The sequence below is a fragment of the Nonomuraea longicatena genome, from assembly GCF_039525605.1.
Lineage (GTDB): Bacteria > Actinomycetota > Actinomycetes > Streptosporangiales > Streptosporangiaceae > Nonomuraea > Nonomuraea longicatena.
Genome location: NZ_BAAAHQ010000007.1, coordinates 1 through 50,893 on the forward strand (window position 1 = coordinate 1; position 50,893 = coordinate 50,893).

Genomic DNA, 50,893 nt, shown 5'->3' on the forward strand with positions numbered 1-50,893 from the left:
CCTTGAACTCCGGCGGGTACGACTTCATCGCCACGGGGAACTCCTTGTCTCCGGATCTCCATCATCCGGTACTCAAGGTGTCCACACATCGGGGAGAGGACCCCACTCACTGAGATCGACCACGAGGTCAAGCGCAAGATCACAGCAGCCAAGCAGCATCTTGCCCGTGTGATGAGCATGGTGCCCCCGGACCAGCAGGGTGCGTTGGACGCCGCGCGCCAAGGGCTCATGCCGACCTCGTATACCTTTTTCAGGCCGGATTACAGGCACATCGACTACCCGATCATGCAACTCTCAGAGGTCTGTCCTGCCTGCAACAACTCAGATGCGTCCGTGTGGGGGCGCATAGAGTGGGGCGCCGAAGAGTTGCAGGCAATCTCCCCGATTCCTCTTTCGCTCGAAGGGCGCGAAGAGGCCAATCTGCTCTTCCCCGAGGTGTTCTTCTGCGCATCGTGCGAGCTGCGGTTTGATTCCTTTGATGAGCTAGAGGCGGCAGGATTCTCTGTGATACGGATCGCCACCACACGTTGGGGGGAGGCTACTTACTGGGACGCCGATGGGCCGATCCCAATCACATGAGGGCGCGGACTTTGTAGCCCTGCTTCACCATGCGCTGGAGCAGTTCGACCTGCTGATCTTCGTTCTCGCAGGTGACGACCACACCCCACACAGTCGGGCGGTCCTCCTCGTCGGCGTCACCGGGCTCCGGGAGCTGCTCGTCGTCCTCGTCGAAGGTTGGGCGGTCGGCGTTCAGCGCCTCTTCGAGGTCCGCCAGGTCGTCCGTGTCGTAGCCGGTCGCGGCCAGCAGTTGCGCGTCCATCGCCGCGATCGAGGCGAGCATCTCCGCCAAGCCCTGCCCGTGCCAACCGCCCTTCTCGGACAGATGATTCGCGGCGATCAGGTACGCCTCAGCGTCCGCGTCGGACCGGGACTCCCAGCCGCGCAGGATCGGGACCATCCACTCGCCATCGTCGGCCACCTGCACGCCGGACGGAGCGCCCGCGCGTTCCGCCTTCATCGTTTCGAGCACTTCGAGCCGACCGTGACCGACGACCAGACGGCCGGTCCGGTCGTCAAGTTCGCCCGCGATGAGGAGGCCGAACTGCTCGATCGCGCGGCGGATGCCGTCGAGGTCGTGGTCCTTGGGGTTGCGAGGGGCACGCGGAATGGAGGCGAGCGCCATGTGCTCGATGTAGCGGGATGCCGTCAAGGTCCACCTCGTTCGGGCAGAGGGGCGTTGTTGGGTTCCCGGGCCGGTCGCGCGCTTCACTCCCCCAGATGAGAGCCGCGACCGGCTCGGGACCGCTGTGCAGGACATGCCCGCGTTCATGGTGAGGGCCCCAAACCTGTGCAGGTCCGGGGCCCGTTCAAGGGGTAGATCATGGCCGTGGAGACACTCGTCTCACGATGGGCGTCACCCTACGCACGCTTGTCAAGCCGCCGCAAACCGCAACTGCGTGTGAATGCGCGTTGCCCAGGTCATTCAGGCACGTCATCGGACGTGATCACACGCTCCACCTTGATGCCTCGTGCGGCCAGCTCCTCCGCGATGGCAGCCCTGCTGCCCAACGGATGGTCGCGGTACGGGCGCGTCGATGCAGGAGGTTCGACGCCGAAGCCGCTCGCGGCAAGCTCCGCTCTCATCACCACGCCCTGCTCTTCCTCGCTGCCAGCGAAGTGGTCCGAGCTCGGCCTACGCCGGTAGACGGTGTGCTCGCCGTCCGCGTCGTTGTCCATAGTCGCAACCTACCTTTCTGCGCTACAGGCCGAGCCCGGCGGCGGCGTTGTCGGTCCACCGGTCCACGATCTGCATATAGCCGAATAGATCTCTAGACGTAGGTGACCAGCCGCCCTGCGCCGCGATCGACACCGCGTCGTGCCCGGCACGGCGGGCCTCTGTCGCGAGGCCCGAGCGCAGTCCGTGCGATGTCCGGCCCGCCAGCCCGGCCCGCCTAGCAGCCCGGGTCACTACATCCCCGACCGCCTGGCCGGACAGTCCGCGATCCCGCAGGTTGTCGTGCCGGTCGATCCACCGGAACGCCGGCCCCTCCACCAAGCCGGACGCGGCCAGCCAAGCCCGCCACGTTCGGACCGGGCACGTGAGCAGGTTCGACCCGTACGGCACGGCCACCTCGCGGGCGCCGCGCTTCCCGTACCGGACCCTGACGAGGAGCCCCTCCTCGACCTGGTCGACGTCAGACACGTGCAGCGCCGCGATCTCCGACCGGCGGGCCGCGACCGCGAACCCGATCAGGAGCAGCGCCCGATCACGGATCCCAGCCAGCGTGTCGTTCGGGCAGGCCCGGCACATCAGCCGCAGCTGCGCGACCGTGACCGCGGGGGCCTTCCCCCGGCCGCGCCGTTCGTTGGCACGGGCGAGGTTGTCCGCCTCTGCGGCCATCGCCTTCCGGGCGGCCTGCATGACCGGCTTGTCGATCGGCCGGCCCGCATCCCGGAAGGTCACCGACACGCCCGCCAGCCGCCGGTCGACGGTTGAGGGCGCGTTCCCGGCCGCGTACAGCCAGTTGACGAACCCGACCAGCGTGCCGAGCGTCGCCGCGCCGGTCGGGATGCCCAGATCGGCACAAAACGCGGTCCACGCCTTCCAATCGTCGCCGTAGGCGCGCCTGGTGTTCGGCTTTGTCGTCTCGTCAAGGTAGGCGATGGCCGCCTGGTCGAGCGCGGCTAGGCGCTCCGCTACCTCGTCGTCCAGGACCAGGACGCCGCCCGGGAGCGTCGCCAGTTCGCCGTTCATCGCCGCCTCCGATCGCCGTCGTACGGGAAGTACGTGACGAACTCGTCATCGCGGCATGCTGCCAGCGCGGGATCATCCGGCGAGACGCCGTTCGCGACCGCCATCGCCCGGTAGTTGTCGTACAGCTCGACCGGCGAGTGCACCGCCGAGAAGTCGACTCGGGACAGCCGCAACCTGATGGCCAGGTTGTGCGCCGCGCCCCTCAGCAGGAAACCGGCGCACGTCCTCGGTCGGCGTGACCCGGCGGCGTGGCAGCCGAACACCTGGTCGGACATGTCGTAGCTGGTGCGCGCCGAGTGGCGGTACACCTCGGCCGGGAACGCGCCCACTGGGGCGTCCTTCCGCCACGGGCAGCGTGCGCATGGTTCGGACTGGAAGTCATCGCCGCCGCCTTCGAGCGAGGCGACCCCCCAGACGCGGTCGCCGCCGTCGTGGACACTCAGGATGAGCGGCCCGCTCATCATGCCACCAGCGCGTAGATGCCCCACGCGAGCAGGAGCAGCCCGGCCAGGAGCGCGCCCCCGATCCAGCAAGCCTTGACTCGCTTGGCCGCCAGACGCGTCGCAGCTGGCGGGAGCGCTGTGGTCGGCTGCGGGGCTGGGCAGACCGTGATGTTGGTGACGCCCAACTCGGCGAGGCCCTGCCGGATCTTCTCCAGTTGGAGGCGTTCCTTGTCAGTGAGGTCGTTGTGCTCCGTCATCAGTGATCGCCGCGCGCCCAGGTAGGGATGTTCCGCTGTTCCGTGATGTCGAGCAGGACATCGCCCGACTGCCACTCCTCGGGAGTGAGCGTGATGGGGCTGCGCTGCGGCTGTATCTCGTTCATGTGATCTCTTTTCGGGGGGAAGACCGGCGCCCGCGGGGGGCGCCGGTCGGAGGGGTCGGTCAGGAAGGGAGGCCGGTCGCCGCTGCGATCACTAGGTCCATGTTTGGCCACTGGTGCAGACCCTGCGCTAGCCGGACCACGTGTGCCAGTCTGGCGACCGCGTCCTCGCTGTTGCGCTGCGGGTCCAGTCCGAGCGCGACCGCGTTGATCCGGTGGACCACTTCGCGCAGCAGCTCGATATCACCTTCGCAGGTTCCCCCATCGACGGCGGGCACTTGAACCCACTGCCGATCAACCGTCAGGTAGGTGACCAGCCCGGTCTCGTCAGGCTCACCCTGACAGGTCCAACCAGAGTCCGGCCGGTCGAGCAAGTCGAGGATCTCGGTGCGCGTCGCTGTCAGGCTCAGGAGCGCCGGGCCGATCATCGGGCGTCCTCCGCCCTGATGATCTCGACCGCCCAGCCGTCCTCGGTCAGGTCCTTCTCCCACTTGTCCAGCTCGTCGCCGGAAGCGAACCCGCCGCCCAGGATGCGGCCGTCGTCGGTGTAGAGGACACGGAAGACCGACGTGCCACCCTCGCGCATGGGCCCCGACTCGGTCAGGAACACGATCCGGCCGGGCGGATCACCGTTGATGAGGACCCAGCCGCCGCCGTAGAACTCGTGGCTGGTCTCGGTCAGGCTGTTGTACATGCCCGCGAGGTAGGCGCGCAGCCCGGCTGGCGTCGTCGCGCGCTCCAGCTCGCCCGCCCACAGTTCGCCCTCCTCGACGAGTTGGTCCACCTCGGGCAGGTCCTGGTAGAAGTCGGCGGGCGCGGTGTCGCCATTGAAGTGGACAGCCCACACGATCAGGTCGTCCCAATCCGGCGTGAGGTCGAGGATCTCGATCCTGTCGGGCCGGTTCGGGTTTGTCCGCGTGTACAGCATCGTCGGCGTTGTCGCCGTGGAGGGGGTGCTCATGAGGCGTCGTCGTCCTTCACGTTGCGGGTGCCTGCGAGCACGCCATGCTTGGCGTTGTCGGCCATTGCTTCCTCGACGAGGTCGAGCAACGCACCGTACATGGGTGGGTCCGCCAGGCTGAGTCTGAAGAGGATCAGGATCCGGCCAGGCTTCGTTGGCAGGTGCTTGAAGATTGCGAGCTGGTACAGGTGTCCTTCGCCGTCGATCCAGTCGAGGATCATTGCGGCGGACCACTCCGGATGGATGATCTGGGTCTGCGTGACGAGGTCCCGGAGGGATATCGTCCCGCCTACACCGTGAGGCTCCAGAAGCGGGGCGCAAAAGGTCGCCCGCAGATCGTGAGGTGTGGTCGTTTCTCCGCTCGATTCGGGTGAGGGGATCGGCGTCCTGGCGGAGAGCGCTGATCCGGGGGTCAACTTGTCTGGGCTGGTCACGTCTCTGTTCTGGACGGGGCGTACGTGTAGGCAGGTCCAGCCGGACCCGTAGAACTCGTTGCCGTCCCCGGTGAGTTCCTCGTGCAACAGCTTCGCGAACGCGAACAGGTGGTTCAGTGTGCCGAGCTCGATGTCGCCAACCCACAGATGGTCGGCCTCGACGAGCGCCTCGTACACCGCTCGGTCGTCGTAGAAGTTGCCCGGGGCTGCCGGGCCGTAGAAGTGGAAGATCCGGAGGGTGGTCGGGTACAGCGTCTGGTCGAGGATCTCCAGCGTGCCGGGCGTGTCCGGGTTCGGTCGGACGTACAACAAGTTGGTCGGCTGAAAGCCATCGTCGCTCATCAGTGGCTCCGGTTTCGGGTGAGGAACAGAAGAGGGGTCGCGGACGTGGCTAGTGCCCGCGACCCGGTAGGGCTGGGATGGTTAGGCGGATGCGACCGAGACGGCCCGGTCGAGGGGCACCTTCACGATCGTGTAGTTGCCGAAGGTGATGTGCGCGTATTTGCGTGCCGGGCGGACCTCGGTGACGAGGTCCGGGTTGGGCATGCTGCAGGCGCAGTGCCGGACCGACGTGGCGACGATGTCGCGGTCCAGGACTCGCATCCCCGGACGGAGTTCCGTGACGTTCAGGCTCTTGCGCGCGTTGCTCATCCTGCCTCTTTCGGGTGAGGGGATCACCCCGTGGCTAGCGAGATGATCAAGGTTTCTAACCCATGATAAGGGAACCCTATCGTGAATTACCGACATTTCGCGAAAGATCCGGACAGAACAAAATTCTAAGAGACGATCAAGGTCGCAGCGCCACACAACCCCGCCACACACGGCAGAATCGAACAAAGACAGCCGGGCGCACTACAGGCTCCCACCCGGCCCGCCAACGCAACACCGGACACCAACCACAACTCCACACGCAGCACCGCCACCGAGCGACCACGTCGCCAGCGCACGCCAACGATCAAGAGCGACATCGTGCACTGGGAGCCACGACACCGGCCGCCCGGCAGCACCGCTGCGGACCTGGAGAACAAGTGGAATGGCTCCGCACGATACGCGAGCTCCTAGAACAGCTCACCCTCACCATCATGGCCGCCAGCGGCGCCATCTCCCTCACCGTCTTCATCTGGTGGTCCATCAAGGGACTCATCACCACCCTCCTCCACCACCCCACCCAGCAGACACCCGAGCCCCCGGCCGCCCCCTCCTCCCCCGCATCAACCGCTCAACCCGCAACACCTCCGACACCCGCACCAACCCACCCGACTCCCCCCGCCGACGCAACCGAGGCACCCCCGACACCCCATCAACCACCCACGCCCGAAGCACACCCGACGCCAGCCACCGATTCACCGTCGAACGAGACACACCCACACGCGCCGCAGCACCATCAAGATCCACCCACATGACACCCATCATCCGCCAACCCCAGCGAAACGCGACACCAACAGCAGCGCGGCCGGCGGCCGGCCTTGGGGGGGTACCCCCCGGACGCGCGGAAGCCGCCGCACGCGGTGATCGCGTGCGGCGGCTCCGGTTTGGCGCTGTTAGGCGCGGCGCGGCACGACGTCGCCGACGTGCTTCGCAAGCTCCGCCTTGGCGCTCGCCATGTCGTTGGCAAGCGCCGCCATCGAGTCGGCGTAACGCTTCTCGATGTGCTCGGGCGTGCGCACCGAGTGCTTGCGCGCGGCCGTCGCCGTGATCTCGGCGAGGTTCTTCCAGATCGTCATGCCCGTAGTGACCGTGATCCGCACTTCGGCGGGCTTGTGAGTCAGCCACGCGCAGATCTGCGCGTCCCATCCGTTAACGATGGCGCGACGCACGCCGGACGCCGCTTCCTCTGTCTGGACCGGCGCGACCAGGTCTGCCATGTGCAGCATGTCCGCCCAGTCGTCCGCCGCAGTCTCAACACACAGGTTGGCGGCGGCGATGCGGTCGGACACCTTGACCGGCGCGGCGGCTTCCGCCCGCCTCACGGTGGCGGCAAGCGCGTCGTGCATGACGCGGGGGACGTCGATTCCGTAGCGCTCTGCCTTGCGGAGAAGCGGCGTCTTGATGTTGACCAGGATTCGCATGATGTTGCTCCGTTCGGGTGAGGGTGAGTGACTGGCTAGGTCGGGTGGGGCGGCGCGCGGCCCGTGAGCCGCGCGCCGGTGCTGCTACTTCGCGGCGGGCTTGGCGGCGGGCTTGGCAGCGGGCTTGCCGCTGCTCTCCAGCTCGGCGACCTTGGCGCGCAGCGCCTCAAGCTCCGCGTCCTTGGCGCGGTTCTCGGCTTCCGCAGCGTCGGCACGAAGCTTGTCGATTACGGCGCGGAACGCGGCGTGCGTCATGGGCTGGAGATACGCGGCGTCTCCGCCGAGAGCGGCAAGACCACGCTTGCTGCGCATGATCCACTTGCCGCCCTTGGCGTCCGTCAGGACGTGCGCCGGGTCGCTCGCGTCCGTCGCCTTGACCAGCCCGTCAAGCGGGACGTTGTCCGCGTCGAGCTTGCCGTTGACGTAAGCGTCCGCCCAGAGAGCGGGCACGATGCCGCCGACGTACTTGATGCTGCGCTCAAGCTTGGAGTAAGCCGCAAGCGCGTCCGCGATGCCGGTGATGATCTCGGCGGCGGTGAAGCTGGTCATGGTCGCACCTTTCGGGGTTGTGGGTGGCGCTCCCGCATGGGGCGGGAGCGCCGGGGGGGTTACAGGACTTGCGTCTCTTCGCCCGTGTCCGTGGACGTGGCGGGCTTGGAGGGGGCTTCCGGCTTGCGCTTCCGCTTGCGGCGAAGGAGCCAAAGCCCCACACCGATAGCGGCGGCCAGCAGGACGGCACCGACCGTCAGGCCGACCGTGGGCGGGATGCCCTTGTCAGCGCTGGCGAGTCCGGCGTCCGTGAGGGGGTTCTCCCGCCTGGTGGAGGCCGCTTGCGGTTCCGCTTGCGGCTTGCCGGGTGCGCCCGTGGGTCCGGGTTGTCCGGTGGGTCCGGGGTCACCCTTCGGACCGGCGATGCCGCGCGGCCCCGTCCGCCCTTGCGGGCCGGTAGAGCCAGAGGGACCGGTAGGTCCGGGCTTCCCGTCCGCGCCGGGCTTGCCGGACGGGCCGGTTTCGCCCTTGGGCCCTTGGGCACCGGGCTTCCCGTCCGCCCCCGCCTTGCCGGGTTCGCCGGGCTTGCCGGACGCGCCGACCGGACCGGGGGAACCTGCCGGACCCTGAGGTCCGGGAGATCCGGCCGGACCCTGAGGTCCGGGGTCGCCCTTCGGTCCGGGCGGACCGGGCGGACCCGTGACCGGCACGAACTCCGTGACCGTGGTGGTCACGGTGGCCGCCGGTCCCGGCGTGCCGCCGGGCGGGTCATCCTGTGCCGCTGAGATAGCGGCGGTTACTGTGCCCGTGAGTGCGAGTGTCGCGGCCAGTGTCGCGATGCCCCGCCGGGCTTCGGTGAATGTCATCACGACACAAAATGTGTCGTTTTAGCCCAAGGCAAACCAGCACGAATCAGTCTCAAATAAGACACAAATTGATCACGATAGAACTTATCGTCTAGCTGACGTTATGGGGCGGCATTTCCCTGCCTGGCGGGTGTTTCTGTCGCTGGGCGTCAATGTGGGTTGTCTGTGGGTGCGGGGTTTTGGGTGTGGCAACTTTGGTTGACGCTGCTTTCATGTGGGACATTTTGTGTCTACGCTTGCGGGGTGGCTGAGCGGGAGTTGTCGGATGAGCAGCGGGTGGCGCTTGAGGAGTTGAAGCATGTGTCGGCCGAGTTGGCGAGGTTCGAGCGGCTCCAGCGGGAGTTGGTGATGAAGTGCCGGTTCGAGCTGGGCGTGCAGCAGAAGGATGTGGCGCTGGCGGCGTTCGGAGTGTGGTCGGAGACGGCTCGGCGGCGGGTGCAGCGCATGACAGGGACGTCTTGATCTTGGTCCGACCAGGGTCGAAGCGCTGTAGTCGTCTCTGAGCGCACGAAAGGGTCGGGGGTATCCAGTGATACCGACCGACCCTTGTTTGTGTCTCAGCGTCGATTCTGTGACCGTCTAGCGTGCGTCTCGTGTGAAGCTTTGCGCGCATTGCGCGAACGATTCGCAGAAGGTCAACCCCGGCAGCGACGAGGTGTGAAGCTGGGGGCGTGCTTGTTTGTGCTGGTCAGCGCCGGGTGATGCGGTCGAGGAGTGTCCGCTTGGGCTTGTAGGTGTGCTGGGGGCAGTGGTCGCCTCCGAGTGTGCAGTGGATCCAGCCTCATCGGGCGGCTTCGGTGCGGCAGCGTTCGATGCTGGTGTCGTTGACGCGGACGAAGGCGATGTGGCAGCCGTTGGTGTCGCAGGCGATGGCGACGCTGGGCAGGGTGGTGCGGCTCATGGGGTGATCACGGTGATGTTCGCCAGCGCGGTGAGGGTGACAGGCGAATGGGTGACCGGCTCGAAGAGCGGGGAGCCGTGCTCGTCGTAGAGACCTATCCCGTTCTCGTCGCGGACTTGGCGGGTGTTCAGCCGCCAGCTTTTGCTCTCGCGTCCGGTGGGCTGGATGATGACGCGGGTTTGGCGGTCGCGGCCGGTGATCGTCTGGTGGATGGGGTTGTCGGGGTCGGCGCGGACCCACCGGTACGTGCGGCGGCCGCGGACGACGTCGTGGATGTCGATGACGACGCCTTCGGCGATCTCGCTGCTGCTGTTGACTCTGCGGGCGTAGAGCACGGTGGTGCCGATCGTGTAGGGGTTGCCGCGCCAGTCGGTGCGGGTGGGCGTGGTCATTGCTGCTCCTGGTGGTCGTTGGTGGGTTGGCGGAGAAGTTCGCGGGCGAGTTCGGCGCTGCGGCGTGCGGTGTCGGTGACTCGTTGGCGTTGGCCGGTGGTCCACGGTTCGGGCCGCCGCGCGTTGGTGGGTTGCCAGCCTTGCCTGCTGAGGGCGTGGAGGTGTTCGAGGGCGAAGATGTCGGGGTCGGTGGGTTCGTCCTGGCTGTCGCGTTCGCGGATGTGGTGGGCGAGTGCGGCTACGGCGGCCCGGGTTTGACGGTCGAGGCTCTCGGGGTCGGTCATCGTGGGTTCCTTGCTGGCGATTCTGCTTGCGGGTTTTCCACATCCCGCCGGGTGTGATCTCGTCCCCTTCCTCCTTAGGTTGTGAGACCCCGGCCCGCGTTAGGGATAGAAGGTGTTAGAGGGATAGGTCTTATAGGGATGGGGTCACGCTGGGGCGTGACCTAAGAGCGTCTTTGGTCACGTTGTGGCGTGACCTATCGGGCTCTTAGGTCACGTTGTGGCGTGACCTACCGGTCGCGTTCCGGGGGTCCTGGCGACCCGTTATCCACAGGTCGCGGGGGTAGCTCGTACGACGCGGGCAGGAACGGAAGCTCGTAGTCGACCGCGTGACCCTTCCGCGCGAACACCGGTCGGCCACGCGTGTCCGTCCCGATCTGCACCCGCACTTCCAGGCCCCGCCGGGCGAGCCGCTGCAACGCGTCGTTCAGGCCGCGCGGCGTCAACCCCGCCCGGTCGGCGATCAGCTCGGTCAGCGTGATCCGCGTCCCGTCGTCACGCCGGTCGCCACGGTGCGACCACATGCGCCTGCTGTGCTCGTTCGCCCGTTCGGCGACGATCAGCAGCACTAGCCGCTCGGCCGCAGTCAGCCCTTCGGCGGCGGCCGTACCGAGCCAGCCGGCGACTTCGCCCATCAGTCGAGCGCTCACCCGCTCCCCTCTCCCTCAACGTGCCGAGGGCCTTGAGGGAAGGTCTCGCTTTACTGATCTTTGCCGTCACGCATGCACCCGCCGCATCGGCGTGCCCCTGCTCACGACGCGCTGGTCATGCATCAGGAGCCTCCTCGAGGAGCCGGTATCCGGTGGACGTCGGCCGCATCCGCTCGATGAGGATGCGGCTTCGGCGGCCACGAGAATCGACGACCTGCACGTACCGGCCGTCGACGTTCTCGACGCGCACCGTACGCCCAGACGCACGCTTGTCGTTGTCGGCCCACACCTGGCCCACCTGCACCCTGGGATTCACGGCGCCTCCACCACCCAGTACGTGACGTGCGGCTTCCGCTCCAGCTCGGCCTGGGCGCGACGGCGTCGCGCGTCCCGCTCGGCGCCGGGCCTCGTCCAGAACCGGCGAGGCAGCAGATACCGGTCAACGGTCGGCTCGGTGAAGCGGCCCACAAGCTTCCTCTCCGCCATGACCTGCCAGCGCTTCCAGGTCTTCACGCGTCAGCCCCCTCGGGGTCAAGCTCGACGGGTTCGAGGAGCTCGACCGGCCGAGCGAGGCTGTCCAGCAGCGCGGCCATCGTCCGGTTGTGGCGGGCGTCGGCCAGCGCGTGGTGCTCACCCCCGTCCTGGGACGGTAGCGGCGGTCGGCCCAACCGGACATGCTCCTGCTTCAGGTCACACGTGAACATCGGGACACCAGTCGGCAGATTCACCATCGGCCCCCACAACTGCGCGAGAACGACGTGGTCGTACGCCGCGTAGTAGGCCCACAGCTCCGGCTCCGGCGTCGACAAGATGAACTCGCGCACCTCGTTGGCGATCACCCACTGAGGCTTGACGGTCACGTTCGCCCTGTCGATCCGGAACTGCGGCAGCCCACCGAGCGGGCCCCTCCGGATGCCGTCGACCAGCGGAAGATGCTGGACGACGTTCTCCATCAGCCAGTCGTGTTTCGCGATCTTCTGCCACGGCGCGTCGACGTTGACGGCGTAGTACTCGCGGCCGTCGTCGGCGACGAGCCCGATCGAGATCAGCTCGATCGTGGCTCCCGTGTCGAGGAACTCGGTGTCGTAGAAGATGCGCATCAGATGCTCTCCCATTTCTTTCGGATGTGGTCTGCCATGCCTGGCGCCCAGGGGCGGCGGGCTGGCTCAGCGGCCCCGGACGGGCCGCCCTTCATATGGGTCTCTTGGCCACGGTGCTCCCAGGCCGGTCCGCCGCACCGGTCGCACGCGCTGTACGGCTGGCCGACCCACACGAACCACTCGCACCGCTCCGGCTCGGCGCTCTCTACGACCACGGCGTCCGGATTGTCGAGCGTCGGATCGACGTGCTCCGGCCCTCCGAGATAGAAGCCGACCCAGTCGGTCTCGACGTACGTCCACGACCGGCAGCCCAGGCAGACGCAGTACACCTGGGCGGCCGTCGTGTTCGGCTGGCGGATCTGGACCCGGCCATGCGCGTCGAGCAATTGGCACTCGAACACGAACGACAGCGGCTTCCAGGCATGGTCTTCGCCGTCCACGCACTTGTCGTGCGCGCCGCGGGGCTTCGCGTTGAGCTGCCGGTCGGCGTAGCTGGGACGGTGCTTCACGCGTCGTCCTCGGCCGGTGACACGTAGCGGACCCCGAAGTTGGCGCCGCGCTTGCCGACTGTCCAGGTGCCGGTGACGACGCCGTTGGCGATCGTGGCCGAGCGGATCAGGTGGTCGAGATCGGCCAGGAACATCGGCCACTCGTGTCCGTCCTGGTCAGTCCACATGAAGTAGGCGGCCGACCAGCCACGGCGGCGACCCGTCATGGTGAGCGTCGCGGTGAATTCGGTGATCGGCCTCCAGTCCGGCGGCACCACGGCGTACGCGCCGGTCTCGGGATTCCGCCGGTGGTCGTCCTGCGGGTAGTGCATGAGGTTGCCGTGCTGGTCGTAGGGCGCTTCCTTGAGTGTTCTCACGAATCTCCGATCGGTGGACGGTCAGGCGCTTGGGGCTGCGGCGCGGCCTTGACTCTCTGCAGGTAGCCGCGGGAAATCCGAAGGCGCTCAGCCACCTCGTTGGGGGTCAGGCCCTGCTCGGCGAGGAACGCTGCGTCCTCGGCGATGGCCTGGGCCCGAGGAACAGTGGTGCCGAGGTCGGGCTCTGCGTCGGGGTCGTCGATGTCGTCCCAGGCCGCCAAGGGCACCCAGCCGTTGCGTCGCGCGCGGTTGCGGACGATGGCGGCGGTGTGCCGTTCACTGCGGTTGGTGAGTGGCGGATCCTGGTCAAACAGTCGGGCGGTCACATCGCGGATCGCACGAGCCTGGAACACCCGCAAGATCAGCGCCACGTTGAGCACCTTGTCGAGCTGCCAGCGGGGCACATCGCACCGTTCGGCCACGAGCGGTATGGCCCAGCCGCGCAGCATGAGCGCCTGGATGCGGCGGCGGCTACCGGCCACGTTGAGCCGCATCTCGTCGGGCATCCGGTCGAGGTCGATGGAGACCGCGAGCAGCCGCCTTGCGGTCTCCGTCCTCATCCGGGCCGACCCGGACAAGCCGTCCCGGCCGTACACCAGCAGGTCAATACTGCGCGCAGGGACCTGCGCCAGGAGGGCGATGGCGTCGTAGGAGATGTACCGGCGCAGGTTCAGCACATGGTCGCGGACAGCTTCAGCGTCGGTGAAGGGCTTCCACCTGCCGTACGTCTGGAGCCGGTACCGTTCGCGGGCGTAGGCGGCGGATGCCGCCCTACATTCCGTGCAGCGGCATTTCTGTGCGGTGTAGGTGGCGTACTCACCGTGTCGCATCTCGGCAGGCTCCTTTCACGGCGCGGCGCTGGCGGGCTAGGTCGAGCCGGACCACGTTGGACGGCATGACAGCGGGCAGTTCGGCTGGGACGGGGTTGGCGCGGGCGCAGGTGGCGACGTGCGGCATGAACACGTCCTCCCACGGTTGGCGGGGCAACGCCTCGACCCCGTGCAGGGCCCTGGATTTCCATGCGCGTGGTCCGACGCGGTAGCAGGCGGTGTTGCCCGTGGGAGCGGGCTTGGGGTTGACCGCCAGCCGCCGTCCGGCGTCGGTCACGGTCCACAGGATCGGCTCACGGCACAGCCCGCAAAGGGATAGCTCGTATCCCTGGGGAATCATCTGGCGTCCTTTCGGCGGCGATTTCGATGGGGCGGAGCTGGAAGAGGGGAAGCTGGTGACCGACCACGAGGATCGGCACCGAGTCGCCGACGTCGTCCGGCGTCACGTTGCTGCCTCACTGGTCTTCGTGGGGGCGTCGCGTTTGCGCTGCTGGCTGCTGTGGTGCGCGTCGATCGAGCAGGTCACGCATGTGCGGCGCCGCCCGAAGTCCGCGTCGGCCTTCTCCCGTCCGCAGCCGGGACAGAGGCGAAAGCCCGTGGACACGGGCTTGGCCTTGGCGATGCGTCTCCGGTAGGCGGCGTTCGCCTTGGCCCGGGTGCATTCCAGGCACGTCGACTGGCGGCCGTACTTGCCTTCCTTGCGCCGGCCGAACTCCTCGACGGTCTTGAGCCGGTTGCAGGCCGTACAACGACGGGGCTGGGAAGGCAGGCCACGACGACGCTCCACGAACGTGAGCCCGCCCATCACCATCTCCGGGTCCTGATCCTCCGTGAGCTCCGCGGCCCACGTCCTGCACTCGTCGATGACTGGGCACCTGGCGCAGATGGTTTTCGCCTCGGCGATGCCCGCGGCCTTCCTGGACGACATGACCAGTGCCTGGCCGATGCAGGCCGCGCGAGCATGCCAGTCGGGTACCTCGCCGAAGACGGTGCGGATCAAGCAGTCACGTCCTGCCGGCCGCGAACGCTCTCCGCCCGGCACGCGCGCGAGCATAGAATCTGGGCTTTCGTCGTCCGGCGGAATAGCTCGCCGCACTGTTTACACACAACCGGTTTGGACAGGTCGAAACCCCTGGCTTTGTATGAGCAGGCAGCGGTGCAGAACCTCTTCGTGGTCCGCCCGACGAGCTCGAAGAGAGTTCCGCAGTATTCGCAAGGTCGAACGTTGTCTGTTCCTCTGGTGAGCGTCGAACGGTGCTGAGCGAAGACGATGACAGTCCGGGGGTTCTGAGGGTCGAGTTCAGCCACCCCGTACACCGCTGTGACCTGGGAGTCGTCGTTCCAGGCGATGCCGTTCGCCGCATCGCAAACGTGCTTGATCATGTTGTCTACGTCGATGCGCTGCTTGTTAGGCCGAAAGAAGACACAGCCCAGCGCGACGTTTCCCGTCCACGGCCGGTCGAAGACCTTCCGAAGCTGCTGCGCTGTGCGAGCTTCGGCGTCGACGTCTTCCTTGGTCCTGTACGGCTTTCCCGTTCGCTTGAAACGTGGGCGGCTCTTGCTCGGTGGTTCGCCGTCGATCACGGCCATTTTCATCTGGCCAGTTCCGGGTGCCAGAGCTTCGCATAGGAGTAGGGCACGCTCTGCATCCTCTGCTCGGCCTCCAATGGGGAACAGACTGTCGGCCGTGAGCTCCAGCGGCAGGATGTCGTCCGTCACTTGCGCCACTCCTTCGGGGCCTTGATGCTGGTCAGGCCCTGCTCGTGGACGTACAGGTCCCAGACGCGGTCATCCACGCCGTCCGGGCTCGACTCGATGGCTCGGGCCTGGGCTTGAGCGGCCAGCCGGTCGGCCTTACGGCGGCGCTGCTTGGCCCGTTGGTGGTCGAGCCACGCTCCAGCGATGAGAAGTGCCCAGCAGGCGACCACGAGGCCGCCGATGAAGGCGAGAACGTCCTTGATCACGATGGCTCTCCTTCCTGGTCGTCGGTGCTGACTGGTGGGCGCTGTGGCGAGGATCAGCCCGAGCCCGGCGAGCGTGACCACCAGGAACGGGTCGGCGGACCACAGCGCGGCGAGCACGGGCTTCACCTATGCCGCTTCACGCAGCCGAATGGTGCGCTCGTAGTCTCGGAACCGCACCTTGGCCCGGGTCAGCCGGTCAGACGAAGTGAGGACGATTCCCTCCGCCTGGCCGGGCGTGCCGCTGATACCGGCGCGGGTCGTCCTGTACGGCTGAAGCAGCTCGTACATGTCGTCGATGGTGCGCGGCAGGGAATGGCCTGGGATCTCGAACAGGAGAGGAACGCGTTCCAGCCCGTGACGGTCCGCGTACTTGGTCACGACCTCGTCTTCGAGCCAGTCCTGGCCGCCGTGGTCACGCCAGGAGGCGATGTTGTCGATCGGCAGGTCGAGCACGTCGACGGGAACGTAGCTGACGTCGAACAGGCGGGCAGCGACTCCTTTGCCATCACCGTAGGCGGCCCAGGCCGGGGTGCGCCGGTCGCCGTACACCTCCAAGTAGGCAGTGAGGATGTAGCTCGACGCCCGGTTCTCGATGCGCCCGGCAAGTTCGGCGAGGGCCTCGACGATGCGCAGGGACGGGCTGGCGACCAGGTCACCTTGGGCGGTAAGGATCTCGTCGCGTGAGCCGATCAGCCAGCCAGAGTTCTTCGGGAGGACCACGATGCGGGCGTTGGAGCCGTCCACCTTCTCGTGGGCGTAGGTGGTGCCGGTGAAGCTGATCGGGTTCTCTTCGAGGAGGCGGCCCTTGCCGCGGGCGCTCATTTCGATCGGGTGGTATGTGGGGATCGAGGGGTACTTGGTGGCGGAGTCGAGGGCGCGCAGGCCGCCGTTGTACAGGTCAGACAGTTGGAGAGTCACGGCAGTCGCCTTCTGATGAGTTAGAGAGGAGGCGCCGCCGACCGCAGCGAGTATGAGGCGTGCGGCGGTCGGTCAGCGCGGGGTTGATCGGGTCGGCTACTGCTGCTTGCCGGGGGTGACGTTGACCTGTCCGTCCGACACGATCACCTGAATCCGGCCGTCCTGGATCGCCTTGTAGAGCACGTAGCCCTCGGCTCCCAGGACGTCCACCAGGGCCCGGATGGACTCCAGTTCCGTCTTGGCCTTCTCGTTCTTGTTCTTCTGCGCCGCGTCCTCTTCGAGCGCCTGCTGGGCGGCGGCCAGGGCGTCACGGACGCCCTGAGGAGGCTGCGGTTGCTGGAGGGTGACGGCGAACTTGGTGAAGAACCCCGCGCCGCCCTGTTCCTGGATGAACTGGGCGGCGTGCTTGGCGACCGACTGTTCCCACTGCTGCTTGATCGTCGGGTTGGAGAACAGGTCCTTCCAGCCGTACTCCTTGGCTGCGGCGTCCATCGCCCGGTCGAGCGGCTGGCCGATGTAGACCCCGAGCAGCTTCCGCCAGCCCTCGTCGTCAGACGCCTTGAATTTCAGGCCGATCTGCTCGTGGAACTGCTGGAGCGTCTTGCAGTCGGTGGCCAGGCTGAAGGTGGCCACGCCCGACACGGTCATCTCCAGGTTGTCCTTGGACACGACGGTGAGCGGCTTCGCCTCGGCGTCGGGCTTGTCGGCGAACTCGAACGTCCTCTGCCCGGCGGGATAGGTGTAGGCGGCGTCGCCGGGACCAGAGATGTCCTGCTGGCCGGGGTTGATGCAGCTCTGGAAGGTGGTGGAGGAGAACGTTCCGGCGTCGTAGACGATGCCGACCTGGTCCGGCTCGGGCGTGGTGATCGTGCAGGCCGTCGCCGTGAGCGCGACGGCGAGCAGGGCGACGGGCGTGAGCTTGCGGTTCATGAACGGATGTCCTTGCGGGTGGAGGGGCGGGTGTGGAATTTGCGGATCTTGAGGTCGAGCAGCTGGGCGGTCGGGTCGACGCCGAGCTGTTCTCTGGCCATCTGGTGGAGCTCGGCGATGAGCTCGCGGTGCTGGGCGAGTTCGCGTTGGTTCGCGCGGGCGTCCTTGACTCGGGACTGGATCCACACGACGGCGACGAAGGCGATCGCGATGATGGCGACCAGGGCCAGGACGATGACGGATCTCACGAGGGCCGCCGGGTGAGTTCGGCGTCGATGCGCGCCTGCTGGGCGTCGTCAACGATGGGGCGGACCAGGTCTGCGATGAGCGCCGCCGTCGGCCGGGTGGAGAACCGGCGGCCTTCACGCTCGCGGTCCTGGACGAGGGCGGAGGCGATCGGCGCGGTGACGACGAGGTTGTGCTTGGCGAGCAGCGCGTCGAGCGCGTCGACGGTCGGCACCTCCGCCGGGGTGCAGCCGTACCAGAACACTTCGGTGTCGTCGCCGTCCGGGTCGTCTCCGGGCTCGAACGCCGACAGGAAGTAGGTGGACAGCGGCGCGTCCCAGCCGACCTCGGTCGTCCGTCCTTCCGGGGCTCCCGGCTCGTTGGCGATGGTGTAGCTGCTCATCAGCGGCCACCTCGCCCGATCGCGATCGTGATGGCGTGGAGCAGGAGGGAGACGACGAGGGCGTTGCCGTAGCTCATCTCGGGGATGGCAGACCACCACTGGTGGCGGAGGTAGGCGACCAGCAGCATGATCAGCCACGAGTTGACCAGCCAGTACGCGGCTGCTGCGAGCACAACGAGGAAGATCATGGTCACCGGCCTCCGGCGGCGCCGGTGACGCCCGCCCATTCGAGGTCGTCGGGAGTGCACGGACGCAGCTCGATGGCCGAGTCGTCCTTCTCCTCGATGGTCTGCTTGACGCATCGCTCGGACTCGCGAAGCGCGCGGGCGAGCGGCAGCGGCCTGTCCGGTGCGAGCGGGGTGCCGTCGATGAAGACGTACCAGTACGGCCCGGTCTCCTCGTCGTAGTCGATGACGCTGTAGTCGGCGCTGCCGTCGCCGTTGAGCACGATCTGTCCTTTCGTGGCTCCCATGACGGGCTCCTTTCGGGTGAGGTGGCTTTCGCAAGCGGTTTGGCTTGCGGGTTAGGTGGCTTCGTGGGTGGGGGGCGCGAACACGCGATCCACGTTGCCGAGGTGCGGGTCGATGTCGCCCAGGGCGCTCTCCGGCTCGGCCGTGGCGGCGGTGCAGGTCTCGTCGAGGGAGCAGGGCGTGTCCGAGCGGTGTGTGATGCCGGGCTCGGCCGGCCGGCCGCAGGTACACAGCGCGGCGGCGGTTGCTCGCTGCTCGTTCGCACGTTGAAGCTGGGCGATCCGGACCTTCAGGTCGTGGTGGTAGGCGGCAACCACGCGGCCCAGCTTGTCGGCGATCTGCTCGGCATCGGCGAGGGCGCTCAAGTCGCCTCCCGCGGCCGGGACGCGGAGCTGGCCCACCACGAGGGTGATCTCCTCCAGGCTGACCTGGTGGTAGATCTGCCCGGGGCTGAACGGCGTGTCCGCGACGAACACCTGTCTGATCATGATGGGTCTCCATTCCAGGTCACGTGGTCTTGCGGCGAGTGCGGGCCTTCTGGGCGGATTTGCAGGTATCGCAGCGGCACCCCCAGTTGTGATAGGCGCCGGAGGTGCCGTGCGGTACCAGCTCCGGGTGGGAGATCGCCTTCGCTCGGAGGTTGGCCCGTGTGATGCGCAGCTGCTCGGCTACGGCGTCCGTACATGGCTGGCAGCGACAGCCGTGGTTGTTGTAAGTTGCGGACTTCCCGTGCTGAGGAGACGTGGAGCGGGGCATCAGTTCTGACTGTTCTCAGCGCGGGCGGCCTCCGCCTGGGTGATGATCGCGGTCCAGGCGTCGATGACGCCTCCGGCCGCGTTCAGGCCCCGGAGGAGCGTGGCGAGGTCGGCTGAGGTGAGCTCGTCGTGCGTGGTGATGGTGCGGCCGAGGAGTGCGGAGGTGTCGCGGAGCCGGTCTTCCACGCCAAGCCCCTGGAACAGGCCCCCGATCTGGGAGAGGTGGAGGCTCCGTTCGGCTTCGATCTCGGTTCGCAGCTCTCGCAGCGCGGCGATGACTTGGGTGGCTTCCTCGTTCGTGAGGTCGCTGCTCGACGTGATCGGGCGGTTGAGGAAATGGGAGAGGTAGGTGAATCGCTTCTCGTCGTTGATGGCCGTGGAGCCCTTTCCCGAGGCGGTGGTGACACCGCAGTCTTTGAGCAGGGCGTGCATCTCGGCCTGCTGCGACTTGCCGATCATCACGATCGGCTCACCTTTGTGCGGCTCCTCGTCGTCGACCACCTCGGCCTCGTGGATGTCGTCTTTCTGAACGGCCTGGGTCTGCGGGTCGGCCGGAGTCTGCGCGGCCACGTTGAGGGCGTGCATGACCTGGGCCGCTTCGGCACTCGTGAGTTCCTCGGTCTTCTGCACCCACCGGCCAACGACCTTCGACAAGAAGGCTGGCGCGGTGTCCTTGGTATAGCCCTGGGCGACCATCGCCGCGCCGATCTCGTTGCGCTGCTTCTTGGTCGCCTTGCCCGTCTCCTGGGGGGCGGCGTCGCCCTGGCCGGGGTTGACGCCAAGTGCGTCACCGAGGGACTGGCCCTGCGGCGTCCTGGCGTCGGTGATGATGATGGAGCCGTCTTCGTTGACCTCTGCGCCGAGCTCTTCGGGGGTGTAGCCGACGCCGCGCAGCGCCTCCTCGCAGGCTTCGCGGGCCACTTCGGTGATGGCGCGAGCCTTCAGCATCCCTTCGCGATAGTTCTGCCACACTTTCTTGCCCGTGACTCCGGCAGCGACGGCGCGGTCCCACGTCCATTCGGCGCGGAACTCGAAGTCGGGGTCGTCACCACGGACGATCGTGGCGACCGCTTTCACCAGCGCCCCGTTCTGGGGGTTACGTTCGACCCAGATGCGCAGCCTGTGGCCGGCGTCCCGCACGAGCGCGGAGATGAGCCCGGAGGAGGCACAGGCCCGGCCTTCGATGATGTGCACGCCAAGGATCGCGGCCATCGGGGAGATGCCAAGAGAGCGGCCAAACTCGACCGCGTACAGCACATTGCCCGGCTTGTTCCGGTACTGGGCGGGCAGGAGGTCCGACACAGCCAGGGCCTTGGCGTACTCCTGCCGCTCGACGAGGGTGTCCTCGCGGCGGATCACGGCGGGCAGGGTTTCAGTGGTCATCAAAATGCTCCTACGAGGTCGGAAATGTCGGGCAGGGCCTTCTCAAACTTGAGGAAGGGCACGCCTTCGGCGCCCTTGGCCATGCGGATAGCGACCAGGTCGCCGTTGAAGTAGGCCCGGCGGGCGGTGCCCATCGCGACCAGTAGCTTGCCCTTGGCCGTCAGTACTGCTGCTTCTGCGGACTCAAGCTCCTGGAGCGCGTCGATCACCTCGATGGCCAGGCCGGGCTCCATGAAGTACTTGCCAGCCCGGTCGATCAGGGGGTGCTGGCGGCGCAGCGACTCGTACGTGGCCTTGCGGTCGTCGAGGTCGGGCATGTCTCCCAGCAGGAGGGAGGCCATGAACGACTCGCACCGCTCGCGGATCACGGCGGCGTAGTGCTCGTCGTAGTCCACGACGTACTCGCGGAATTCGAGCCTGCCGGTGAGCAGGCCGACGCGGGTCCGGCGTGCGCCGATGGTGTCCATCTGGAACAGCACCTGGACGAGGTAGTACAGCGGGATCTCGTTGGTGCCGGGCCTGCCCCATTCGCGGCCGTCGGCGTCGGTCTTGCACTCGATCAGCTCGGCCAGTTCGTCCCCGGCGTACAGGAGCCGGTCCGGGGAGCTGAGCTGCCAGGGCCGATCATTGCTGACCCACGTGCCGCCGGGCAGCATCCGGTATTCCGGGTGCCGGTCGGCCAGCCAGTTCGCGACCGCGGGCTCAAGGTAGTGGCCGCGAGCCTGTGCCTTGGTCTGGGGCTCCGGGTCGACCAGTCCGGCCATGAGGCACCAGAGGGAGAACGGCGACTCCCACGGTGACAAGCCGAGAACTGCGGCGGCCTTCGACGCGGACATGTAGCGAAACCAATCGGGCGAGCCGGGCTCGATGGTCGGGACCTGGTGGGCGGCCAGAACCGTCACAGACCACGCTCGCGCTCGTACTCCCACTCGCCGTAGCCGCCCAAGGCCGGTCCGCCGCGCCACGTCGGCAATGGACGGTACGGGTGGCGCCGCTGTTCGGCGGGCTGGTCGTCTTGGAGAGCTCCGAGGTAGGCGTGGAGCTCGTCCTCGCTGGGCGGCTGCTCGCCCGGCGGGTTGATGGTGGTGCTGGTCATGGGGTGGGCTCCGGGAGGGATTCGGCGATCAGGATGTGGCGGCGGACCTTGTCGATCAGCGTGTCGGCGAGGTCGGACGCCTCTCGGGGGGTGAGGTCTTCGGGGAGGCTTTCCACGAGCGCGGCGCGCAGCGGGCTATGGGCGGGGCACATCTCGTGCTGGTAGGCGTAGAGCGCGAGGATGGCGATGGGCTTGCCGTACTGTTTGGTGATGTCGCGCATTGGGTCGGTCTCGACGTTGGGCGTGGTCATCGCTCGCCATCCGCAACGGCCACGACGCTTTCGCTGGTGATCGGCTGGGCTTGGGCCGCGAGGTCGAGCAGCGCGATCAGCGGCTCCCACACCGCCATGTTGGCGGTCCCGCTCGTGAGTGCGATGCGGGCCTGGTCGAGCCGGTAGAAGTGGCCGGGGATCTGCATCCACGCGAGCCCAGCGATGTGGCGGTAGGCGTAGAAGCGGGGGCTACGGTTGTCGGGTGTACGCCGGATGACGACGTCGAGCTGGTCGGCGTGAATCACGGTCCATGTGCTGCGCCGGGTGCGAATGTTGAGCGTCGCGGGGGTGAGTCGAGGCACGACGGTCCCTTTCGGGTGAGGACTACGGGGCGGGCGCGTCGCTGGCTTGGGCGATGCGTTTGGTGATGCGGTCGAGCTCGGCCTTGCGGCGCTTGAGCTCCAGCTGCACGAGTGCGAGTTCTTGCGTGGCCGCCGTGAGTTCGGAGGCGACGTATCGGTGGAGCAGGTGGTCTCGGAGAGCCTGGCGGGGGATGCGGTAGCTCTTCTTGTGGATCGAGATGTTGCCCAGGCTCTGGTCTCGGATGAGCCCGAGGACGGTGGATGAGCTCACGCGCATGGCTAGCGCGGCTTCTTGGACGGTCAGGAGCTTCTTCCTGGGGGGAGCCACTGCGTCGAGAATGCCGTTGACCAGGTCTTGCACGTTGTCGAGGGGGTCGTTCACGGGTTCATGTCCCCCATCGCGACCCTGGTTGGTGATGATCTACTAGCACAATCAGACGCTAGTCGCATATTCGAGAAAGTCAAGCATTTTCGGGAAAATCACGAAAACAACGCACAGTCGCGTGATGCCGAGAACTGTCTGTAGGTACTGGCATTCCGCGCACGCCCTGATACGGTTGGCGCAGCAAGCGCAAAAATCGCAGGATCACGGAAATCACGAAGGAGCCGGGCTGTGGCCCCCAACAAGAGCGCCTCACCAGCTCTGCCACCCGAAGCCAGCCTCATCCGCCAGCTACGAGAACGACCTGCCGCGCTCAGCCGCAAGATGAGCCTGTCCAACGCGATGAAGCGGCTGGCGGAGATCGCCCCGGACGGGTACGGCTTCAGCGACGGAACGTGGCGCAACATCGAAGCCGGCCGGAAGATCGCGGAGGACTGGGAGCTCGTTCTCATCGGTCTCGTCCTCTACGCCACCCCCGAGCAGGTCGCGGCGACCGGACGCGCCACTGCTGCGGAGCTGCTCCGCAAGGAGATCGACGCGCGCGCCAAGACCGAGCTGGCGGCGTCCAAGGTCAGCTTGGACGACATCCCCGCAGGGACCAAGCAGAAGCTGCTCCGCCAGCTGGCAGAGATCGACAATGTGCCCGGCGCGACGGAAAAGGACCGCCAGGAGCTGCGTGAGGTGCTGTTCGGCCAGATCGATGCCCTCATGGACATGCACGCCGCGACGCTGCGGCTCAGGGCTCGCTAGCGGACCCGCTTGCGGAGTCGGGCTACGACGCCTGGCGCTTCGGCATCCACTCGCTGGTCGCCGCGATGAATCCCAGCTGGAATCGGCTCCTGGCGCCGCAAAACTTCAGGAACTGGCCGATCCGGCGGGTCAGGTTACGCTGAGACACCCCAGTCGCCTTGACGATCATCGAGTCCGTCGCCCCGTCAGCCAGCATGCTGAGGATCTGCAACCCGTCCTCGTCGAACAGGACGGCCTTGGGTCGGCGCACTCGCGTGCCTGGTTCGGCGCCAGTGCGCCGGACGAACGCGCGGGCCGGTACGCCTTGCGCCCACCGGGCGTCGAAGGCCGCCAGGATCAACGACATCATCAGGCCGGGCTGGATCACCAGGACAGCGCCGGTCTCTCGGTCGCGCGGCATGATCGCCAGCTCCCGGTCCTTCACCAGCATCTTCGTGGGGAGATCGTCGTCCGGCGCAACTCGCACCTCGCACCCGCTGTTGTGCGACTTGGTGATGTCCTGGCGGGCGGCGGGGTCAGAGAAGACGCTCGGCTCCACCAGGATCCGGCATGTCGTGGTGTGCTCCACGACGTCGTCAACCAAGGGGGTGACGAACTGATAGGGGTAGGTGTACATGGCCCGCAGCTCCCGGACCGCAGTGTCGCGGATCTCGGCGAACGTCTTCGTGATCGCTGTGGGGTCGCGGATGACCTCGACCGGGTTATCAGCCGCCACCCAGTTGTTCGGGTTCTCGTTGAAGCGGGTGACAAGGTCGTCCAACGCGGATTTCGCGGTGGTGTATTCCGTGTGGATGCGGAGCACACCACCGCTCAAGGCCAGCGCAGGGTTGCACGCGCTGATCAGCTCGTGGCCCGTGGTGAGGTGGCGTTCCGCCAGTTCGCCCAACAGCCTCTCCGTTGAGCCACCGAACCTCTCGATGACCTTGGCGCGGGGCACGGGGCTGTTGGCCAGAACGAACTGGTAGACGTGGCTCTCCTCGTGGTCGAGCCCGAGCGCCTTGTACACCTGTTTCTCCTCGTCGGCTTATGCGTCGTGTCGTATCACCGGAGGGGCATCGCGGGGGCGAGGTCCTGTTCATGGAGAGTGCCCAGCTCGTAGGCGAGTTGCGCCGTGGCTGTTCGGGCTCGTCGGTGGCGCTGTCGTGCAGCGCAGACGGAAGCCAGGATCGGCACGGCGAGCAACCACATCGCGAGCAGACTGAAGGCGTGTGCGCTCGGCCCAGCCGGCCCGAGCGCCACGAGCGCGCCGGCGAGCGCGCTCGTGGCCCACCCTGCGGCTGCGGCGACCATGCAGACGCGCGTGCGCCCGTTCTGTCGTGTCAGCATCCGCTTGACTCGGCTTCTACCAGCCGCTTCCGTGCGCGTTCTGGTAGACCGTGGGGGACGTCGGGCGCAGGGTCGGCTCCGAGGTGGTTGCGCTCGGTGGCGTGTCGAGGTCGCTCTCGGCGGCGCTCGGGAGTGCTCCCGCCAGAATGATCGCGAACGCTGCCGCCCCGGCCGCCAGCATGCCGATCTTGGTCCTGAGGTTGGAGTCCACGTGGACCGTTCCCTTCTCTTCCATGCTCTGCACACCTGCTACTGACATGCAGTAGTGCAAGAGTCAACTTTCGATGTGAGCGTCAAGAAAAACCGCTACCGCCAGTGTGTGTCCATGGATTCATTCGGCCTGTTTTGGCCACGGCCATAACCCGCCACTTCCGAGAGCCTTGCCCCGTAAGCCCAATGCGGATCGTAACCCCTAGATCAACAGGAAAAGATAACAATCAGCTATCTTCGCTAGTGGAGGGCGTGGTGCGGGAATCCCGGCCGGTGTCATAGTGTGATCTTCACCCAAACGGGAAAGGTTCCGGACCATTTCAGGGAGCCCCAAATGAGGCGAACCATCCAAGTCGCGGGCGCTGTAGTCGCGTTATGCGGAGCGGCCACCACCATGCTCATCAGCGTCGCCACGCCTGACACCGCCGAACACCGCGTTCTCACCACCGCGTTCGTAGCGTTGATCCTGGTGGGATCGTTCCTAGGACTCGCTGCCCTGCCGTACGGCCTGCCGGAACCCCAGACGCCCTCAGAGGCGTACCGACAGGGCCGAATCGACGCCCGCGCCAAGGCCCAGGGCTTGCAACGTTCCAGCTAGCGGTCCATCTGTCTGTCCTCCCTTGTCGCCGGGCGCGAACGGCCCGACGTGGGGCCACGGCCGGAGGGCTCTACCGGCCGTGAACCGTGCGCCCCCGACCCCGGACGACGGGGTTGACGGGAAGGAAGCAGCCCACAGCCAAGACACCTTTGGCCGATACGGAGGGCTGCACCCGTGTCCGGGGTCGGGGGCCGTCTAGGAGACCTTCCGCGCAGTATCGGGCGCGAATAGGTGGATGAGAAACCCTTGCAAGATGACCGCCGCCCGGTCTTTGGCCTTCTCCGGGCCGGTGAACTCCTCGCGCGGGAACGGCCTGCCGTCCGGACGGGGAAGGTAGGTGTGCAGGAAGGTGCCCAAGGGGTGGTTCTGGATCGAGAACACCCGTTGCCCGCCCGCGTAGCCGTGCTCGATCCCGTCCACCCGCAGGGTCTTCTGCGCGAACTCCGACGTGATCCAGGTGATGGGCTTCGTCGGCGAACCGCTCACCCGCGCCCCCTTCCCACGACGACATCCGGCACGGCCGCATGCGATGCCTGGATCGCGCACTGCTCGGTGATCTTGTCGGCGAGCGTCTGCGGGGCGCCGCCCATGAATCCGTAGACCAGGCCCTTGCCGTACATGTCCGGCGTGTACGACCTACGTACGACGGCGAGCCCGATCGCACCGATGATGAGCAGCCAGCCACGCTGGACGCAGAACGCGTCCAACTCCTCGACGGTCATAGCGCCCCCACCCCGCACGCGTGGGCGACCAGCCGCACCGCGCGATGCGGCATCGCGGGAGGCACAAGCGTCCTCAGATCCGGCTTCGGCCCGTTGTCGGGACCAACCTGGGCCAGATCCACGATGTACATACCGGAGCGGCGCCCGACCGCGACCGTGGCCACGCGCCAACCGGCATCCCTGTAGATCACCAGCGTCGGGGACTGGTCGGCAGTCTCGGCGAGCGGTTCAGACTCGCCTGTGGTCCGCTGGATCAACTTGGGGCTGATCCCCTCGGCGACCAGGCTCCGGTGAAACCGCTCCAAAGCGGCCTCTGCCTCCGGCGCCTGGTCGAGGGCAGGTGTGGTGTGTGTTCCCGTCATGCCCTGACGGTAGAAGTGGCGTTAGGACGGCCTCAACGAACCTGTACGAACTTGTACGCCAATCTCAGTGCAGGGCCTCGATGGCATTGGTAATGAGGGTCCGAGCTGCCCTTCCGTGCACAGCGGACGCGCGCAGCTCGTTGAACGCCTTCACGTACAGGTCGATCTCGCGTGGCTGGGTGATAGTGACGATAGCGGTGGTCAGCTCGATAGAGACGTTCACGTCGCCGTACATGTGGAAGGTCTCGGAGGCATGCTGTGAGCGGCTGGCCATCCAGGGGATGATTCCGAGCGAAATGTTCGACTGACGCATGACGGTGAGGATGTAGCGGAGTTGCTCACCCATGATGTCGTTGGAGAAGATGCGGTTCCTCAGCACCGACTCTTCCATGACCATGACGCAGGTTCGGCGCCCATCAGCCAGGTACTGGCGGCGGGCTACCCGCATCTTCACACCCTCTTCGATGTCGGTGTTTCCCGCCTCATGGAACTCGTTGAAGTACGTCATGACGGCCCGCATGTAGTTCGGCGTCTGAAGCGGCCACAGCATGAAGTTGGAGCTGTAGAAGCGGTACAGGGTGTTGTTCTCGTACAGCTCCAGCCCTAGCTCCTGGAGCCGCCTCTGGCTGCGCTGGACCCTGCGCCACTCCACGTAGGCGTCGGCTGCGTTGCGGCTGGCGGCGATCAGGTTGGGGATTTCATCGGGGACGCCGCAGATCGTGCACCAGGTACGAATGTCCGCGTCTGAGGGTGGTGTGCGACCGCCTTGGAGTCGAGAACATTTGGTCTCGTCCCAACCGGCCTGCCGCGCCAGCGCCCGAGCGGTCAGGCCGGAGTCACGCAGGATCTCACGCAACCGATGTGCAATTGCCAGGCGAGCTTGCTGGGCGCTGGAGGACGGCGAGGTGGCCACGAGCGATCGAGCGGTCTGCTAGGCGGGCTTGTACTCCGCGTGATCAATACCGCGTTCCCAGACTGCCTCAAAGGCCGCAGCGCACAGCTTGGCCTCGGCCGGGTCGTCGGACAGCTCGAAGCCCGCTGGCTCTCCATCACCAGTCTGGAACACCCAGCAGATCTTTCCGTCGTCGATCTGCCAGAAGTCGCAGCCCGGCAAGGCGAGATCACGCGCCTTCGGCCGGGACAGCCAGCGAACCAGTTCGCCGCCCGCGATGTTGGAGTAGCCGGTGACGGCGTGCTCGAAGGCGATGTAGTCGCTGTGCGGTTCGGAGACGACGCGGGCCCGGCGGAAGACGACGCCCCGGCTGACGTTGGACGAGATGAGCTTGACCCAGCTGTCCATGTTGCCGAGCGCCTCCAACTGCTCCACCGCCGATCCGGCGAGCCATGCCTGGAAGTCGGGTTCGCCGGTGCCGTAGGTGTCGCGCATCTCCAGATGCGTCACCGAGTGCTGGGCCTGGCCGAACAACTCAATCAAAGTCTGGATCATGGCCGCCACACGCCTCCCATAGCGCCTTCTTCACTGTCTTCGGCACTCGGATTGCCCGCTCGTAGTCTTCGATGTGAGCGACTTGCCGAATGGTGTCGAGTACGTCGGGGTCGTCTTCCGAGGTGCCGACGATTACAAGACTGCCGTCGCTGTCGTCCAGGTGCACTGACGCGCAACTGCCACTCTGGCTCTGAGTGTCCTTGCCGTAGAACCGTAGTGCCATGGGAGACTCCCGTGATCGTGGTCTGTACGAACTTGTACGCGCCTCTGCGAGCTTGGACGTGAGTGTCGCAGGAGTCAACCCCACCTGAGAGGCCCGCGCCCGACCTGGGTCAGCACAACGTCGGCACGCGTGCTGACAACAGCCGTGATCAACCCGGACCAACAAGAAGCCCCAGACTCTCGGCATAGACCGTGAGCTGGGGCTTCGTCTGTTGGAAAGTGATCAGCTAGCCATGCTGCCATTCCTCCAGGTCGAACTGGCCGGCCTCGACGCCTTTCCGGAAGCACAGCCACTCGAAGGGCGTGAAGGACAGCAGTCCCAGGCCCTCGGGCTTGGTGTCCCCGACTTCGATGCGGTCGCCGTTGCGTCGCACCACGACGCAGCCATCAGCGGTGTCTGACCATGAACTCTTGCGCCATTCCTGGGACAGCACTACAGCTCCTTGAGGATCTCCGAGACGAGGGCGGCGGACTTCTCAGGAGTCAACGCCAAAGCCGCGAGACACTCGAAGCGGCGCTCAAACTCGCGGACGGTCTCAACCTTATCGGTGACTCGTTCATCGGGCGGCGTCTCGAAGAACACATAGTCAGCGCCTCCAGGCAGGGACAGCAGGACGAACGAGCCGCACAAACCTGGGTGAGCGCCCACGCCTTCCTCTAGCACCTGGACAGTCACGTTGGGCCACCCAGCGAGAACGGCCAACCGGTGGAGCTGCTCCTTCATGGTGTCGCGCGTCCCGATTCTGCGGTGTAGGACCTGCTCGGCGATCACGCCGTGCAATGTGAAGGGCGGGTCGCAGCCAAGTAGTTCACGCTGTCTGGCTAGGCGCGCCCTTAGCTGGAGGTCCACGAGCTGAGGAGAGAATCTATGCTGGCCAGCGGCGAAGATTTCCCGGGCGTAGGCTGCGGTTTGCAGCAGGCCAGGGACCAGGAGGGGCTGCCACGATCGCGCGCTCCTGGCTTCGGTTTCAATCGCGACGTACTCGCCGACCACAGCGTCGTATTCTTCCCACCAGGGCTTTTGGCGAGCCTGGCGAGCAAGTTCTACACATTCTGTCCTGCGCTCAGGGCCCGCCTCGTAGACGTCCAGCAAATCGGCCAGATCGCCCGGCATCGGCAAGGTCTCTCCGGTTTCGATCCGGGAGAGCTTGGTACGGCTCCACGCTCGCCCAAGGGGGCGAAGCCTGGCGACCGCATCGGTAAGCGTCAGGTCTCGATTGGAGCGCAAAGCTCGAAGAAGCTGAGCAAGGTGACGTCGGCGCAGGGGCGGGCTGATGCGCTGCATCCTGGGATTTTCCATGCGGGCGACGAGCCGGTCACGGGGTTCTCACACATCTTCATGTGAACGTGACAAAGAGTAACGCATTGCCTGCACAGGGCACATATAGGACACCCGCTTCGAGCGCAGCGGCCAGACCCACACGCAGGAAACGCAACATTCTCGACTTGTCAGACAAGCAATTCTCAGCTCATTGGGACCGTGCGCGCCACCGCGGGACCCCGTCGAGCCGCCGAGCCCCTACGGCTCACACCGTGGCCTCCTGAAGACGGAGGAGTGACGACTGATGTGGATGAAGCACGCTGAGGCTGGCGAGAACTTAAGGGCCGCATTCATCCATGACGAAGCCCCCGGCAAGGGTTCTGCCGGGGGCGAGTGCGGATGTGATGACATTCAACGCCCGCAAAGGTCGAATCTAGCGGCTGGTACCGCCGTCCACAATCTGCCGGATCTCGTAGATCGTCAGACCTACCCCAACCGGGTCGGCATTCCTCGTCATGTCCACGATGTCCTGCCGGGTCACCAGCGGCCTACTCGTCAACGGCTCCACACGGGGCGGCTGGCAGGCCGCGATGATGGCCTCCTCCATTGCGGCCCGAGCCTGGTAGAAGGCCCCGATCGTCGCCGACAGCTTGTCGGCCGCCGCCTGCTGCTGTTCGGCCAGCGTGGGCAGGTTCTGCTCCCTGGCCCGCCGGTCCTCGGCTTCCCAGCGGTAGGCGGTGGCAACCGGGACGTCCAGCTCAGCCGCAGCCTCCGGCACGCTCTTGCCCTCGCGGAGACGTACGGACAAGGCTTCCCGCGGAGAGACCTCTATCATGATCGTCATGATATCGCCTTTCCCTTGAGAATCTCGCTGACGTGGTCGTTGTAGTACGCCAGGCTCCACAAGCCGCCGCAACCGCCCACCGTGACGTCACACTCGATCCACTCCTCCCCCGCCGTGCGGATCAACGCGCGAAGATCGCACCCCGGGCACGGGCCGACCAACTCCTGCACATGCACAGTCCACGGAGCCAGCCCGTGGGCGGCCCTGCGCAGGGCTCCGATCTCCTCCATGAAGTCGACGATCCACTCTCTGCTCGCGGCCCACTCAACGTGACGGGCGAGGAAAGCCGCCAGCTCGGGAACGCCGGCAGCGGCCGGGTAGACCAGGCCGCGATGCTCGCAGACGAGCCAGACCCAGTTCTTCAGCGTGCTGGGTATCGACGGCGGACCCACCTGATCGTCGTCATCACCGCGATAGGCCACAGCTCCATCGTTGATCATGCACAGCACATCGAGGCGGGCTGGCACGGGCGCTTCCACGCGCCCGCCGGAAACTCTGTCCCCGCCGCTCGTTCCGGGCATCACGTGCTCGCCGAGCCAGCGGTACAGCGCGGGCGCGGCGCCGAGATCACGCCGCAGCCGGTTCGAGCACGGCAAACAGATCAGCAGCCCGTCTGCGGCCTGGCGAGGATCTCCGTCTCCGCCACAGTTGGGCGCTACGCAGAGGGTGATTGGGGTCAAGGGGCTCCCTCCAGTCATGGGCGAGGTCTTCTCGCAAGCGGTTTCGCTTGCGAGAAGACCTCGCCATTGTGGCTGGTCACCCCAGCCGCAGCGCCATGACAAGGTAGCGGTAGACCGGCCGCTCGGAGTCCTCGGTCACCATCACGGGCCTGGCCGATCCGTTCATGCCGAGACGCACCCGTGGCGTGTCCACGCCGGTAAGCCCGTCCAGCAGGAAACTCGGCTGGAACCCCACCGTGACCGGCGGCCCCGACACCTCAGCCTCGACCGTCTCCGCCGCCCGGCCGAGACCACCGCCACCGGCTTCAACGAGCACCTGGCCGTCACGGAACGTCAGGCGCACGGCCGTGCTCTTCTCCGCCACCAGCCCGATGCGCTTGACCGCCGCGATGAGCGAGGCCCCATCGACCTGTGCCCAGCTCTGATAGTCGAGCTTGAGCCGGGCTCGGTAGTCGATGTACTTCTCGCCTATCAACCGGATCGTGGTGAGCCGCGCACCCCCGGCGATCGAGACCAGCTTGTCGTCCCAGCCGATCTCCACCTGGCCTGAGCCGTACCCCTTCACGGTGCTCTCCAGCTCCGCGGCCGGCACCATCATGAACGCAGGTGGAGCCTCCTTCTTGCCCTGTGGGGGGATCGTGGACCATGCGAAAGTACGGCCCGCAATCCGGTACCGGTCAGTGGCGGCGACCCACACGTTCTCGCCTTCAATGTCGAAGCGGACGACGCACAGCATCGGGAGCGTGGTGTCCTTCGACGCCGCTGAGGTGACCTGGCCGGATACCTGCTGGAGCAGCGCGCCGTCGATGGCCGCGCTCGGGTGCGGCGGCGCGGGCAGCTTCGGATAGTCCTCGACGGGCATGGTCAGGAGGCCGAACTCGGCCGTGCCGCAGCGCACGACCATCTCCGTCTGGGACAACGACAGCTCAACCGGCTTGCGCGGCAAGCTTTTGCACACCTCGACGAGCAGCCGCGCGGGCAACAACGCCCGCCCCGGCTCCTCCACCTGCGCGCCGATGTCGCACTGCGCGGACACGTCGTAGTCGTAGGCCGATAGCCGCAGCTTGTCGCCCTCCGCCTCCAGCAGCATGCCCGACAGAACCGGCGAGGCAGGCCGGGATGCGACGGCCCGGCCAGTCCAGGCGACAGCGTCGCGCAGGAGCGCGAGGTCGAGCGTCACCTTCATGATGTCGACGTCTCCTTCTTCCTCTTCCGGAGCTTCTTGGGCTTCGGCTCGTCAGGCTCGCCGAACAGCTCCGCGGCCATGGATGGGTCGTAGCGCCGCACGCACTCCTCACACGAGGTCAAGCTCCCGGGCGAGGAGTCAGCGCGGAGATTCAGCCATCCGGACCCTTTGACCAGCGACAAGCCTTCGGCGATCCAGTGGCAGTCGGCGTAGACGTGGCCGATGGAGCCCTCTGGGTACCACGGCCTGACCCAGTCGTTGAACTGATCCCAGCCTTGGCTGGCCAGCGTTTCGGCTTGCGGTTGTGCCGTCACGCCTGAGGCCCGTCACTCTCGACGGCCAAGGCAACCGGCAGGCCCAGCGCCCACACGTGGACCTGGTGTCCCGGCAGCGGTCGACGGAGGTACTCCATAGCCATGGAAAGGCAGCCGAGCATGATGTATTCGCCGACGCTGTAGTCCGTCCTCACCACGTGGGTGACCGGGACGGCCTCATCACAGTGTTCGCACAGAACCGGCAGGCTCGCCTCGCTCATGATCGGCCCTTCCTCGCGCGGCGCTTGACCAGCCGGAAGTCCGCTCGTGCCACGGTGCGCTGGCGACGAACGACCGCATCTCGTCCCATCACTGCGGCTTGGAGCCGGTGACAGCGTCGAAAATGTCGCGGGCCATCCGCGCGTCGTCGAGCGCCGTGTGGGAGTCGTACCGGTTTAGATCAACGAACGCGCTGTACAGATCCCGTGACCGCCACGGAACGCCCGGCTTGATCATGACCGAGTAGCCGATGTTTCCATACAGGAAACCGAGCGCCAGCGCCTGGACGTCGATGAGATTGTTGGCGGTCCAGCACTGGCCATTACGGGCGAGGAATCTCCGGCAGAACCGCTGGGCGAGGGCCGGGTTGATGCCGACGACGTACGCCCCGTCGAGGAAGGCGGCGAGCTCTGCGGCGACCATCGGAGCGTCGGTCCAGTCGAGGACGTCGCCCTGCTTCCGGCTCAGGCGGTCGTCATCCCCCGACTCATCATCGCGGGTGGCCAGCTCAACCGCGCGCCCCACGGAGCCACGGGTGACCCGGCAGCGCTTGTAGTAGCGGCTGATCGTGAGGGAACCGGGGGCGGCGCCGGTGAGGTCGGGTTTGATCTGCCACCAGTGTTCGCTATCTGGGCTGCCGGGTTCGCGAAAGGCGAGGCCGATCTCCCACAGGTGGCCGATCTGGTCGTCGAGGGACGTGGTTTTTACGTCGAGGAAGACGAGGTTGGTCATGAGGTGCCTTTCGGGTCGGGCGTGGCCGGACGGCCGGTCGGGTGTTCGGTGCAGCAGATGCCTGCCTCGCGCAGTAGCGAATCGCCGGGGTCGTCGGCGAAGCGGGTCTTGCACCGGCAGCAGGTATAGATCCATCCGGCTTGCGGGTGGCCGTCGAGGTCGACGGCGGCGGTGTGGCAGGCAGGGCATCGGTGGCTCTTGTCGTGGTTCCACTCCACGACTGGTTGCGCCGATGCGGGCCACTCGGCTCCGGGGTTGGCCCGGTGCCATTGACGGTGGTGGGCGGCGGCCTCTTTGGCGGCGACCTTCACGACCTGTCGTGGCGACACGAACAGGCACGTGCCGGTCCGGCAGATCGCGATGTGCCAGCGGTCGGAGAACGGTTCTACTTTGACGACGAGATGGGGCATTAGTCCTCCTGCCCGAGCCAGGCTCGGATGTGGGGGTTGAGGTGGCGGGCCAGCGCCTCGTCCACGGCGCGACCGTCGATGACGGACTGGTGGTTGTTGCGGGCGTGCACGACAAGCCGGATCACTTCGGTGAGCGCGTCGGCCATCGATCTGGTTGGGGTGCCTTCGCAGTAGTCGGCGGCGATGGCGTCGATCACCAGTCCCAGGCCGCTGACGGTCCGGCCGGGGCCGCTGACCATGACGTTGAGGCATTGCTCGTGGTAGCCGTACGCGCCGAGCCGGAGTGGGAAGTCCATCCAGCCGCGCGAGGTCATCAGCGTGATCGTGTTGGAGGGCGCGTTGTATGTGGTGGGGCCGACGATGAGGAAGCCGTACCCGAACCGGGCGTCGTAGGGAGTGATGTACTTGCGCGGGATGCGGTTGACCCGGCAGAAGTCCACCATGTCCCGTTTCAATCCGTGGATGAGGTCGGCGTCGCCGAGACCGGATCGGTCCACGTGGTCGAGACGGACGAAGGAGTAGCCTCGTTCGGCGGCTGCGCCTGCCGCCATCATGAGCTGCCTGCCGAGCGTAGGGCGTCCTTGAGTTTGGCCAGGCGGCCCGGCCCGAACCCGGCGTAGCCGAGCATCTCGTCGTTGGTGTGCTGAGCGAGGTGGCCCAGGGTGCGGATGCCGACTGCGGCCAGTGGGTTCGTGAGGTGCCAGGACACGCCGGGCAGTTGCCTGATGGGGTGCGATGCGGGGAGGTCGGTGGCCTCGACCGGTTCGGCGAGGGTGCTCATGACGGTGCTCCGTGGATCGTGATGGGCAGGGTGGTCCCGCAGCAGAGCACCGTGTGGTCGCCGCGGATCTCTGGGGTGTGGTTGTCGTGGCCGCTCTCGGCGGCTAGGTCGCCGAGCAGGTCGGCGTCGGCCTGGAGTTGGGCCCAGTCGACGTGAATCTCGTCAGGGGGCGGCCAGTAGATGCCCGCGCAGGGATCGCACGGGCATCCGGCCGGGTGCGGCGTCACAGCGGTTCCCACGCTCCGGTGTCGGCGTTGAGGTAGCGGATCTCGGCCGATCCGGTGTCCGCGGCGGCCCAGTCCTTCGGCGTGAACCAGAGCGCGCCGCCCTCCGCGCCTGGCGGGACCACGATGGTTCCCTCGTAGTCGAGCCGCCCGTCGCCGTCGTAGATCCGGAACGGTGTGCCCTGGCCTGCGCGGAGCGCGGCATGCACCTGGTCTCGCGCGGCGCGGCTACCGGATCCGCGGAGGAAAGAGCGCCCGGCGTACTGGCCATCGCAGTGGTCGACGGCGATGGCCCAGCCGTACGGCTCACGCATCGGGGCTGCCTTCCTATCTGGAGGGTAGAAGCGGCATGTGATGAGACTCGTCAAAGCGAAGCCATACAGAGTGGCGACGGTTGAGGATGCCGCCGGACCTCTGAGCTGGTCGGCGTCATACATCGGAGCGTCCTCCGATGTGCCTGATCTCGTCGCCCTGGTCGGGCAGCATGCCGAGCACGGCGCCGGAGTCCCAGCGGACGGCGACGCCGCCCATCGGTTCCACCCGGATCACCGTGCCCTGGTCGCCCGGCCGGAGCCGGGTGTAGGGGTCGGTCGTGGCGATGAACTCCACGCGGTCGCCGGGAGCGAAGTCCTTGAGGTTCATCAGGCCTCGTCCGCCACATCGAATGCTGCGACGATCATGCCGATTGCGTCGGGAGTGCTGGAACATGGGATTGCGTCGTTCAGGCGGTCGATCTCGCCGTCTGTGAGCTGCCTGCCAGCCCAGCTCTCCAGCTGGCCGCGCGTGAGGATCAGTCCGTCTACCATCACAGGTCCTCCTGGCTGATGATGATCGTGAACCGGCGGCCGGAGTAGGCGACGATCACGGTGTCGCCGCCGTTGTAGTCGAGGGCTTCGGGTGTGGGCAGCTTGTCGGAGTTGTCGGAGACGATGAGCGCTTGGAGCAGCCCGTCGTGGACCTCGGTGGCGATGTCGTCAATCGTCGGCAGATGCATGGGCGATTCCTCTGGTGTGGGGGATGCTGGCTCCGCCCTGCGGCGGAGCCAGCAGAAGATCATGCGGTGGGTGTGGGCGCTTCGCGCAAAGTGATCCGGTACGGCTTGCTGCCGAACCGGATCGGTTCGCCGTGGTTGGTGACGAGGAAGGCGTAGAGCGTTCCGCAGCTTTCGCAGAGGTTCCACCAGACCGGCTCGGAGGGGCCGATCGGGTTGGTGCCGTGGCGGAACATGCGCGCGATCGGCCGCTCGGTCTCCCAGACCGGAACGGCCAGCTGCTTTCGGGAGTAGGCGGTGTAGGCCGCGAGCGTCATCAGCTCGATCCGGGTGTCGGTGCGGACGAGGAAGACCACGGGGTTCTGCGCATCCAGCGGCAGGGCGTGGCGCGTCACCGCCGCGAACCCTGCGCCCCGGTCGCGGATACGCGGTTGCTACCGCCGATGTCGGCCTGGTCGCCGGCCGCCCGCCCAGCGCTGTAGCCGGAGGCGTTGGTCAGCGTCCGTTTCGGCGCCTTGCCGAGTTTCGGGTATCGCTTCTCGAAGGCCGTCTGGACCGCCTGTTCGCGGCTGGCCAGGACCAGCTCTGTCGAGCGGCCCGTGGTGGACGTGGTGTCGGCGGGGCGCGGTTCGCGCGTCGCGGCGCGCTCGGCTTCCAGGATGCGTTCGTAGACCCGGCTGGAGAAGCCGAGCATCCAGCCCTTCTTGAACGCGGTGGAGCTCTTGCCTTTGCTGTCGCGGGCGGTGCGTGCGCCCTTGCCCATCTGGAGCTGGAGGGAGGCGTTGAGCAGTTTGACCTGTTCCAGATCGGAGGCGTGGCCGACGATCGTCACCCGGTAGCCGTTTGGCATCTGCATGTAGACGGAGCGGCACCGCTTGGCGAGGGCGATGTTGACCAGCAGGGCGCGCCGGTCGACGCCGTAGGAGGTTCCGATGAGGATCTCGAAGGTGGTGACTTCGTCGGCGACTTGGCCGCTGTCGGCGAGGTGGGCCATCTCGACGCCGTACTTGGCCATGAGCTTCAGTGCCGCCGCCATGTAGGTGTCGGCTTCGGCCTCGAAGTTGGTCGCCTGGGCCTTGGCGAGAAGGCCCTGGATGCGCTTGAGCGTCTTGTTGGACACGTCCACGTGGACTCCGTTCGCAGGCATGGTTCGGGTGAGGGCAGGCGAGGGCTAGTCGCCAGCTTTTTCGCTTGCGTTCTCCGGGGTTGACCTGCCGGTTTACGCTTCGCGATCACTCGCATTCTCTCAAATCAGATGCGTTTTCGCAACTTATGCGAGAGTGCTCTGAGAGCTCGATAGACAGCGACTAAAGCAACCCGAAGGGAGCGGACCCGACAGGGGTCGGGGACCGTCACGGACGCTCACAGACGCATACAGATCCCTTTCCCGGTCCAGCATGCAAGCGCTTTCGCATGCTGAAGTCGGCGGTTCCGTTTGCGCAAAAACCGGAATCGTGGGATCACTTAGGGGAAGACGACTCCTGAGCCGGATGGAGAAGGCCAGCCTTATGGGAAGGGCAAAGCCGCAAGAACAGGCCGCCGACGCAGCTCCGCAGGCCGTGTTCGTCGATCCCGGCAAAGGGACCAGCACGCCGAAATCCGAACAAGCAAAACCGCTAGTGCCGCGCAGCCGCCGAGAGCTGGAAACCGCGCCCCGCCGTATCAAGCAACCCACCGAACGCGTCCGCCTCTCCGTACGAATCGAGCAGACCGTCAACGCCCGCCTCACTGCGACCTGCGCCGTCACGGGCGGCGGCCCTCAGCACGTCATCGAGGACGCCCTCAACCTCTACTTCGACGCCCTCGGCGTCCCCGAGGACCTGCCCCTCCCGCAGGGCGAAAGGGAACTGCGAGAGCGCACCCCCCGCAAACGCAGCCACGGCACCGCACACCTCGACTTGGCCCCCATCGGCGTCCGCCTGCTGCCGCTGACGGACGCGAGGTTGACTTACGCCTGCGAGAACATGGCGATGGGCCCCCAAGACATGGTCGAGACGGCACTGAACGCGTACTTCATGCGCCTGAAGATTCCGCACCATGTCGAGCCGAACTCGGTCAAGAAGGTTCTTGAGGGCGAAATCCAAGCCTGAGCAGGCCCCCGCCGCGCTCAGGCCGGATCTCCCCCAGCGAGTCAGCCAGGAGCCGGTGCCCCTCTTCGGCGGACAGCAGATCTTCCGCCGGGCGGCAGCCGTGCTCACACAGCATGACCGGGCTGTCCACCGCACCCCACAGCCGACACAGCATCGGCCTGCCTGGCGCTTCGTAGACAGAGCATTTTCCGTCCTCCAATGCCGGGCATTGGTATCCGCCCTCAAGCAGCTGCTCCAAAGCTCGCTGAGCCGTGGGGATCCGGTAGCCGGCCTCGCGGATTCGTTGGTGCTCTCGCGGGCTCATGCCGATCGGGCCGCACGATTCCTGGCACAACCCCCGGCAGCCGACATCGGGGACTTGCGCGTACAGCGCAGCCAGTCGCGCGTCTTCGAGCTCGTTCCAACGGCTCACAGTGCCTCCAGAGCATGGGGGATGAAAGGGGAAGGGTGCGAGCGGAGCACCCGCTCGCACCCGAGCAGTGCTAGCGGTTGGCGACCTGGCGGCCGGTCACGTTCACCAGCTCCTTGAAGTCAGAGCCGGGCCGGAATTTGGGTGCCCAGCTCTCCGCGACCTTGACCTCGACCCCGGTAGTGGGATTGCGGGCAGCACGGGCAGGCTTGTGGACCTGCTCGAACGAGCCGAACCCGGTGATGCTCACCTTCTCGCCGGTGGCCACGGTGTTGGCGATCACGTCGAGCACAGCGTTGACCACCTCGGCGGCCTCGTTCTTGGGCAGCTTGGCCTTCGCAGCCACGGCCGCGATGAACTCACGCTTGTTCATGATCGATCTCCTGTTTCCCTTTGCAGTGCGGACATTCTTACCGCCAGCGTTTCCGCTGGCGGACTAGTCGGCCGGTCCATCCGGCGCGACGAACTCCAGGACGTGGACCCGGCGAAGAGACAGCGGCGCCATGGGCGCATCGATCCCCCCGCCGAGCTCCAAGCGCCTCACGTCGGCCTGCGCGGCGTCGGCGAGGGCCCTGGAGAAGCCATCAGGGCTTTCAGAAAACGGCAGGTCAGGACTCCCCCCATAAAGGGTGATCTTGTGGGCGAGGACACTGCCGTAGGTGGCGATGTAGTCAGCACGGAAGCGGCGGCGCAGTGACGGCGACCACTTCGGATCGTGCTCGGTGTCCGGCAGCGCCCGGAGGTGGCCGTTGTAGATCTTCAATGCGGCCTTCGACGCCTCGTCGATCTCCGCCAGCAGGTCGGGCAGCCTGAGCTCGACCTGCCCGGCCAAGCCGCCGAGTCCGCCGAAACGCAGCAGGTAGCCGCCCCACCGATCGCGCGGCGAGTCCCCCGGACCGTATGTCGGCAGGATGCAGCCGTACGCCTTCACGATCGACACCATCGCCAAGTAGCGGGCCTTGCCGTACCCGCCGGTCTCCGGGATGGCGAGGCTGCGCCACTCGTACCACTCTTGCGCGCGTTCCTGCCGCAACCTGCGGCGCAGCGCCTCAGCCCTCTCGTCGGCGGCGGCACGTTCGTGCTCCGTCGTGCCGCGCCGCGCCAGTTCTTCCCAGGCGGCGAGCCGTGCGGCGAGCTTCGCGATCGGGTGCACGCTCGCCTCAGCCGGGGATGACGACGAGGAGAGCTCTGACCAGCGTCCCCGACGCCTTGAACGTCTCCGGCGGCAGCCGCTCGATCCAACCGGCGCGGGCCTCGACCATGCCACGGAAGGCGACGGCAGCGGTTCTCGTACTATGCGCCACTCCCGCGCTCATGACGGCGACCAAGGTCCCGCCCGGCTTGACGAACCTGAGCGCGTGGTTGACGTGCTCGATGTCCTTACCGGATCGGAACGGCGGGTTCATGATCACGGCGTCGTAGCCATCCGGGCGGAGCTTTTCGTGTCCCGGTTCGACGGTGAGGAAGTCAGCGGCCAAGACCGCCCGAGCGAAGCCAGCGTCAACCAGCTGACCCGCCATGCCCGGGTGGAACTCCACGCAGTCCACCAGCCCCCCGCGCGCCGCAGCCGCTCGCGCGATGTTCCCCGTGCCCGCCGAAGGCTCCAGCACCGTGACCCCCGCCTGAACCCCGGCATGGGCCACGAGCCGAACGGCGAGCGCCGGAGGGGTGACGAACACCTCCAGATGCGCCGACGCCGTGGTATTCACCGCGGCGACCTTCGACTTGAGCGCGGCCATCGCTTCCTGGTCCACGATCGGCGCGACCGCCACCTTCTCCCGCTGCGCCACTGGCCGACGCCTGGTGGCGGCGACGGTGACCGGCCCATCGTCGGCAGCGGCCACCTGCTGCTTGTCGTAGGCGAGCTGGTCCTCCAGCTGCGCCTTGCGGGCCAACAGCTGCTCGCGCTGCTCGCCGGTGACGGGCTGGTGGGTCTCGATGTAGTACGGCTTGCCATGGTGGTCACGGAACACCCGCTCGTAGCCGTTCAGGCGCCGCTGGATGCCGCGCAGTTCGGCCTCCGCAGTCTTGATCCGGCGGGCGGTCACACTCGGGCGGGCTGAGTAGGCGGCGGCTGAGCCGACCGCGTTCGCGCGACGTGCCGTCTCGTGCGCGAGGTCGCTCTCCTGCGCGCCGGTCTGCATCGCCCGGTCGATCTTCTCCCGATCCTTGCGGGCTCGCCGCTCGGAGGGGTGGCCGACGAGGATCGGCTGACCCATCGGGATGCCGTCCGCGATCTGGTGTGCCCTGTCGTACGCGGAAGCGGCCCGGCCGGCATGACGGTCCGCCTTGTTCGCCAACGCGTGGCGACGATCCTCCAACCGGTCGGCCTGATCGGCGAGCACCGTCGCCCGGTCGCGGTGCTCGTCGTCGATCGAGACTTCCACCTCGAACCCGGCCTCGCGCAGCTTCTCCGCACCCCGGTTGATCGTCCAGCGGTCGGCGACCCGGTCGCGGGAGTGCCGGATACCGATGGCGCGGATAGACGGGAAGTAGTGGAATCCGATCGGCTTGAGGATCTCCCAGGCCCCATCGCCCTTTCTCGTGCCCTCGACCAGCGTGCCGTCGACGTGGGTGTGCCTGATCGTGATCACAGGTCGTCCTCGTCTTCCCCCGCCGCGACGATCTCCTCGGCGAGCGTCAGAGCGGCGCCGGGGTCAACCGCAGGGCCGGAGCGCAGCGCGAACACATCGCACGTGGCGGGGCACTCCGTGGTCGTGTCGTCGGCGCTGGCCGGGGTTGTGCCGCAGAACAGGCAGGTCTCGATCGGGCGGGTCTGGCGCGCGTCGAACGTGCCGCCCTTGACGAACCAGCGCGCCTTGGGCGCGATCGTGATCTCGCCCTTCTCGCTGGCCTTCTTGTCCTCCTCGCCGTCCTCCTTCTTGCGGCCCGCGCGGCGGAAGGTGACCATGCCTTTCTCGCCGCTCTTGACGCAGCGGCCCTGGGTGAGCCAGTACTGGTAGCTGCCGCAGTGGGAGATGGGCCTGCGCTGCGCGGCCAGGAGCAACGCGTTCTGCAGCGAGTAGCCAGGTTCGTCGCTGGCGGGGTCGTGCTTGACGCCGATGCTGGCCGCCATCGCGCAGAACAGGTCCAACTCGCCGGGGTCGGCGAGGAGCAGCGCGGCGTAGTTTTCCAGCAGCGCGTTGGCCACCGCCTTGTTCTCGGCGGCCTTGTTCTTCATGTCGTCGGTGACGCGTCGGCGCTTACGCCGGGGCGTGGTCGTTCGTGCCATTGTCGGGTGAGGTCCTTTCGATAGCGGTTTCGCTTGCGGGTTGGTGCGGGCGGCTCGTGGCTGTCGAGCCGCCCGCAGTCGGTCAGGGCGTACGAAGTGGGGCCGTCTCGGAAGTCGGCGTGGCGGTTTCGGTGGCGAGGTGCGCGGGGTCGAAGCTGGGGTACCGCTCCGCGTCGGCCCGGCACAGGCCGTAACGCCAGCTGTCGACGGTGATGGCCACCTCGGCGACGTCGTCGCAGCCGGGCGCCGCGCACGGCCAGTCGGACTCCAACGGCCGGACGAGGTTCGACCAGGTGACGGGGCTCATGCGTCTACCCCGGTTATGGCCCGCAGGGCGGCAGCGGCATCCTGCCAGTTGTCCGCCTTCTCGAAGTCGTTGGAGTGGTTCGCGCAGGGTAGATCCGGGATCCCGGAGTCCTTGGCGGTCAGATCGCAGTCGACGCAGAATCCAGAGTCGCGGAACTCGGCGGCGGCCTCCTCCAGGCCGTACAGAATGTTCCGCACCAGGCCCTCGGTCAGAACGACAGGGATAGGCCGGTCGGGGTCGTAGGTGGACACGTCGATCATGGCGCTCTCCTCAGGCATCAGGCATTCATGCCAGCGTTTTCGCTTGCGGGTCTGGAGTACTCGTCCACCCAGGCCAGGCCGCCCCGGTCGAGGACGAGCTGGGCGCGGGTCACCGTGACGTAGGCGAGCATCGCGTCGGCCGCGCTGACCTTTCCGGGCTTGTCGTCGGCCGTACGCTTCGGCTCGGGGAAGTCGTCAGCGACCCGCACCCGGTGCCACTCCCGGCCCTTGCTCTTGTGCGCGGTGGACAGCACCACGTCGGCGCGGTCCTCCGTGGACAGGCCCTCGATGAGCGAGATGATCTCGTCCGGCCCGAACTGGTCGATCAGCCGCACCATGGGCTCCAGGTCGGAGCCGGACTCCTCCTGCCCGACGTAGTCCTGAACCTGGCCCCAGTTCTGAAAGGCGAACAGTTCGGGGTGCGCGCACCCAGCCCCCGCCTTCAGCTGGATCGCGGCTTCGGCCAGCGACTTGATCTGGCTTCCGCCTCCGACGATGGCCACCCGGCGGTGTGCCTCCATCTGCTCGACCGCATGTCGCAGCGTGGCCGCGTTGGTGCGGCACAGGATCGCGTCCGGGTCGGGCAGCTCGTCGAGGCGGGAGTTGATCTGGTCGAACCCGGCCAGCCGAAGGGGCGCCTCCAGGAGGTCGAGCCACTTGTTCGCTTCTTCCGCAACCGCTTCACCGAAGCGAAAACTCTGCGACAGCGTGAGGCGCACCCCGTCGAAGGAGGCCATGGCGTTAGCACTGCCGCGCCAACCGTAGATCGACTGAGCGGAGTCACCCACGATGATCTTCTGAGCGTTCCGCTGCCCCTCCACGATGGAGATGACCGGCGGGTTGGAGTCCTGCGCCTCGTCCAGAAGCACATAGTCGTAGGGCAGTCGCGGCTCGGACAGCGACCAGATCTTCAGGTAGGCGTCATGGGAGAACGGGAGCCGCCCGTCCGTCCGGCAAATGTCGGCCCACGCTGCTGCCGCGAGCGGCGGCACCACCGTGCGGAGGACGGCCATCGTGTCGTAGTCGTCCAGGCCGGTGAGACAAGGCACAGGCTGGTGGGTGATCTCGGTGTATCCGGACTGGCAGAACCGGGCGACCGTCACCATGACGACGCGGGCCAGCATCTGCGGCGAGATCAGCAGATCGTTGACGCGGACCGGCTCATTGATCTTGAGCGCTTTGGCGATGTCGAAGGCCCGCATCCGAGGGGCCTTGAGACGACGGGCGTACAGGCGGCCCACCGCGCCGAAGGCCAGGGAGTGGGCGGTCTTGCACGTGACGTCGGACGGGAACGACTTGGCCGCGTCGGCCTGGATGCTCTTGTTGTACGCAAGGTACAGGCCCTTTCTGCCGCGGGTGGTGGCGGCGCACATCTTCAGGGTGGAGCTCTTTCCCGCTCCGGCGCCAGCCTCGATCACGAGGTTCTTGCCGGTGAGGTAGGCGTCGATGACGGACTGCTGCTCGATCGTGGGGGTGGGGGCCATGGCCATCTCCTTCGGGTGGGAGCCGCTGCCCCGGCTTGCTGGGGCAGCGGCGGCGGTGTCAGGCTTGAACGGTGCGCATCGCGTCGCGGATGTTCACGCAGTACTCCAGGGCGAAGGCGATCGCCTCAGCGGCCATCTGCGGGCCCCAGTCCTGGGTGCCGAGGACCTTGATGAGGGCCTGGCGGACGTCGCCGAAGGCGTGGTCCTCGCCGGTCAGGGCCGGGTCCGCTGCCTGCTGGAGGGCGCGGAGGTTCAGCAGCAGGCAGTCGGCGAGGACTAGGGCGGGCAGTTCGTCGCCGCTGCCGAGACCCTCCGCCATCTTCTTCAGGGGGATCAAGCTGTACATCGGAGCTCCTCGGTCGGGTGAGGCCGGACCGCGCTGGCAGGACGCGGCCCGTGAGCGGTTTGGCTTGCGAATTAGTGGCCCGTGTTCCGGCAGACCGGCTGGCCCTGGCAGACGGTGACCGCGATCCCGTCGCAAGTCCGGCAGAACGAGGGCGCCCCCTCCAGCACCTCGTAGGCCGCGTCGATCGCGGCAGCGACGATCAGTTGAGCGTTACGTCCCGTCGCCGTGTCCACGGTCGCCCCCACCGCTCCAGCCGCGCTGGCGGCGGCAGCGTGGGCAGCGTCGTCCACCCGTTCGTGCAGTTCCTTCCACGTGAGGCCGTAGCTGTCGAGGGGGGCAAGCTGGGCCGCCGCCCAGGCCACGGCGTCGACGGTGTGCTCGACACTCGCTCCCGCCTCACGAGCCTCGGCGGCCTTCACAAACAGTGGGAGCGGCTCACCGTCGTGGTAGATCACCGGCGGCGGAACCCGGGTGGCGTCGTCGGCTGCCACTTCGGCCTGGAAGCACCTGCCGTTCTCTACCCAGAGAGAGCCATCGGAGCGCTGCCAGCCGTGGCTGGAGAGGACCTGGTCCCAGTCGGGGGTGGGCTGACAGAAGCAGGTGCGGGTGTCGATGACGGCGATCACTATGTCGGTGGCGTAGAGGGATTCGCTGCCTACCTCCGGCTCGTCCGTGTCGGCCTGGGTGATGACGAGCAGGTGGTTGCGGGGCAGCTTGTCCCCGTTGAGGTCTGTGAGGTAGATGTCCGCTTCGATGATGCCGGTGGCGACGTAGCGGGTGCGGGTCATGGCGTTCCTTCCGGGAAATGCCGCAGGGACCGGCGTCTGCCGGTCCCTGTTGGCGGTTTGGCTTGCGGGATGTGATCTGGTGGTGTGCGATTGAGCCGGTCAGGCGGGGTCCGTTCTGGCGGTGTTTCCGCAGCTCAGAGCATGTTTGATCTTCAGCAATACTCTCACGACGCTTGCGTTTTCGCAACCTAAGAGATCACCGTGCTGTGACCAGCTCAGACAGTCCCGAGCAGCTCTCAGACCGACCATGAGACACCAGGGGGACGGACAGAGCAGACCAACCCAAACGTCATGCAGCGACTCTCACAGACGCTCTGAATGCTCCCCAGGCCGGAGCCGCTTCACCAGCCGATACCGCGACAACTTGCCCTTCCCCTCACGCGCCAGTACTCCCTCCGCCGCCAGGACCATCACAGCTCTGCCAAACGTCGGCAACGTCGCCCCCACTCGCATCCGCAACTCGCGAGCACCGAGCATCTCACCCCGCATCTCTACCAGCGCCCGAACGATCTCCGTCTTGACGGCGTCGAGTGTCGGCTGAGCAGACATCGGCTTCAACAGCATGTACCGAGTGATCGGCCCTGCCCCCTCCCGCGCCACCACACCAAGCGACACCAGATCCCGCATCGCGCGGTTGAACGTCGGCGACGAAGCTCCAGCCGATACACGCAGTTCCCCCGCACCCAGCGACCGGCCGCCCGCGTCCGCCAGCATCTGCACCACCAGCTCTATAACCCGGTCCATCTGAGCTTTCCCGCCCAGACGAACCCGCTTGGCTCCTCCCTCGAATGTCGGGTAGATCCACAGCCATGCCTGTTCATACGAAGGCTTCTCCACCGAGACGCGCTCGATCACCTGCATCAGTAAGGAGCGACGCTCCAGCACACCCAGACTCGGCCATTCCGCCACGAGGCCGTCCATGACCTGCCGGGCCGCCCGATGCGAGATCCGAGCCTCTTCAGAATCCACCTCCAGCTGCCGAAGCGATTCCCGGAACCCCTGCTGCTCCGCGAGCAGCGCATCGCGGGTGCGCAGATACGAATCCTCTGGGATCAGGCGGCGGGTCAGCAGAATGGTCTGGTGGTCGAGATCTGCCGCCACCCGCTCCAGTTCCTTCGTCAGCCGACGCACGTCCTTCTCACGCTGCGCAGGCTCAACAGTCACGGCCGCGGCCGCAGCCTCGATCTCCGGCGCCCAACCCCGAAGGACGCCCAGCACGGCCTCGTCCACCGCGCGCAGAGGCACATGCCGCGATCCGCACACCTCCTCATCGTGGCGAGCCCTGGATCCACAGAAGAACGACGCGGACTCCTGCTTCAGGTGCATGCCACCGTCGCAGTGCCAGCAGGTGATGAACGACACGTAGTGATGGACGGAACGGACCCGGCGAATGACCTTCCCAGCTCGGAACGCCTGGTACTTCGCCCACAGCTCTGAGCTGATGAGAGCGTCATGAGCCCCAGGCCGAAAGACCTTGCGCAGGCAGCGCGAGGGCCTGCGGCAAGCACACTCCGGATCGTGGATGCGGATCAGGCCAGCGGCGAAGCCCCTGTCCATGAGCTGCAGAACGGTCTCGGCGCTCCACAGAAGACCGCCGGAGGTCCTGAAGCCCCTCCGATTCAGCTCACGGGCCAACGACGCGAAGTTCTGGTCCACGACCCACGTCTCGTACAGCTCGGCGTGCATCTCGGCCGCGCCCGACTCCATGTCCGGCTCGTAACGCTCTTCGCCGTCAGATGGGTCTCGTAGGGTGTGCGTCGGCGAGAGAGGGTGAGGCATCCGCCCGCGCCGGATGTAGCCGAAGTAGGCGCGGCCGTAGGGCGGCAGGCCCCGGGCGACCCGGTTCTGATACGCATCGGCCCACGACTCGCCAGCCCGGTCCGACTCGAAAGCGGCAATCTCCATGAGCACGCCGCGGGTCAGCTTCCCCACCGCAGTTCGCGCGTCCACCTCCTCGGTGGAGGAGATCAGCTCGCCACCGGCCGCTTCCACTCGGGCGAGGTTGAGCTGGTTCCCGGTCCGGTTCCGGCCGAACCGGGAGTACTTCCAGACGAGGATTGCCTTGGTTGTCCCCTTCTCGACCTGGGCAATCGCGTGCATGATCTTGCGCTGGAATGTCCTTCCGGACACGTCCAGGTCTTCTATCCAGCCGCCTTCCGGCCACATGCCCGGCGGGATGTAGTAACCCCGCCGGGCGGCGTAGGACTCAATGGAGTCACGCTGAATGGCTGGTGAGATTTTCTCTTCCAGCATCATCGAGACGCGGATGTACCCGATCGCCGGAATCAGGCCCGCGGCGGCCAGCGCGCCGGTTCTTGATTCGCTCATGCGTCATGCTTGCACCAACGTAAAGCGTGGGCACGAGAACCAGCGTCAGCAGCGTCGAGCTGATCAGACCGCCGATCACCACGATCGCCAGCGGCTGCGAGATGAACCCACCGGCCCCGGTCAGCCCCACCGCCATCGGCACCAGCGCGCAGATCGTCGCCACCGCCGTCATCAGGATCGGCCGCAACCGCTGACGGCCACCCTCGACGACCGCCTCGACGATGCCCATCCCCTGCTCGCGATACTGGTTGATCAGGTCGATCAGCACGATCGCGTTGGTCACGACGATGCCGATCAACATCAGCATGCCGATCAACGCGGGCACGCCCAGCGCCGTGTCGGTGGCCACCAGCAACCCCACCGCGCCGGTCGCCGCGAACGGCACCGACACCAGCAGGATCAGCGGCTGGACGAACGACCGGAACGTCGCCACCATGATCATGAACACGATCGCGATCGCCGCCAGCATCGCCATGCCGAGGTCGGAGAACGCCTCGTCCTGCTCGGCGGACGCGCCACCCATCGTGTACTTCGCGCCGCCGGTCAGCTTCAGCTCCTTCAGCTTCGCCGTCAGCGCCTGCGTCACCGAACCCAGCTCGTCGGCCGGGGCCTTCGCCGACACGGTCGCCGAACGCTCGCCCTCGATCCGTGAGATCTGCGTGGGACCGCCGACTTCCTTCACCTCCGCCACGGACGACAGCCGCACCAGGCCCGCCGCCGTCGGCAGCTTCAGCTTCTCGACCTCGGCCACGTCCTCGGGGGCGTCGCCGCCGCGCAGCACCAGGTCGGCGCTACGACCGTCCAGCGACAACTCGCCCAGCGGCGCGCCCCGGAACGCCTGCGCCACCGCCTGGCCGATCTGCGCCTCGGTCAGCCCCTTCTCCGCCGCCTTCTCCCGATCGACGTGCACCTCGACCCTGGGCGCGCTCGCCGCCAGGTTCGAGGAGACCTCCCGCAGCCCGGACACCTGGCCCATGGCGGACTCCACCGACGCGGCCGCCGTACGCAGCGCCTCGGTGTCGGGCGCCTGCACGATCACGCTGACCGAGTCGGACGAGAACGCTCCACCACCAACCCCGACCTTGACCTCGCCGACGCCTTCCAGTCCGGCGACCTGCTTGCGGATGGCGCTCTCGACGGCGGTCGCGTCCGCGTCCTCCTTGAGCGTCACCTGGAAGCTGGCGCGGTCGGCACCGCTGGCGCCGCCGCCGAACATCCCGCCGCCGCCACCGACGTTGACCTGGTACGTCCCGACGCCCTCGACCTTCTCCAGCGCCTGCTCGACCTTCTTGGCCGCCGCGTCCGTCGTCTTCAGGTCGGTACCGAGCGGCATCCGCTGCGAGACCGTCAGGGTGTCCTGGCCGGAGGCGTCCAGGAAGTTGGTCTCCAGCCGCGTCGCCAGGCCCATCGTCCCGGCGAGCACCAGCGCGCCGACGAGCAGCGTCACCCACCGGAAGCGGGTCGCGAACCGCAGCACCGGCAGGTACATGCGCTGCAGCGGGCTGCGCCGCTCCTTCGCCTCGACCTTCTCCCGCAGCGCCCGCGCCTCCTCAGGCGTCAGCTTCGGCGCCTTCAGGAACCAGTACGCCAGCACCGGCACCACCGTCAGCGACACGACCAGCGACGCCAGCAGCGCCACGGCCACCGTCACGGAGAACGGACGGAACATCTGGCCCACCATGCCGCCGACCACCGCGATCGGGGCGAACACCGCCACCGTCGTCAGCGTCGAGGCGGTCACCGCGCCGGCCACCTCACGCACCGCAGTCAGGATCGCCTGGAGTTTGGCCTCGCCGTAGGCGAGATGGCGTTTGATGTTCTCCAGCACCACGATCGAGTCGTCGACGACCCGGCCCACGGCGATCGTCAGCGCGCCGAGCGTCAGCATGTTGAGCGAGTAGTCGCCCAGCCACAGCGCGATCAGCGCGATCACCACCGACAGCGGGATGGACACCGCCGTCACCAGCGTCGAGCGTACCGACAGCAGGAACACCAGGATCACCAGGACGGCGAACGCCAGCCCCAGCAGACCCTCCGTGGTCAGGCTCGCGATCGACTCCTGCACATACGGCGCCTGGTCGAAGACGACGTTGACCGCCCGGTCCGAACCGTCGCCCAGCGCCTTGGTCAGCGCGGGCAGCTTCTCCCTGATCTCGTTGGAGATCGTCACGGCGTTGCCGTCCGACATCATCGTCACCGACACGCCGAGGCTCGTCAGGCCGTCGGTCCTGGTCAGCGTCGTCGCCTGGGCCAGGCCGCGCTCGATCGTCGCGACGTCGCCCAGCTTCACCGGCTTCGGCGCCCTGGGCGCCTGTGCCCTGGCCGAGGCGCCCGGCGGCATGCCGCCCTGGGGCGCGGCCTGCTGCTGCGGCGCGGCCGGGGTCAGGTACAGCGACTTCAGCTCGGCGATCGAGTCGACCCGCACGCCCACCTGCACCGGGAGCGACTTGCCCGCCTCGACGAGCGTCCCGGCGGGGATCGGCGTGCCGTTGGCCCGCAGCACGTCGGGGATCTGGGCGGCGCTCACGCCCTTCTTCGCCATTTTCTCCGCGTCGGCGGTGATCGTCACCACCTCGTCGCGGGTGCCGGTCACCGACGCCTCGCGTACCCCGTCGACCTCCATCAGCTCGGGAATCATGACCTGGTTGAGCTTGTCCGCCATCGCCCGCGCGTCGCCGCCGTCGCCGACGGCGAGGACCATCACCGGGATGTCGTCGGTGCTGCCCGCCCCCGCCTGCGGCTCGACGCCGTCCGGCAGCTGCGACTCGATCCGGTTGACGGCCTGCTGGATCTTGTTCAGCCCCGCCTCGATGTCGGTGCCGAAGGCGAACGACACCTGGATGGCCGCCATGCCCTCACTTGAGGTGGAGGTCAGCTTCTCGACCTCGGAGATCCCCTTGAGGGAGTCCTCGATGGGCTTGGTGACCTCCTCTTCGACGATCTCCGGCGACGCTCCCTGGTACGGCGCCACAACGGTCGCCGACGGGAACTCCAGCGAGGGGAGAAGCTGTTGTTTCAGTTGCGGGATCGTGAACGCGCCGAAGGCACTGAGCACCACCGCAACCAGGATCACGAGACTTCGGTTGGCAAGACTCAACCGAGCGAATGAGGTCATGGGGGTCCCTTTCAAGAATTCGCCCCACACTAACACTTCGCTTTGTACGAATATTTAGGGTGACCCGAGTTTCCTGATAGCCTTCTCAGGAAACGAGGGGTGAGTGTGGAGCGCGAACGCGAAGAACTGATCCAGCGGATCGTCGAAAGCCAGCGTGACCTGGGCAGAGTGTTCGCCCAACATCAATCGCTGCTCGACTCCAACCTGACGTTGCGCCAGTTGCAGGTCCTGCTGATCCTCTCCCAGTCAGGATCGGTGTCAGGACAGGACCTCTCCCAGCAACTCCACATCGGCCTCGGTACGGTCACCGGCATCGTCGATCGCCTCGTCGGCCACGGCCTCGTCAACCGCCACGAGGACCCGAACGACCGGCGCGTGCGCCGCATCCACCTCACCGAGGCCGGCGAGCAGGCCATCGGCGCGTTCAGCGAAACGGGCATGCGGCACTTCAGACTCCTGATGGAGCACCTCGACACCGGCATGCTCCGCACCATCGCCGAGATGAGCGGCCGCATCCTGGCCGTCGCCGAGAGCATCGACTTCGAGGGGTCCGAAGTGCCCAAGCCCCGCACCTTTACAAAGTAGACTCCAGGCTGCGCAGCGCGACGGGCAACACCCCCCGCGCCACCACCACCAGCGTGCCCCGCCCCAGCCCCCGACCACGGCCGGCACCGCCTCCGGGCCGCCTCGGACCGCGCGTGGCGGGCGGCCGCCGTGCCGTACCGGCTCGGGGGGTTCGA

At 66.9% G+C, this 50,893-nt stretch carries 80 protein-coding genes; 5 read left to right on the plus strand and 75 right to left on the minus strand.

Annotation, left to right across the window (positions count from 1 at the left end; all coding sequences use genetic code 11):
* The first annotated feature begins 168 nt into the window (after positions 1–168).
* The gene (locus tag ABD120_RS07705; protein WP_343949023.1) at positions 169–579 is read left to right on the plus strand and encodes a hypothetical protein; all 411 of its coding nucleotides are present in this window, start codon (positions 169–171) and stop codon (positions 577–579) included.
* Here ABD120_RS07705 and ABD120_RS07710 read toward each other — a convergent pair.
* From ABD120_RS07710 to ABD120_RS07765, 12 genes are all read right to left on the minus strand, one after another.
* On the minus strand, positions 572–1,210 hold the full coding sequence (locus ABD120_RS07710; protein ID WP_343949024.1) for a hypothetical protein: 639 nt from the start codon (positions 1,208–1,210) through the stop codon (positions 572–574). The two genes, ABD120_RS07705 and ABD120_RS07710, sit on opposite strands and share 8 nt — an antisense overlap.
* A gap of 269 nt (positions 1,211–1,479) precedes the next feature.
* On the minus strand, positions 1,480–1,737 hold the full coding sequence (locus tag ABD120_RS07715; RefSeq protein WP_343949025.1) for a hypothetical protein: 258 nt from the start codon (positions 1,735–1,737) through the stop codon (positions 1,480–1,482).
* 22 nt (positions 1,738–1,759) lie between these two features.
* Positions 1,760–2,755 carry a site-specific integrase gene (locus ABD120_RS07720; RefSeq protein WP_343949026.1) on the minus strand — a complete coding sequence of 332 codons (996 nt, stop codon included), beginning with the start codon at positions 2,753–2,755 and terminating at the stop codon, positions 1,760–1,762.
* The gene (locus tag ABD120_RS07725) at positions 2,752–3,219 is read right to left on the minus strand and encodes a DUF6283 family protein (RefSeq protein WP_343949027.1); all 468 of its coding nucleotides are present in this window, start codon (positions 3,217–3,219) and stop codon (positions 2,752–2,754) included. Before ABD120_RS07725 ends, ABD120_RS07720 begins: the two co-directional genes overlap by 4 nt.
* Entirely contained in the window at positions 3,216–3,455 is a 240-nt protein-coding gene (locus ABD120_RS07730) for a hypothetical protein (protein ID WP_343949028.1), read from the minus strand. Before ABD120_RS07730 ends, ABD120_RS07725 begins: the two co-directional genes overlap by 4 nt.
* Entirely contained in the window at positions 3,455–3,580 is a 126-nt protein-coding gene (locus tag ABD120_RS07735) for a hypothetical protein (RefSeq protein WP_343949029.1), read from the minus strand. Before ABD120_RS07735 ends, ABD120_RS07730 begins: the two co-directional genes overlap by 1 nt.
* A gap of 59 nt (positions 3,581–3,639) precedes the next feature.
* Positions 3,640–4,005: a hypothetical protein gene (locus ABD120_RS07740; protein WP_343949030.1), complete on the minus strand. Its 366-nt coding sequence runs from the start codon at positions 4,003–4,005 to the stop codon at positions 3,640–3,642.
* The gene (locus tag ABD120_RS07745) at positions 4,002–4,538 is read right to left on the minus strand and encodes a hypothetical protein (protein ID WP_343949031.1); all 537 of its coding nucleotides are present in this window, start codon (positions 4,536–4,538) and stop codon (positions 4,002–4,004) included. Before ABD120_RS07745 ends, ABD120_RS07740 begins: the two co-directional genes overlap by 4 nt.
* Positions 4,535–5,314: a hypothetical protein gene (locus tag ABD120_RS07750; RefSeq protein WP_343949032.1), complete on the minus strand. Its 780-nt coding sequence runs from the start codon at positions 5,312–5,314 to the stop codon at positions 4,535–4,537. Before ABD120_RS07750 ends, ABD120_RS07745 begins: the two co-directional genes overlap by 4 nt.
* An 81-nt stretch (positions 5,315–5,395) precedes the next feature.
* Positions 5,396–5,623 carry a hypothetical protein gene (locus tag ABD120_RS07755; protein ID WP_343949033.1) on the minus strand — a complete coding sequence of 76 codons (228 nt, stop codon included), beginning with the start codon at positions 5,621–5,623 and terminating at the stop codon, positions 5,396–5,398.
* 890 nt (positions 5,624–6,513) lie between these two features.
* Positions 6,514–7,041, minus strand: a complete 528-nt coding sequence (locus ABD120_RS07760) for a hypothetical protein (protein WP_343949034.1) — start codon at positions 7,039–7,041, stop codon at positions 6,514–6,516.
* Between the two features lie 84 nt (positions 7,042–7,125).
* A complete protein-coding gene (locus ABD120_RS07765) occupies positions 7,126–7,590 on the minus strand; it encodes a hypothetical protein (RefSeq protein ID WP_343949035.1) in 465 nt (154 codons plus the stop codon).
* A gap of 1,049 nt (positions 7,591–8,639) precedes the next feature.
* Between ABD120_RS07765 and ABD120_RS07770 the strand changes: the two genes are divergently transcribed.
* Positions 8,640–8,858, plus strand: coding sequence for a hypothetical protein (locus tag ABD120_RS07770; protein ID WP_343949036.1), 219 nt, complete (start codon positions 8,640–8,642; stop codon positions 8,856–8,858).
* 435 nt (positions 8,859–9,293) lie between these two features.
* Here ABD120_RS07770 and ABD120_RS07775 read toward each other — a convergent pair whose 3' ends face one another.
* The 26 genes from ABD120_RS07775 to ABD120_RS07900 form a co-directional block, all read right to left on the minus strand.
* The gene (locus ABD120_RS07775) at positions 9,294–9,689 is read right to left on the minus strand and encodes a hypothetical protein (protein WP_343949037.1); all 396 of its coding nucleotides are present in this window, start codon (positions 9,687–9,689) and stop codon (positions 9,294–9,296) included.
* The gene (locus tag ABD120_RS07780) at positions 9,686–9,973 is read right to left on the minus strand and encodes a hypothetical protein (RefSeq protein ID WP_343949038.1); all 288 of its coding nucleotides are present in this window, start codon (positions 9,971–9,973) and stop codon (positions 9,686–9,688) included. Before ABD120_RS07780 ends, ABD120_RS07775 begins: the two co-directional genes overlap by 4 nt.
* A 227-nt stretch (positions 9,974–10,200) precedes the next feature.
* A complete protein-coding gene (locus ABD120_RS07785; RefSeq protein ID WP_343949039.1) occupies positions 10,201–10,620 on the minus strand; it encodes an HU family DNA-binding protein in 420 nt (139 codons plus the stop codon).
* Between the two features lie 115 nt (positions 10,621–10,735).
* Positions 10,736–10,936: a hypothetical protein gene (locus ABD120_RS07790; RefSeq protein WP_343949040.1), complete on the minus strand. Its 201-nt coding sequence runs from the start codon at positions 10,934–10,936 to the stop codon at positions 10,736–10,738.
* The gene (locus ABD120_RS07795; protein WP_343949041.1) at positions 10,933–11,133 is read right to left on the minus strand and encodes a hypothetical protein; all 201 of its coding nucleotides are present in this window, start codon (positions 11,131–11,133) and stop codon (positions 10,933–10,935) included. The genes ABD120_RS07790 and ABD120_RS07795 overlap by 4 nt, the downstream gene beginning before the upstream one ends.
* The gene (locus tag ABD120_RS07800; protein ID WP_343949043.1) at positions 11,130–11,720 is read right to left on the minus strand and encodes a 3'-5' exoribonuclease domain-containing protein; all 591 of its coding nucleotides are present in this window, start codon (positions 11,718–11,720) and stop codon (positions 11,130–11,132) included. Before ABD120_RS07800 ends, ABD120_RS07795 begins: the two co-directional genes overlap by 4 nt.
* A complete protein-coding gene (locus tag ABD120_RS07805; RefSeq protein ID WP_343949044.1) occupies positions 11,720–12,229 on the minus strand; it encodes a hypothetical protein in 510 nt (169 codons plus the stop codon). The genes ABD120_RS07800 and ABD120_RS07805 overlap by 1 nt, the downstream gene beginning before the upstream one ends.
* On the minus strand, positions 12,226–12,585 hold the full coding sequence (locus ABD120_RS07810) for a hypothetical protein (RefSeq protein WP_343949045.1): 360 nt from the start codon (positions 12,583–12,585) through the stop codon (positions 12,226–12,228). The genes ABD120_RS07805 and ABD120_RS07810 overlap by 4 nt, the downstream gene beginning before the upstream one ends.
* Entirely contained in the window at positions 12,582–13,415 is an 834-nt protein-coding gene (locus tag ABD120_RS07815) for a hypothetical protein (protein ID WP_343949046.1), read from the minus strand. The genes ABD120_RS07810 and ABD120_RS07815 overlap by 4 nt, the downstream gene beginning before the upstream one ends.
* Positions 13,402–13,755, minus strand: coding sequence for a hypothetical protein (locus ABD120_RS07820; RefSeq protein WP_343949047.1), 354 nt, complete (start codon positions 13,753–13,755; stop codon positions 13,402–13,404). Before ABD120_RS07820 ends, ABD120_RS07815 begins: the two co-directional genes overlap by 14 nt.
* 102 nt (positions 13,756–13,857) lie before the next feature.
* A complete protein-coding gene (locus tag ABD120_RS07825; protein WP_343949048.1) occupies positions 13,858–14,415 on the minus strand; it encodes a WhiB family transcriptional regulator in 558 nt (185 codons plus the stop codon).
* A complete protein-coding gene (locus ABD120_RS07830) occupies positions 14,412–15,134 on the minus strand; it encodes a RusA family crossover junction endodeoxyribonuclease (protein ID WP_343949049.1) in 723 nt (240 codons plus the stop codon). Before ABD120_RS07830 ends, ABD120_RS07825 begins: the two co-directional genes overlap by 4 nt.
* A complete protein-coding gene (locus tag ABD120_RS07835; protein ID WP_343949050.1) occupies positions 15,131–15,505 on the minus strand; it encodes a hypothetical protein in 375 nt (124 codons plus the stop codon). Before ABD120_RS07835 ends, ABD120_RS07830 begins: the two co-directional genes overlap by 4 nt.
* Complete coding sequence (locus ABD120_RS07840) at positions 15,506–16,297, minus strand: RNA ligase family protein (RefSeq protein ID WP_343949051.1); 792 nt, start codon at positions 16,295–16,297, stop codon at positions 15,506–15,508.
* A 96-nt stretch (positions 16,298–16,393) separates the two neighbouring features.
* The gene (locus ABD120_RS07845; RefSeq protein WP_343949052.1) at positions 16,394–17,227 is read right to left on the minus strand and encodes an SPFH domain-containing protein; all 834 of its coding nucleotides are present in this window, start codon (positions 17,225–17,227) and stop codon (positions 16,394–16,396) included.
* Positions 17,224–17,475 carry a hypothetical protein gene (locus ABD120_RS07850; RefSeq protein ID WP_343949053.1) on the minus strand — a complete coding sequence of 84 codons (252 nt, stop codon included), beginning with the start codon at positions 17,473–17,475 and terminating at the stop codon, positions 17,224–17,226. Before ABD120_RS07850 ends, ABD120_RS07845 begins: the two co-directional genes overlap by 4 nt.
* Positions 17,472–17,855, minus strand: a complete 384-nt coding sequence (locus ABD120_RS07855) for a hypothetical protein (RefSeq protein ID WP_343949054.1) — start codon at positions 17,853–17,855, stop codon at positions 17,472–17,474. Before ABD120_RS07855 ends, ABD120_RS07850 begins: the two co-directional genes overlap by 4 nt.
* On the minus strand, positions 17,855–18,043 hold the full coding sequence (locus ABD120_RS07860; RefSeq protein ID WP_343949055.1) for a hypothetical protein: 189 nt from the start codon (positions 18,041–18,043) through the stop codon (positions 17,855–17,857). The genes ABD120_RS07855 and ABD120_RS07860 overlap by 1 nt, the downstream gene beginning before the upstream one ends.
* A gap of 2 nt (positions 18,044–18,045) precedes the next feature.
* Positions 18,046–18,327 carry a hypothetical protein gene (locus ABD120_RS07865; protein WP_343949056.1) on the minus strand — a complete coding sequence of 94 codons (282 nt, stop codon included), beginning with the start codon at positions 18,325–18,327 and terminating at the stop codon, positions 18,046–18,048.
* Between the two features lie 51 nt (positions 18,328–18,378).
* Positions 18,379–18,813 (minus strand): hypothetical protein, encoded by a 435-nt coding sequence (locus ABD120_RS07870; protein ID WP_343949057.1) that lies wholly within the window; start codon positions 18,811–18,813, stop codon positions 18,379–18,381.
* Between the two features lie 267 nt (positions 18,814–19,080).
* A complete protein-coding gene (locus ABD120_RS07875; protein ID WP_343949058.1) occupies positions 19,081–20,463 on the minus strand; it encodes a recombinase family protein in 1,383 nt (460 codons plus the stop codon).
* A complete protein-coding gene (locus ABD120_RS07880; protein WP_343949059.1) occupies positions 20,463–21,365 on the minus strand; it encodes a YqaJ viral recombinase family protein in 903 nt (300 codons plus the stop codon). Before ABD120_RS07880 ends, ABD120_RS07875 begins: the two co-directional genes overlap by 1 nt.
* Positions 21,362–21,559, minus strand: a complete 198-nt coding sequence (locus tag ABD120_RS07885) for a hypothetical protein (RefSeq protein ID WP_343949060.1) — start codon at positions 21,557–21,559, stop codon at positions 21,362–21,364. Before ABD120_RS07885 ends, ABD120_RS07880 begins: the two co-directional genes overlap by 4 nt.
* Positions 21,556–21,810 carry a hypothetical protein gene (locus ABD120_RS07890; protein ID WP_343949061.1) on the minus strand — a complete coding sequence of 85 codons (255 nt, stop codon included), beginning with the start codon at positions 21,808–21,810 and terminating at the stop codon, positions 21,556–21,558. The genes ABD120_RS07885 and ABD120_RS07890 overlap by 4 nt, the downstream gene beginning before the upstream one ends.
* Entirely contained in the window at positions 21,807–22,133 is a 327-nt protein-coding gene (locus ABD120_RS07895; protein WP_343949062.1) for a hypothetical protein, read from the minus strand. The genes ABD120_RS07890 and ABD120_RS07895 overlap by 4 nt, the downstream gene beginning before the upstream one ends.
* Before the next feature lie 22 nt (positions 22,134–22,155).
* The gene (locus ABD120_RS07900; RefSeq protein WP_343949063.1) at positions 22,156–22,515 is read right to left on the minus strand and encodes a helix-turn-helix domain-containing protein; all 360 of its coding nucleotides are present in this window, start codon (positions 22,513–22,515) and stop codon (positions 22,156–22,158) included.
* Between the two features lie 231 nt (positions 22,516–22,746).
* Here ABD120_RS07900 and ABD120_RS07905 point away from each other — a divergent pair, with 231 nt between their 5' ends.
* Complete coding sequence (locus ABD120_RS07905; protein WP_343949064.1) at positions 22,747–23,265, plus strand: nucleotide exchange factor GrpE; 519 nt, start codon at positions 22,747–22,749, stop codon at positions 23,263–23,265.
* A gap of 22 nt (positions 23,266–23,287) precedes the next feature.
* Here the strand turns inward: ABD120_RS07905 and ABD120_RS07910 are convergent, their stop codons facing one another.
* The 26 genes from ABD120_RS07910 to ABD120_RS08040 all read right to left on the minus strand — a co-directional run bounded on the left by ABD120_RS07910 (position 23,288) and on the right by ABD120_RS08040 (position 36,941).
* Positions 23,288–24,271, minus strand: coding sequence for a hypothetical protein (locus tag ABD120_RS07910; RefSeq protein ID WP_343949065.1), 984 nt, complete (start codon positions 24,269–24,271; stop codon positions 23,288–23,290).
* A 336-nt stretch (positions 24,272–24,607) separates the two neighbouring features.
* Complete coding sequence (locus ABD120_RS07915) at positions 24,608–24,826, minus strand: hypothetical protein (protein WP_343949066.1); 219 nt, start codon at positions 24,824–24,826, stop codon at positions 24,608–24,610.
* Between the two features lie 768 nt (positions 24,827–25,594).
* Entirely contained in the window at positions 25,595–25,885 is a 291-nt protein-coding gene (locus ABD120_RS07920) for a hypothetical protein (protein WP_343949067.1), read from the minus strand.
* Positions 25,882–26,121 carry a hypothetical protein gene (locus tag ABD120_RS07925; RefSeq protein WP_343949068.1) on the minus strand — a complete coding sequence of 80 codons (240 nt, stop codon included), beginning with the start codon at positions 26,119–26,121 and terminating at the stop codon, positions 25,882–25,884. Before ABD120_RS07925 ends, ABD120_RS07920 begins: the two co-directional genes overlap by 4 nt.
* A complete protein-coding gene (locus tag ABD120_RS07930) occupies positions 26,118–26,483 on the minus strand; it encodes a hypothetical protein (protein WP_343949069.1) in 366 nt (121 codons plus the stop codon). Before ABD120_RS07930 ends, ABD120_RS07925 begins: the two co-directional genes overlap by 4 nt.
* 64 nt (positions 26,484–26,547) lie before the next feature.
* On the minus strand, positions 26,548–27,339 hold the full coding sequence (locus ABD120_RS07935; protein ID WP_343949070.1) for a helix-turn-helix domain-containing protein: 792 nt from the start codon (positions 27,337–27,339) through the stop codon (positions 26,548–26,550).
* Positions 27,340–27,414: 75 nt separating this feature from the next.
* A complete protein-coding gene (locus ABD120_RS07940) occupies positions 27,415–27,918 on the minus strand; it encodes a DUF6879 family protein (RefSeq protein ID WP_343949071.1) in 504 nt (167 codons plus the stop codon).
* Entirely contained in the window at positions 27,911–28,153 is a 243-nt protein-coding gene (locus tag ABD120_RS07945; protein ID WP_343949072.1) for a hypothetical protein, read from the minus strand. Before ABD120_RS07945 ends, ABD120_RS07940 begins: the two co-directional genes overlap by 8 nt.
* A gap of 226 nt (positions 28,154–28,379) precedes the next feature.
* Positions 28,380–28,586 carry a DUF397 domain-containing protein gene (locus tag ABD120_RS07950; protein WP_343949073.1) on the minus strand — a complete coding sequence of 69 codons (207 nt, stop codon included), beginning with the start codon at positions 28,584–28,586 and terminating at the stop codon, positions 28,380–28,382.
* Positions 28,586–29,452 carry a helix-turn-helix domain-containing protein gene (locus tag ABD120_RS39740; protein ID WP_425563945.1) on the minus strand — a complete coding sequence of 289 codons (867 nt, stop codon included), beginning with the start codon at positions 29,450–29,452 and terminating at the stop codon, positions 28,586–28,588. The genes ABD120_RS07950 and ABD120_RS39740 overlap by 1 nt, the downstream gene beginning before the upstream one ends.
* A 394-nt stretch (positions 29,453–29,846) precedes the next feature.
* Positions 29,847–30,248 (minus strand): hypothetical protein, encoded by a 402-nt coding sequence (locus ABD120_RS07965; protein WP_343949074.1) that lies wholly within the window; start codon positions 30,246–30,248, stop codon positions 29,847–29,849.
* Between the two features lie 5 nt (positions 30,249–30,253).
* Entirely contained in the window at positions 30,254–30,937 is a 684-nt protein-coding gene (locus ABD120_RS07970; RefSeq protein WP_343949075.1) for a hypothetical protein, read from the minus strand.
* A gap of 76 nt (positions 30,938–31,013) precedes the next feature.
* Positions 31,014–32,123: a DNA polymerase III subunit beta gene (dnaN, locus tag ABD120_RS07975; protein WP_343949076.1), complete on the minus strand. Its 1,110-nt coding sequence runs from the start codon at positions 32,121–32,123 to the stop codon at positions 31,014–31,016.
* Positions 32,120–32,437, minus strand: a complete 318-nt coding sequence (locus ABD120_RS07980) for a hypothetical protein (protein WP_343949077.1) — start codon at positions 32,435–32,437, stop codon at positions 32,120–32,122. The genes dnaN and ABD120_RS07980 overlap by 4 nt, the downstream gene beginning before the upstream one ends.
* Positions 32,434–32,658, minus strand: coding sequence for a hypothetical protein (locus ABD120_RS07985; RefSeq protein WP_343949078.1), 225 nt, complete (start codon positions 32,656–32,658; stop codon positions 32,434–32,436). The genes ABD120_RS07980 and ABD120_RS07985 overlap by 4 nt, the downstream gene beginning before the upstream one ends.
* Positions 32,659–32,746: 88 nt before the next feature.
* Positions 32,747–33,388, minus strand: a complete 642-nt coding sequence (locus ABD120_RS07990; protein ID WP_343949079.1) for a 3'-5' exonuclease family protein — start codon at positions 33,386–33,388, stop codon at positions 32,747–32,749.
* Entirely contained in the window at positions 33,385–33,798 is a 414-nt protein-coding gene (locus ABD120_RS07995) for a hypothetical protein (protein ID WP_343949080.1), read from the minus strand. Before ABD120_RS07995 ends, ABD120_RS07990 begins: the two co-directional genes overlap by 4 nt.
* Positions 33,798–34,352 (minus strand): hypothetical protein, encoded by a 555-nt coding sequence (locus ABD120_RS08000; RefSeq protein ID WP_343949081.1) that lies wholly within the window; start codon positions 34,350–34,352, stop codon positions 33,798–33,800. Before ABD120_RS08000 ends, ABD120_RS07995 begins: the two co-directional genes overlap by 1 nt.
* Positions 34,349–34,579 carry a helix-hairpin-helix domain-containing protein gene (locus ABD120_RS08005; protein WP_343949082.1) on the minus strand — a complete coding sequence of 77 codons (231 nt, stop codon included), beginning with the start codon at positions 34,577–34,579 and terminating at the stop codon, positions 34,349–34,351. Before ABD120_RS08005 ends, ABD120_RS08000 begins: the two co-directional genes overlap by 4 nt.
* Positions 34,576–34,806 carry a hypothetical protein gene (locus tag ABD120_RS08010; RefSeq protein WP_343949083.1) on the minus strand — a complete coding sequence of 77 codons (231 nt, stop codon included), beginning with the start codon at positions 34,804–34,806 and terminating at the stop codon, positions 34,576–34,578. The genes ABD120_RS08005 and ABD120_RS08010 overlap by 4 nt, the downstream gene beginning before the upstream one ends.
* Positions 34,803–35,117, minus strand: a complete 315-nt coding sequence (locus tag ABD120_RS08015; RefSeq protein ID WP_343949084.1) for a hypothetical protein — start codon at positions 35,115–35,117, stop codon at positions 34,803–34,805. Before ABD120_RS08015 ends, ABD120_RS08010 begins: the two co-directional genes overlap by 4 nt.
* 115 nt (positions 35,118–35,232) lie before the next feature.
* A complete protein-coding gene (locus ABD120_RS08020; protein ID WP_343949085.1) occupies positions 35,233–35,445 on the minus strand; it encodes a DUF4314 domain-containing protein in 213 nt (70 codons plus the stop codon).
* A complete protein-coding gene (locus tag ABD120_RS08025) occupies positions 35,445–35,609 on the minus strand; it encodes a hypothetical protein (RefSeq protein ID WP_343949086.1) in 165 nt (54 codons plus the stop codon). The genes ABD120_RS08020 and ABD120_RS08025 overlap by 1 nt, the downstream gene beginning before the upstream one ends.
* Entirely contained in the window at positions 35,609–35,797 is a 189-nt protein-coding gene (locus ABD120_RS08030) for a hypothetical protein (RefSeq protein ID WP_343949087.1), read from the minus strand. The genes ABD120_RS08025 and ABD120_RS08030 overlap by 1 nt, the downstream gene beginning before the upstream one ends.
* A gap of 59 nt (positions 35,798–35,856) precedes the next feature.
* Complete coding sequence (locus ABD120_RS08035) at positions 35,857–36,189, minus strand: hypothetical protein (RefSeq protein WP_343949088.1); 333 nt, start codon at positions 36,187–36,189, stop codon at positions 35,857–35,859.
* Positions 36,186–36,941: a DUF2786 domain-containing protein gene (locus tag ABD120_RS08040; RefSeq protein WP_343949089.1), complete on the minus strand. Its 756-nt coding sequence runs from the start codon at positions 36,939–36,941 to the stop codon at positions 36,186–36,188. Before ABD120_RS08040 ends, ABD120_RS08035 begins: the two co-directional genes overlap by 4 nt.
* A gap of 343 nt (positions 36,942–37,284) precedes the next feature.
* On the opposite strand from ABD120_RS08040, the gene ABD120_RS08045 reads away from it, so the two are divergent.
* Positions 37,285–37,884, plus strand: coding sequence for a hypothetical protein (locus tag ABD120_RS08045; protein ID WP_343949090.1), 600 nt, complete (start codon positions 37,285–37,287; stop codon positions 37,882–37,884).
* Between the two features lie 482 nt (positions 37,885–38,366).
* Here the strand turns inward: ABD120_RS08045 and ABD120_RS08050 are convergent, their stop codons facing one another.
* From ABD120_RS08050 to ABD120_RS08100, 11 genes are all read right to left on the minus strand, one after another.
* Positions 38,367–38,666: an HU family DNA-binding protein gene (locus ABD120_RS08050; RefSeq protein ID WP_343949091.1), complete on the minus strand. Its 300-nt coding sequence runs from the start codon at positions 38,664–38,666 to the stop codon at positions 38,367–38,369.
* 63 nt (positions 38,667–38,729) lie between these two features.
* Positions 38,730–39,446, minus strand: coding sequence for a hypothetical protein (locus tag ABD120_RS08055; RefSeq protein ID WP_343949092.1), 717 nt, complete (start codon positions 39,444–39,446; stop codon positions 38,730–38,732).
* A 7-nt stretch (positions 39,447–39,453) separates the two neighbouring features.
* Positions 39,454–40,887, minus strand: coding sequence for a DUF3560 domain-containing protein (locus ABD120_RS08060; protein ID WP_343949093.1), 1,434 nt, complete (start codon positions 40,885–40,887; stop codon positions 39,454–39,456).
* A complete protein-coding gene (locus ABD120_RS08065) occupies positions 40,884–41,525 on the minus strand; it encodes an ArdC family protein (protein WP_343949094.1) in 642 nt (213 codons plus the stop codon). The genes ABD120_RS08060 and ABD120_RS08065 overlap by 4 nt, the downstream gene beginning before the upstream one ends.
* Positions 41,526–41,607: 82 nt before the next feature.
* The gene (locus ABD120_RS08070) at positions 41,608–41,832 is read right to left on the minus strand and encodes a hypothetical protein (protein WP_343949095.1); all 225 of its coding nucleotides are present in this window, start codon (positions 41,830–41,832) and stop codon (positions 41,608–41,610) included.
* A complete protein-coding gene (locus tag ABD120_RS08075) occupies positions 41,829–42,092 on the minus strand; it encodes a hypothetical protein (RefSeq protein ID WP_343949096.1) in 264 nt (87 codons plus the stop codon). Before ABD120_RS08075 ends, ABD120_RS08070 begins: the two co-directional genes overlap by 4 nt.
* Positions 42,093–42,109: 17 nt before the next feature.
* Positions 42,110–43,576 carry a UvrD-helicase domain-containing protein gene (locus ABD120_RS08080; RefSeq protein ID WP_343949097.1) on the minus strand — a complete coding sequence of 489 codons (1,467 nt, stop codon included), beginning with the start codon at positions 43,574–43,576 and terminating at the stop codon, positions 42,110–42,112.
* A 58-nt stretch (positions 43,577–43,634) separates the two neighbouring features.
* Positions 43,635–43,922, minus strand: coding sequence for a hypothetical protein (locus tag ABD120_RS08085; RefSeq protein ID WP_343949098.1), 288 nt, complete (start codon positions 43,920–43,922; stop codon positions 43,635–43,637).
* 71 nt (positions 43,923–43,993) lie between these two features.
* Positions 43,994–44,710, minus strand: coding sequence for a hypothetical protein (locus ABD120_RS08090; protein ID WP_343949099.1), 717 nt, complete (start codon positions 44,708–44,710; stop codon positions 43,994–43,996).
* Positions 44,711–45,013: 303 nt separating this feature from the next.
* Positions 45,014–47,038: a recombinase family protein gene (locus ABD120_RS08095; RefSeq protein WP_343949100.1), complete on the minus strand. Its 2,025-nt coding sequence runs from the start codon at positions 47,036–47,038 to the stop codon at positions 45,014–45,016.
* On the minus strand, positions 46,926–50,153 hold the full coding sequence (locus ABD120_RS08100; protein ID WP_343949101.1) for an efflux RND transporter permease subunit: 3,228 nt from the start codon (positions 50,151–50,153) through the stop codon (positions 46,926–46,928). The genes ABD120_RS08095 and ABD120_RS08100 overlap by 113 nt, the downstream gene beginning before the upstream one ends.
* A gap of 105 nt (positions 50,154–50,258) precedes the next feature.
* Here ABD120_RS08100 and ABD120_RS08105 point away from each other — a divergent pair, with 105 nt between their 5' ends.
* Positions 50,259–50,738 carry a MarR family winged helix-turn-helix transcriptional regulator gene (locus ABD120_RS08105; RefSeq protein WP_343949102.1) on the plus strand — a complete coding sequence of 160 codons (480 nt, stop codon included), beginning with the start codon at positions 50,259–50,261 and terminating at the stop codon, positions 50,736–50,738.
* The last annotated feature ends 155 nt before the right edge of the window (positions 50,739–50,893 follow it).

What these genes read in the sequence shown, in the direction of transcription:
- ABD120_RS07715 (WP_343949025.1), bottom strand. Translation starts at nt 1,737, where the DNA reads ATGGACAACGACGCGGACGGCGAGCACACCGTCTACCGGCGTAGGCCG.
- ABD120_RS07720 (WP_343949026.1), bottom strand. Translation starts at nt 2,755, where the DNA reads ATGAACGGCGAACTGGCGACGCTCCCGGGCGGCGTCCTGGTCCTGGAC.
- ABD120_RS07725 (WP_343949027.1), bottom strand. Translation starts at nt 3,219, where the DNA reads ATGATGAGCGGGCCGCTCATCCTGAGTGTCCACGACGGCGGCGACCGC.
- ABD120_RS07730 (WP_343949028.1), bottom strand. Translation starts at nt 3,455, where the DNA reads ATGACGGAGCACAACGACCTCACTGACAAGGAACGCCTCCAACTGGAG.
- ABD120_RS07735 (WP_343949029.1), bottom strand. Translation starts at nt 3,580, where the DNA reads ATGAACGAGATACAGCCGCAGCGCAGCCCCATCACGCTCACTCCCGAG.
- ABD120_RS07740 (WP_343949030.1), bottom strand. Translation starts at nt 4,005, where the DNA reads ATGATCGGCCCGGCGCTCCTGAGCCTGACAGCGACGCGCACCGAGATC.
- ABD120_RS07745 (WP_343949031.1), bottom strand. Translation starts at nt 4,538, where the DNA reads ATGAGCACCCCCTCCACGGCGACAACGCCGACGATGCTGTACACGCGG.
- ABD120_RS07750 (WP_343949032.1), bottom strand. Translation starts at nt 5,314, where the DNA reads ATGAGCGACGATGGCTTTCAGCCGACCAACTTGTTGTACGTCCGACCG.
- ABD120_RS07755 (WP_343949033.1), bottom strand. Translation starts at nt 5,623, where the DNA reads ATGAGCAACGCGCGCAAGAGCCTGAACGTCACGGAACTCCGTCCGGGG.
- ABD120_RS07760 (WP_343949034.1), bottom strand. Translation starts at nt 7,041, where the DNA reads ATGCGAATCCTGGTCAACATCAAGACGCCGCTTCTCCGCAAGGCAGAG.
- ABD120_RS07765 (WP_343949035.1), bottom strand. Translation starts at nt 7,590, where the DNA reads ATGACCAGCTTCACCGCCGCCGAGATCATCACCGGCATCGCGGACGCG.
- ABD120_RS07775 (WP_343949037.1), bottom strand. Translation starts at nt 9,689, where the DNA reads ATGACCACGCCCACCCGCACCGACTGGCGCGGCAACCCCTACACGATC.
- ABD120_RS07780 (WP_343949038.1), bottom strand. Translation starts at nt 9,973, where the DNA reads ATGACCGACCCCGAGAGCCTCGACCGTCAAACCCGGGCCGCCGTAGCC.
- ABD120_RS07800 (WP_343949043.1), bottom strand. Translation starts at nt 11,720, where the DNA reads ATGCGCATCTTCTACGACACCGAGTTCCTCGACACGGGAGCCACGATC.
- ABD120_RS07815 (WP_343949046.1), bottom strand. Translation starts at nt 13,415, where the DNA reads ATGCGACACGGTGAGTACGCCACCTACACCGCACAGAAATGCCGCTGC.
- ABD120_RS07820 (WP_343949047.1), bottom strand. Translation starts at nt 13,755, where the DNA reads ATGATTCCCCAGGGATACGAGCTATCCCTTTGCGGGCTGTGCCGTGAG.
- ABD120_RS07845 (WP_343949052.1), bottom strand. Translation starts at nt 17,227, where the DNA reads ATGAACCGCAAGCTCACGCCCGTCGCCCTGCTCGCCGTCGCGCTCACG.
- ABD120_RS07855 (WP_343949054.1), bottom strand. Translation starts at nt 17,855, where the DNA reads ATGAGCAGCTACACCATCGCCAACGAGCCGGGAGCCCCGGAAGGACGG.
- ABD120_RS07860 (WP_343949055.1), bottom strand. Translation starts at nt 18,043, where the DNA reads ATGATCTTCCTCGTTGTGCTCGCAGCAGCCGCGTACTGGCTGGTCAAC.
- ABD120_RS07865 (WP_343949056.1), bottom strand. Translation starts at nt 18,327, where the DNA reads ATGGGAGCCACGAAAGGACAGATCGTGCTCAACGGCGACGGCAGCGCC.
- ABD120_RS07870 (WP_343949057.1), bottom strand. Translation starts at nt 18,813, where the DNA reads ATGATCAGACAGGTGTTCGTCGCGGACACGCCGTTCAGCCCCGGGCAG.
- ABD120_RS07875 (WP_343949058.1), bottom strand. Translation starts at nt 20,463, where the DNA reads ATGACCACTGAAACCCTGCCCGCCGTGATCCGCCGCGAGGACACCCTC.
- ABD120_RS07885 (WP_343949060.1), bottom strand. Translation starts at nt 21,559, where the DNA reads ATGACCAGCACCACCATCAACCCGCCGGGCGAGCAGCCGCCCAGCGAG.
- ABD120_RS07890 (WP_343949061.1), bottom strand. Translation starts at nt 21,810, where the DNA reads ATGACCACGCCCAACGTCGAGACCGACCCAATGCGCGACATCACCAAA.
- ABD120_RS07915 (WP_343949066.1), bottom strand. Translation starts at nt 24,826, where the DNA reads ATGGAAGAGAAGGGAACGGTCCACGTGGACTCCAACCTCAGGACCAAG.
- ABD120_RS07925 (WP_343949068.1), bottom strand. Translation starts at nt 26,121, where the DNA reads ATGACCGTCGAGGAGTTGGACGCGTTCTGCGTCCAGCGTGGCTGGCTG.
- ABD120_RS07930 (WP_343949069.1), bottom strand. Translation starts at nt 26,483, where the DNA reads ATGACGGGAACACACACCACACCTGCCCTCGACCAGGCGCCGGAGGCA.
- ABD120_RS07945 (WP_343949072.1), bottom strand. Translation starts at nt 28,153, where the DNA reads ATGGCACTACGGTTCTACGGCAAGGACACTCAGAGCCAGAGTGGCAGT.
- ABD120_RS39740 (WP_425563945.1), bottom strand. Translation starts at nt 29,452, where the DNA reads ATGGAAAATCCCAGGATGCAGCGCATCAGCCCGCCCCTGCGCCGACGT.
- ABD120_RS07965 (WP_343949074.1), bottom strand. Translation starts at nt 30,248, where the DNA reads ATGATAGAGGTCTCTCCGCGGGAAGCCTTGTCCGTACGTCTCCGCGAG.
- dnaN (WP_343949076.1), bottom strand. Translation starts at nt 32,123, where the DNA reads ATGAAGGTGACGCTCGACCTCGCGCTCCTGCGCGACGCTGTCGCCTGG.
- ABD120_RS07985 (WP_343949078.1), bottom strand. Translation starts at nt 32,658, where the DNA reads ATGAGCGAGGCGAGCCTGCCGGTTCTGTGCGAACACTGTGATGAGGCC.
- ABD120_RS07990 (WP_343949079.1), bottom strand. Translation starts at nt 33,388, where the DNA reads ATGACCAACCTCGTCTTCCTCGACGTAAAAACCACGTCCCTCGACGAC.
- ABD120_RS07995 (WP_343949080.1), bottom strand. Translation starts at nt 33,798, where the DNA reads ATGCCCCATCTCGTCGTCAAAGTAGAACCGTTCTCCGACCGCTGGCAC.
- ABD120_RS08000 (WP_343949081.1), bottom strand. Translation starts at nt 34,352, where the DNA reads ATGATGGCGGCAGGCGCAGCCGCCGAACGAGGCTACTCCTTCGTCCGT.
- ABD120_RS08005 (WP_343949082.1), bottom strand. Translation starts at nt 34,579, where the DNA reads ATGAGCACCCTCGCCGAACCGGTCGAGGCCACCGACCTCCCCGCATCG.
- ABD120_RS08015 (WP_343949084.1), bottom strand. Translation starts at nt 35,117, where the DNA reads ATGCGTGAGCCGTACGGCTGGGCCATCGCCGTCGACCACTGCGATGGC.
- ABD120_RS08020 (WP_343949085.1), bottom strand. Translation starts at nt 35,445, where the DNA reads ATGAACCTCAAGGACTTCGCTCCCGGCGACCGCGTGGAGTTCATCGCC.
- ABD120_RS08025 (WP_343949086.1), bottom strand. Translation starts at nt 35,609, where the DNA reads ATGGTAGACGGACTGATCCTCACGCGCGGCCAGCTGGAGAGCTGGGCT.
- ABD120_RS08030 (WP_343949087.1), bottom strand. Translation starts at nt 35,797, where the DNA reads ATGCATCTGCCGACGATTGACGACATCGCCACCGAGGTCCACGACGGG.
- ABD120_RS08040 (WP_343949089.1), bottom strand. Translation starts at nt 36,941, where the DNA reads ATGCCTGCGAACGGAGTCCACGTGGACGTGTCCAACAAGACGCTCAAG.
- ABD120_RS08045 (WP_343949090.1), top strand. Translation starts at nt 37,285, where the DNA reads ATGGAGAAGGCCAGCCTTATGGGAAGGGCAAAGCCGCAAGAACAGGCC.
- ABD120_RS08050 (WP_343949091.1), bottom strand. Translation starts at nt 38,666, where the DNA reads ATGAACAAGCGTGAGTTCATCGCGGCCGTGGCTGCGAAGGCCAAGCTG.
- ABD120_RS08065 (WP_343949094.1), bottom strand. Translation starts at nt 41,525, where the DNA reads ATGGCACGAACGACCACGCCCCGGCGTAAGCGCCGACGCGTCACCGAC.
- ABD120_RS08070 (WP_343949095.1), bottom strand. Translation starts at nt 41,832, where the DNA reads ATGAGCCCCGTCACCTGGTCGAACCTCGTCCGGCCGTTGGAGTCCGAC.
- ABD120_RS08075 (WP_343949096.1), bottom strand. Translation starts at nt 42,092, where the DNA reads ATGATCGACGTGTCCACCTACGACCCCGACCGGCCTATCCCTGTCGTT.
- ABD120_RS08080 (WP_343949097.1), bottom strand. Translation starts at nt 43,576, where the DNA reads ATGGCCCCCACCCCCACGATCGAGCAGCAGTCCGTCATCGACGCCTAC.
- ABD120_RS08085 (WP_343949098.1), bottom strand. Translation starts at nt 43,922, where the DNA reads ATGTACAGCTTGATCCCCCTGAAGAAGATGGCGGAGGGTCTCGGCAGC.
- ABD120_RS08090 (WP_343949099.1), bottom strand. Translation starts at nt 44,710, where the DNA reads ATGACCCGCACCCGCTACGTCGCCACCGGCATCATCGAAGCGGACATC.
- ABD120_RS08095 (WP_343949100.1), bottom strand. Translation starts at nt 47,038, where the DNA reads ATGAGCGAATCAAGAACCGGCGCGCTGGCCGCCGCGGGCCTGATTCCG.
- ABD120_RS08100 (WP_343949101.1), bottom strand. Translation starts at nt 50,153, where the DNA reads ATGACCTCATTCGCTCGGTTGAGTCTTGCCAACCGAAGTCTCGTGATC.